Annotated in this window: 53 protein-coding genes (1 of these 53 only partly in view); 28 read left to right on the top strand and 25 right to left on the bottom strand. The window is 72.0% G+C overall.

Annotated elements, in window-relative coordinates:
• A protein-coding gene (locus tag ADK41_RS22980; protein ID WP_051843683.1) for an acyltransferase family protein crosses the window boundary here: on the bottom strand, positions 1–264 show its 5' portion. It extends 834 nt beyond the left edge of the window; only the first 264 of its 1,098 coding nucleotides appear in the window; its start codon is at positions 262–264; the stop codon falls past the left edge of the window.
• Positions 265–507: 243 nt separating this feature from the next.
• On the opposite strand from ADK41_RS22980, the gene ADK41_RS22975 reads away from it, so the two are divergent.
• Entirely contained in the window at positions 508–1,968 is a 1,461-nt protein-coding gene (locus tag ADK41_RS22975; RefSeq protein WP_030836750.1) for a glycosyltransferase family 29 protein, read from the top strand.
• The gene (locus ADK41_RS22970; protein ID WP_030836754.1) at positions 1,965–4,298 is read left to right on the top strand and encodes a glycosyltransferase; all 2,334 of its coding nucleotides are present in this window, start codon (positions 1,965–1,967) and stop codon (positions 4,296–4,298) included. Before ADK41_RS22975 ends, ADK41_RS22970 begins: the two co-directional genes overlap by 4 nt.
• Positions 4,299–4,349: 51 nt before the next feature.
• On the opposite strand, the gene ADK41_RS22965 is transcribed toward ADK41_RS22970, so the two are convergent.
• The 3 genes from ADK41_RS22965 to ADK41_RS22955 form a co-directional block, all read right to left on the bottom strand.
• Positions 4,350–5,333 (bottom strand): hypothetical protein, encoded by a 984-nt coding sequence (locus tag ADK41_RS22965; RefSeq protein ID WP_030836757.1) that lies wholly within the window; start codon positions 5,331–5,333, stop codon positions 4,350–4,352.
• Between the two features lie 124 nt (positions 5,334–5,457).
• On the bottom strand, positions 5,458–6,825 hold the full coding sequence (locus ADK41_RS22960) for an alpha-2,8-polysialyltransferase family protein (protein ID WP_051843681.1): 1,368 nt from the start codon (positions 6,823–6,825) through the stop codon (positions 5,458–5,460).
• Positions 6,822–7,802, bottom strand: coding sequence for a glycosyltransferase family 2 protein (locus tag ADK41_RS22955; RefSeq protein WP_030836763.1), 981 nt, complete (start codon positions 7,800–7,802; stop codon positions 6,822–6,824). Before ADK41_RS22955 ends, ADK41_RS22960 begins: the two co-directional genes overlap by 4 nt.
• 198 nt (positions 7,803–8,000) lie before the next feature.
• On the opposite strand from ADK41_RS22955, the gene ADK41_RS22950 reads away from it, so the two are divergent.
• The 14 genes from ADK41_RS22950 (at position 8,001) to ADK41_RS22885 (ending at position 23,641) form a co-directional block, all read left to right on the top strand.
• A complete protein-coding gene (locus tag ADK41_RS22950) occupies positions 8,001–9,341 on the top strand; it encodes a DUF6716 putative glycosyltransferase (protein ID WP_030836766.1) in 1,341 nt (446 codons plus the stop codon).
• A 32-nt stretch (positions 9,342–9,373) separates the two neighbouring features.
• Positions 9,374–10,591, top strand: a complete 1,218-nt coding sequence (locus ADK41_RS22945) for an N-acylneuraminate cytidylyltransferase (protein ID WP_030836768.1) — start codon at positions 9,374–9,376, stop codon at positions 10,589–10,591.
• Between the two features lie 13 nt (positions 10,592–10,604).
• The gene (locus ADK41_RS22940) at positions 10,605–11,543 is read left to right on the top strand and encodes an N-acetylneuraminate synthase family protein (RefSeq protein WP_030836770.1); all 939 of its coding nucleotides are present in this window, start codon (positions 10,605–10,607) and stop codon (positions 11,541–11,543) included.
• Between the two features lie 45 nt (positions 11,544–11,588).
• On the top strand, positions 11,589–12,653 hold the full coding sequence (locus tag ADK41_RS22935) for a hypothetical protein (protein ID WP_030836773.1): 1,065 nt from the start codon (positions 11,589–11,591) through the stop codon (positions 12,651–12,653).
• Positions 12,654–12,735: 82 nt separating this feature from the next.
• Positions 12,736–12,975, top strand: coding sequence for a hypothetical protein (locus ADK41_RS22930; RefSeq protein WP_234319178.1), 240 nt, complete (start codon positions 12,736–12,738; stop codon positions 12,973–12,975).
• Between the two features lie 9 nt (positions 12,976–12,984).
• Positions 12,985–13,389, top strand: coding sequence for a type II toxin-antitoxin system VapC family toxin (locus ADK41_RS22925; protein WP_030836778.1), 405 nt, complete (start codon positions 12,985–12,987; stop codon positions 13,387–13,389).
• Positions 13,390–13,679: 290 nt separating this feature from the next.
• Complete coding sequence (locus ADK41_RS22920; protein ID WP_030836781.1) at positions 13,680–14,909, top strand: M20 family metallopeptidase; 1,230 nt, start codon at positions 13,680–13,682, stop codon at positions 14,907–14,909.
• A 435-nt stretch (positions 14,910–15,344) separates the two neighbouring features.
• The gene (locus tag ADK41_RS22915) at positions 15,345–16,394 is read left to right on the top strand and encodes a BMP family lipoprotein (RefSeq protein ID WP_030830201.1); all 1,050 of its coding nucleotides are present in this window, start codon (positions 15,345–15,347) and stop codon (positions 16,392–16,394) included.
• 262 nt (positions 16,395–16,656) lie between these two features.
• Positions 16,657–17,706 carry a BMP family lipoprotein gene (locus tag ADK41_RS22910; RefSeq protein WP_030830203.1) on the top strand — a complete coding sequence of 350 codons (1,050 nt, stop codon included), beginning with the start codon at positions 16,657–16,659 and terminating at the stop codon, positions 17,704–17,706.
• Positions 17,707–17,858: 152 nt separating this feature from the next.
• Positions 17,859–19,484 (top strand): ABC transporter ATP-binding protein, encoded by a 1,626-nt coding sequence (locus tag ADK41_RS22905; protein WP_051843280.1) that lies wholly within the window; start codon positions 17,859–17,861, stop codon positions 19,482–19,484.
• Positions 19,484–20,608, top strand: coding sequence for an ABC transporter permease (locus ADK41_RS22900; protein ID WP_030830208.1), 1,125 nt, complete (start codon positions 19,484–19,486; stop codon positions 20,606–20,608). The genes ADK41_RS22905 and ADK41_RS22900 overlap by 1 nt, the downstream gene beginning before the upstream one ends.
• Positions 20,605–21,879 (top strand): ABC transporter permease, encoded by a 1,275-nt coding sequence (locus tag ADK41_RS22895; protein ID WP_030830210.1) that lies wholly within the window; start codon positions 20,605–20,607, stop codon positions 21,877–21,879. Before ADK41_RS22900 ends, ADK41_RS22895 begins: the two co-directional genes overlap by 4 nt.
• Complete coding sequence (locus tag ADK41_RS22890) at positions 21,876–22,274, top strand: cytidine deaminase (protein WP_030830213.1); 399 nt, start codon at positions 21,876–21,878, stop codon at positions 22,272–22,274. The genes ADK41_RS22895 and ADK41_RS22890 overlap by 4 nt, the downstream gene beginning before the upstream one ends.
• Positions 22,275–22,363: 89 nt before the next feature.
• A complete protein-coding gene (locus ADK41_RS22885; RefSeq protein ID WP_030830216.1) occupies positions 22,364–23,641 on the top strand; it encodes a thymidine phosphorylase in 1,278 nt (425 codons plus the stop codon).
• A gap of 60 nt (positions 23,642–23,701) precedes the next feature.
• On the opposite strand, the gene ADK41_RS22880 is transcribed toward ADK41_RS22885, so the two are convergent.
• Entirely contained in the window at positions 23,702–24,622 is a 921-nt protein-coding gene (locus ADK41_RS22880; RefSeq protein ID WP_030830219.1) for an AEC family transporter, read from the bottom strand.
• A gap of 136 nt (positions 24,623–24,758) precedes the next feature.
• Between ADK41_RS22880 and ADK41_RS39645 the strand changes: the two genes are divergently transcribed.
• Positions 24,759–25,157 (top strand): STAS domain-containing protein, encoded by a 399-nt coding sequence (locus ADK41_RS39645; RefSeq protein WP_167353483.1) that lies wholly within the window; start codon positions 24,759–24,761, stop codon positions 25,155–25,157.
• On the opposite strand, the gene ADK41_RS22875 is transcribed toward ADK41_RS39645, so the two are convergent.
• Positions 25,041–26,057, bottom strand: coding sequence for a sigma-70 family RNA polymerase sigma factor (locus tag ADK41_RS22875; protein ID WP_030830225.1), 1,017 nt, complete (start codon positions 26,055–26,057; stop codon positions 25,041–25,043). The genes ADK41_RS39645 and ADK41_RS22875 overlap by 117 nt on opposite strands.
• Positions 26,058–26,269: 212 nt before the next feature.
• Positions 26,270–27,571, bottom strand: coding sequence for an MFS transporter (locus ADK41_RS22870; RefSeq protein ID WP_030830228.1), 1,302 nt, complete (start codon positions 27,569–27,571; stop codon positions 26,270–26,272).
• A gap of 63 nt (positions 27,572–27,634) precedes the next feature.
• Here ADK41_RS22870 and ADK41_RS22865 point away from each other — a divergent pair, with 63 nt between their 5' ends.
• Positions 27,635–28,597: a LysR family transcriptional regulator gene (locus tag ADK41_RS22865; protein ID WP_030830229.1), complete on the top strand. Its 963-nt coding sequence runs from the start codon at positions 27,635–27,637 to the stop codon at positions 28,595–28,597.
• Positions 28,598–28,732: 135 nt separating this feature from the next.
• Here ADK41_RS22865 and ADK41_RS22860 read toward each other — a convergent pair whose 3' ends face one another.
• The gene (locus ADK41_RS22860) at positions 28,733–29,494 is read right to left on the bottom strand and encodes an alpha/beta hydrolase (protein ID WP_030830230.1); all 762 of its coding nucleotides are present in this window, start codon (positions 29,492–29,494) and stop codon (positions 28,733–28,735) included.
• A 113-nt stretch (positions 29,495–29,607) separates the two neighbouring features.
• Here ADK41_RS22860 and ADK41_RS22855 point away from each other — a divergent pair, with 113 nt between their 5' ends.
• Positions 29,608–30,765 carry an adenosine deaminase gene (locus ADK41_RS22855; protein WP_030830231.1) on the top strand — a complete coding sequence of 386 codons (1,158 nt, stop codon included), beginning with the start codon at positions 29,608–29,610 and terminating at the stop codon, positions 30,763–30,765.
• 137 nt (positions 30,766–30,902) lie between these two features.
• Positions 30,903–31,184: a hypothetical protein gene (locus ADK41_RS22850; RefSeq protein ID WP_030830232.1), complete on the top strand. Its 282-nt coding sequence runs from the start codon at positions 30,903–30,905 to the stop codon at positions 31,182–31,184.
• An 87-nt stretch (positions 31,185–31,271) separates the two neighbouring features.
• Here ADK41_RS22850 and ADK41_RS22845 read toward each other — a convergent pair whose 3' ends face one another.
• The 5 genes from ADK41_RS22845 to afsQ1 form a co-directional block, all read right to left on the bottom strand.
• Positions 31,272–31,472 (bottom strand): PspC domain-containing protein, encoded by a 201-nt coding sequence (locus ADK41_RS22845; protein ID WP_030830233.1) that lies wholly within the window; start codon positions 31,470–31,472, stop codon positions 31,272–31,274.
• 44 nt (positions 31,473–31,516) lie between these two features.
• Positions 31,517–32,113 carry a VanZ family protein gene (locus tag ADK41_RS22840; protein ID WP_030830236.1) on the bottom strand — a complete coding sequence of 199 codons (597 nt, stop codon included), beginning with the start codon at positions 32,111–32,113 and terminating at the stop codon, positions 31,517–31,519.
• Between the two features lie 82 nt (positions 32,114–32,195).
• Positions 32,196–32,816 carry a hypothetical protein gene (locus tag ADK41_RS41750; RefSeq protein WP_030830238.1) on the bottom strand — a complete coding sequence of 207 codons (621 nt, stop codon included), beginning with the start codon at positions 32,814–32,816 and terminating at the stop codon, positions 32,196–32,198.
• Positions 32,813–34,414, bottom strand: coding sequence for a sensor histidine kinase (locus tag ADK41_RS22830; protein ID WP_030830240.1), 1,602 nt, complete (start codon positions 34,412–34,414; stop codon positions 32,813–32,815). Before ADK41_RS22830 ends, ADK41_RS41750 begins: the two co-directional genes overlap by 4 nt.
• Positions 34,411–35,088 (bottom strand): two-component system response regulator AfsQ1, encoded by a 678-nt coding sequence (gene afsQ1, locus ADK41_RS22825; RefSeq protein ID WP_030830243.1) that lies wholly within the window; start codon positions 35,086–35,088, stop codon positions 34,411–34,413. Before afsQ1 ends, ADK41_RS22830 begins: the two co-directional genes overlap by 4 nt.
• Positions 35,089–35,331: 243 nt before the next feature.
• Between afsQ1 and ADK41_RS22820 the strand changes: the two genes are divergently transcribed.
• Positions 35,332–36,078 carry a SigE family RNA polymerase sigma factor gene (locus ADK41_RS22820; RefSeq protein WP_030830246.1) on the top strand — a complete coding sequence of 249 codons (747 nt, stop codon included), beginning with the start codon at positions 35,332–35,334 and terminating at the stop codon, positions 36,076–36,078.
• 298 nt (positions 36,079–36,376) lie between these two features.
• On the opposite strand, the gene ADK41_RS22815 is transcribed toward ADK41_RS22820, so the two are convergent.
• Entirely contained in the window at positions 36,377–37,018 is a 642-nt protein-coding gene (locus ADK41_RS22815) for a uridine kinase family protein (protein ID WP_234318899.1), read from the bottom strand.
• 127 nt (positions 37,019–37,145) lie between these two features.
• Between ADK41_RS22815 and ADK41_RS22810 the strand changes: the two genes are divergently transcribed.
• On the top strand, positions 37,146–37,484 hold the full coding sequence (locus ADK41_RS22810) for a hypothetical protein (RefSeq protein WP_030830251.1): 339 nt from the start codon (positions 37,146–37,148) through the stop codon (positions 37,482–37,484).
• 75 nt (positions 37,485–37,559) lie between these two features.
• Here the strand turns inward: ADK41_RS22810 and ADK41_RS22805 are convergent, their stop codons facing one another.
• Genes ADK41_RS22805 through deoC form a run of 3 tightly spaced genes read right to left on the bottom strand, consistent with a single transcriptional unit; the run spans position 37,560 to position 40,835 of the window.
• The gene (locus ADK41_RS22805; RefSeq protein WP_030830254.1) at positions 37,560–38,447 is read right to left on the bottom strand and encodes an aldehyde dehydrogenase family protein; all 888 of its coding nucleotides are present in this window, start codon (positions 38,445–38,447) and stop codon (positions 37,560–37,562) included.
• Positions 38,440–39,876 carry an aldehyde dehydrogenase family protein gene (locus tag ADK41_RS22800; RefSeq protein ID WP_030830257.1) on the bottom strand — a complete coding sequence of 479 codons (1,437 nt, stop codon included), beginning with the start codon at positions 39,874–39,876 and terminating at the stop codon, positions 38,440–38,442. Before ADK41_RS22800 ends, ADK41_RS22805 begins: the two co-directional genes overlap by 8 nt.
• A gap of 5 nt (positions 39,877–39,881) precedes the next feature.
• Positions 39,882–40,835 (bottom strand): deoxyribose-phosphate aldolase, encoded by a 954-nt coding sequence (gene deoC / locus ADK41_RS22795; protein WP_030830260.1) that lies wholly within the window; start codon positions 40,833–40,835, stop codon positions 39,882–39,884.
• A 112-nt stretch (positions 40,836–40,947) separates the two neighbouring features.
• Between deoC and ADK41_RS22790 the strand changes: the two genes are divergently transcribed.
• Positions 40,948–41,631, top strand: coding sequence for a PH domain-containing protein (locus tag ADK41_RS22790; RefSeq protein WP_030830263.1), 684 nt, complete (start codon positions 40,948–40,950; stop codon positions 41,629–41,631).
• A gap of 60 nt (positions 41,632–41,691) precedes the next feature.
• On the opposite strand, the gene ADK41_RS22785 is transcribed toward ADK41_RS22790, so the two are convergent.
• The 3 genes from ADK41_RS22785 to ADK41_RS22775 form a co-directional block, all read right to left on the bottom strand.
• Entirely contained in the window at positions 41,692–43,326 is a 1,635-nt protein-coding gene (locus ADK41_RS22785) for a phospho-sugar mutase (protein ID WP_030830266.1), read from the bottom strand.
• A gap of 567 nt (positions 43,327–43,893) precedes the next feature.
• A complete protein-coding gene (locus tag ADK41_RS22780; protein ID WP_030830269.1) occupies positions 43,894–44,718 on the bottom strand; it encodes a purine-nucleoside phosphorylase in 825 nt (274 codons plus the stop codon).
• 90 nt (positions 44,719–44,808) lie between these two features.
• Positions 44,809–45,249, bottom strand: a complete 441-nt coding sequence (locus tag ADK41_RS22775) for a gamma-glutamylcyclotransferase (protein WP_030830272.1) — start codon at positions 45,247–45,249, stop codon at positions 44,809–44,811.
• On the opposite strand from ADK41_RS22775, the gene ADK41_RS22770 reads away from it, so the two are divergent.
• Positions 45,248–46,795, top strand: coding sequence for an NAD(P)H-quinone dehydrogenase (locus ADK41_RS22770; RefSeq protein ID WP_324604900.1), 1,548 nt, complete (start codon positions 45,248–45,250; stop codon positions 46,793–46,795). The genes ADK41_RS22775 and ADK41_RS22770 overlap by 2 nt on opposite strands.
• 110 nt (positions 46,796–46,905) lie before the next feature.
• Entirely contained in the window at positions 46,906–47,847 is a 942-nt protein-coding gene (locus ADK41_RS22765) for a DeoR/GlpR family DNA-binding transcription regulator (RefSeq protein WP_078662053.1), read from the top strand.
• 581 nt (positions 47,848–48,428) lie between these two features.
• On the opposite strand, the gene ADK41_RS22760 is transcribed toward ADK41_RS22765, so the two are convergent.
• The gene (locus ADK41_RS22760) at positions 48,429–50,201 is read right to left on the bottom strand and encodes an acetyl/propionyl/methylcrotonyl-CoA carboxylase subunit alpha (protein WP_053634838.1); all 1,773 of its coding nucleotides are present in this window, start codon (positions 50,199–50,201) and stop codon (positions 48,429–48,431) included.
• A 364-nt stretch (positions 50,202–50,565) separates the two neighbouring features.
• On the opposite strand from ADK41_RS22760, the gene ADK41_RS22755 reads away from it, so the two are divergent.
• The gene (locus ADK41_RS22755) at positions 50,566–51,057 is read left to right on the top strand and encodes a hypothetical protein (protein ID WP_037804645.1); all 492 of its coding nucleotides are present in this window, start codon (positions 50,566–50,568) and stop codon (positions 51,055–51,057) included.
• Here the strand turns inward: ADK41_RS22755 and ADK41_RS22750 are convergent.
• From ADK41_RS22750 to ADK41_RS22740, 4 genes are all read right to left on the bottom strand, one after another.
• A complete protein-coding gene (locus ADK41_RS22750) occupies positions 51,026–51,646 on the bottom strand; it encodes a Maf family protein (protein WP_030830285.1) in 621 nt (206 codons plus the stop codon). The two genes, ADK41_RS22755 and ADK41_RS22750, sit on opposite strands and share 32 nt — an antisense overlap.
• A 31-nt stretch (positions 51,647–51,677) precedes the next feature.
• Entirely contained in the window at positions 51,678–51,806 is a 129-nt protein-coding gene (gene mmpB / locus ADK41_RS43960) for a morphogenic membrane protein MmpB (protein WP_106979509.1), read from the bottom strand.
• A gap of 97 nt (positions 51,807–51,903) precedes the next feature.
• On the bottom strand, positions 51,904–52,110 hold the full coding sequence (locus ADK41_RS22745) for an acyl-CoA carboxylase epsilon subunit (RefSeq protein WP_030830287.1): 207 nt from the start codon (positions 52,108–52,110) through the stop codon (positions 51,904–51,906).
• Between the two features lie 9 nt (positions 52,111–52,119).
• Positions 52,120–53,709 carry an acyl-CoA carboxylase subunit beta gene (locus ADK41_RS22740; protein WP_030830290.1) on the bottom strand — a complete coding sequence of 530 codons (1,590 nt, stop codon included), beginning with the start codon at positions 53,707–53,709 and terminating at the stop codon, positions 52,120–52,122.
• Between the two features lie 215 nt (positions 53,710–53,924).
• On the opposite strand from ADK41_RS22740, the gene ADK41_RS22735 reads away from it, so the two are divergent.
• Positions 53,925–54,809, top strand: coding sequence for a biotin--[acetyl-CoA-carboxylase] ligase (locus tag ADK41_RS22735; RefSeq protein ID WP_030830294.1), 885 nt, complete (start codon positions 53,925–53,927; stop codon positions 54,807–54,809).
• A 139-nt stretch (positions 54,810–54,948) separates the two neighbouring features.
• Entirely contained in the window at positions 54,949–56,055 is a 1,107-nt protein-coding gene (locus ADK41_RS22730; RefSeq protein ID WP_030830297.1) for an adenylate/guanylate cyclase domain-containing protein, read from the top strand.
• The last annotated feature ends 204 nt before the right edge of the window (positions 56,056–56,259 follow it).

The raw sequence follows: 56,259 nt of genomic DNA, 5'->3' as shown, positions 1-56,259 counted from the left end.
GCCCCAGCCGCTCATGCAGATGACGAACCCGCTGATCACGAAGAAGACCTGCACACCCAGGCAGCCGTAGGCGAAGAAGGCGTGCAGCGTGGGGAACTGCACCTTGGGCGAACTTCCCCAGGCTTCGGTGACCGCGCCGCCGCGCCCGCCGTAGTGGTACGCCGCCACCATCAGCGCGGCCACCAGCCGCAGTCCGTCCAGGGCGCGCAGCCGCGGCTCACGGCGCGGCGTCCCCGGCCCCGCCTCCCGGGGCGCGTCGGGTATCGGGCGGGCGATCGTGCTGGTCAAGGAAATCCCCTGCGTTCATGGTCCTGGCCGCGCATACGCCAGCACGCTAGACCGATCCGCGGGCGACGCCCGGCCACCGGGCCAACGATTCCTCGTCAGGACGCGACGAGTTCACCCCGGCGTCGTTTTGGCTTCCTAAAGTCTCTCGACACCCCACCTGGAAGACATCACGACCGACGCCGTCCCGCGGACGGCGGCCGGTTCCGCACAAGGAGTGCCATGACGACGGTCCACAACAGACGGGCACGTGCACGAGGAGGGGAGCTGGACGACTGTCTGCGTGCCTGCGCGGTACACAGCGGCAAGCTCGTCGGCAGCGTCGACCGCCGCCGCATCCAACTCGCCGAGCAGTTGCGGAAGCTGCTCGTCGTGTGCGCCACCGGCGCCACGCCGGAGCCGGCGCCCGCGCCGAGCGGTGCGACCGCCCTGCTCAAGCGGGCCGTGAAGGGCGCGGCGACGCCCCCTCCCGGCCTGTCCAACGAGTTGCTGGACGCCCTGCTCGCCGTCGCCAACAAGGCCCTCGAATGCGGCTACGACGACGAACTGAACCTCGCGCTCCTCATCAGCGACACCGTGCTGGCCCAGCGCAAGAGCTCCCGGGCCGGCTGGCGGCTGCGAGCCCGCCTGCTGGAGGCCCTCGGCGACGAGACCGAGGCCGTGGCCGCCTACGAGCGGTACCTGGGCCTCACCGACGACGACGGCTTCGGCGTGCGCGCCAAGGTCGCCGGACTGCGCGCCGCGGCGCAGAAGGAGCGGGAACTGCTCGCCCTGCTGCGTCGCCAGTGCCCGCGCGCCGAGGAGTTCGCCCGCGGACCCGCCACCGACGTGTGGGCCGAGGGCCTGGCCGCGCACGCCGTGGGGGACTGGGCCGAGGCCGAGCCGCGCATGGTGGGAGCGCTCCTCGCGCTGGCCGCCGAGCCGTCCCCGGTCGCCGACCGGCAGGAACTGCTCGGTCAGTACCTGGACCTGCGCACCAACCGCGGTGGCGACCTCCCGGCCCTCACCGAGGCCCTCGCCCTCTACGCCGAGCAGCGCCGCACCCGGATGCGCGGCCCCGTCGCCGACCCGACCATCGGCGGCGTGCGGTGGCTCAGCCTCGGCGAGTTCCGCAACGAGATCGCCGGCAAGTCCATCTGTCTGATAGCCAACTCCGGACGAGTCGGCAGCAGTTCGATGGGCGCCGAGATCGACGGCTACGACCTGGTGGTGCGCTTCAACTCGTACCGCATCGACCCGAAGCACACCGGCAGCCGCACCGACATCCACGCCACCATCCACAAGCACGGCTTCAACTGGGACCAGCAGGTCACCACCCGGATCGTCTTCGGCGGCATCTCGGGCGACTGGAAGTACTCGCTGCGCAACCGCCTCGTGCCAGGCGCCCAGCGGTTCCTCGGCGACGAGTCGCTGCGCTGGCCCGTGCGCAACATCGGCCGCCTGGGCAACGACGCCTGGTCGGGCATCCCGACCACCGGCTTCAACATGCTGTTCCTGCTGGACTTCCTGGACGTCAGCCCCACGCTCGACCTGATCGGCTTCGACTTCTACGAGAGCGGCGCCTACCGCGTGCCGGAGGCCATGAAGATGCCGATCACGTCCGTGCACGAGTACACCAGCGAGAAGGAATGGGTCATGCAGCGGGCCCAGCGAGTGACCGACATGAGGATATCCCTGCGATGACCACGACCTTCCCGGCCGGCACCACCTCCTCCCTGGCCCCGGCCCCCTCGTCGGCCGCGCTCACCGGCAAGCGGCGCGTCGCCTTCGCCTCCTACGTCGACGAGAACTACCTGCCCGGCTTCCTCGCCCTGCTGCGCAGCCTCGCCCTGTCCAACCCCGGGGTGTGCGAGGACTTCGTCGTCCTCCACGACGACCTGCGCCCCGGCTCCATCGCGAAGATCCGCGCCCTGCACCCGCGCATCGTGCTGCGCCGCGTGAACGCCGAGCACTACGACTCGTACCAGAAGGGCGACCAGGACAACTACCTGGTCCGCAAGGCGTACTTCATCCTCGACGTCTTCCGGATCCGTGACTACGACACGGTCATCACCCTCGACACCGACATGGTCGTCCTCGGCGACCTGGGCGAACTCCTGCGCCTTCGCGAGGGGCTGGCGGCCGTCCCGCAGTTCTTCTACGGGCAGCACAAGCTCAACTCCGGCCTGCTGGTGATCCAGCGCGAGTACCTCACCGACGCCTTCTGCGCGAAGCTCGACGCGACCGGACGCAGCGGGGACTACGAACTCGACAAGCACGACCAGGGCATCCTCAACGCCGTCCTGGACGGCGACTTCGTCCGGCTCGACGCCCGCTACAACTTCGTCAAGCGGCGCCTGTCCGGCGACCTGCCGGTGCCCGACGACACGGCGATCCTGCACTTCACCGGGCGGCACAAGCCCTGGCAGGGCGGCGAGGCCGGCTACTCCCAGGCGGAGGAGTGCTGGCGCGGGTTCGACCTGTCCGACGCCGACTTCCACGCCGCGTACCTGGCGTCCTCCGGTGGTCTCCACCACGACCTGCTGGTGCACTTCGGCACCCCGCACGTCATGCGCACCGGGGACGTCGAGTGCGCCCGCAAGGTCGCCGCCGCGCACATCACGGCCGGCGACTACCAGGACGCCGTCGACGTCCTGAGCAGCGTCCACATCCCGCTCGACGCCGCCTGGCCGCACGAGGTGCTCGGCCACGCCCTGATGAGCGTCTCCCGCTACGAGGAGGCCAGGGCCCAGCTGCTGCTGGCCACCTCCGCCCCCAACCGGGCCGCCACCGCCTACGCCCGGCTCGCCCAGATGGCCTGGGTGCACGGCGACAACGCCGAGGCGCTGCGGTACGCCACCGCCGGCATCTCCGTCGACCCGACCCACCGGTCGAGCAGGCTGTGGGCGCAGCGCGCCGGCACCGTCCCCGCCCAGGAGCAGGGCAGCCCCGGGGAGCAGCTGGCGCACGTCGCCTTCTACATGGACCGGCAGGGCAACGCGGGCGACAAGCTGCTGCCGGAGACGGTGCGCCTGGCGTTCGGCGAGGACACCACCTCCCGGCGCTGGCACTCCGTCCACGCCCACCGCCTGTTCGACGAGGCGGCCCTGGAGCGGGTCAACGCCCGGCGCGGTCTGGTCATCGGCGGCGGCGGACTGTTCATCCCGGACACGATGCCCAACGGCAACAGCGCCTGGCAGTGGAACGTGGCCGACGAGCAACTGAGCGGCATCGACGTGCCGATCATGGTGTACGCGGTGGGGTTCAACGCCTTCGACGGGCAGTCGTACCGGGCCGGGCGGTTCCGCGAGAGCCTCCGGCTGCTGGTGGAGAAGTCCGCGTTCTTCGGACTGCGCAACCACGGCTCCATCGCGAAGGTACGGGCGATGCTCCCGGACCACCTGCACGACCGGGTCCGCTTCCAGCCCTGCCCCACCACGGTCAGCCGTCAGCTCGTCCCCGGCTGGACGGACCCGGTGCACCGCGAGGACACCGTCCTGCTGAACGCCGCCTACGACCGGGCGGGCCTGCGCTTCGGGCACGACTACGGCCACTTCCTCGCGGAGATCGCGAAGGCCGTGCGGGGCATCGGCGCGCACACCGAGGTCCGCTGCGCCGCGCACTCGCTGGACGACGAGCGGATCGCCTTCGACCTGCGCCGTGAGCACGGCATCTCGCTGCCGGTGATCCCGATGTACGACTTCGACAACGACGCCATCCGGGACCTGTACGCGAGGACCCGCCTGGTCATCGGCATGCGCGGGCACGCCGGGATGATCCCGTTCGGCGTGGGCACGCCGATCATCAGCCTGATCTCGCACCCCAAGATGGCGTACTTCCTGGCCGACATCGAGCGTCCCGAGTGGGGCATCTCCGTGCACGAGCGGAACCTGGGCGCGATGCTCACCGAGCGGGCCGTCGGCATCCTGGACGCCCACGCGGCGACGGTCGCCGACGTCCACGAGCGTCAGCGGACGCTGTGGAAGGTCACCGAGGCGAACGCCGCGGACCTGCGGAGGATCCTCGGAGCCTGACACACGGCGAGCCCCCGCGGCCGACGGCCGCGGGGGCTCACGCACGCGGGCTCAGCGGCCCACGGCCTTCCTCACCAGCCGGGTCAGGCGGGAACCGCCGTGCTGCTCCCGGTCCTGCTCGTACGCCCTGCGCAACTGCTCGAAGTGGTCCGCGCGGGTCCGGCTCAGGTACTCGTCCGAGGTCAGCGGCTTGGCGATCGACCAGGCCCGACGGTGCTCGCCGGCGTAGTGGGCGGTGTAGGCCTTGGCGAACTCCAGGACCGCCTTGAAGGGGATCCCGCCCGTGTGGTCGCGGTCGATCCGCTCCTGGACGGCGGAGATCAGCGCCAGCTTCTCGTCGACGGAGTAGGAGTCCTCCGCGACGGCCTTCAGCACGTGCCCGGGGATCGGCCGGACCACCTCGAAGGCGAGCGTGGAGCGGATCGGGGGCCCGGCGATCTCTATGTAGGGCAGCAGCGCGCCGGTGCTGTGGTGCAGCCACGGCAGCCGCGGTCCGGCGAAGTCCTGGTGCAGCACCACCGAGCCCGGCCGCAGCCGGGTCAGGAACCGTTCGGCCACGCACCGGAACACCCGTGCCGTCTTGGCGATGTCGACGTGCAGGAACTCGATCGCGCTGGTGTCCTCGGGGTCGGAGGTCTGCCAGAGGTCCCCGGCGTGGATCTCCAGGAACGGCAGGAACGGCTCCAGTCGCCCGCGGAAGTCGTCCAGGAAGGAGTTCTCGCCCCGCGGCTTCGCTCCGTCGGTGAAGAACTTCTCCGTGGCGAACGTGCCCTTGCCCACGCGGAAGAAGTCGTACGCGTGCAGCCGTCCCGTGCGCTCGTCGAACACCGGGCTCTCCCGCAGGCCGAGCGCGAGGGCGTACGTGGAACCGCCCCCGCCGGAGCCCAGTTCGACCAGCCGGTCCTCTCCCGTGAGGTGATGGCGTCCCAGCAGATAGAGGAACTGCAATTCCCAGGTGCTCACCTGGGAGTAGGGAATGGTTTCCGGCAGCCGGACGTCGTCGAGGAGAGGATAGAGCCGACCGAGCTTCGTCATGAATGCCTCACGGGTTGGACAGCGCTGGAGGAGGGCGGCAACGCGGTACGGAACGCACGACCGTTGATACACCAGCGAACCCGGGGAATATGTTGCCCTCCACCGAATGTCCGACGGGTTTCATTCACTGTTCACCGGTGGGAGCGGGGGCCGCCCGTCGGCGTGCCACCGCCCGTCGCAGGCTGCGTGCCGTGCGCGCGACCCGCCGTACGGTGGCGTTGCGCGGCAGGAAGCCCAGCTGGGCCGGAACCCCGCCCGGCAGCCCCAGGGACGTCAGCCGCTTCTTCGTGAAGTACGTCCGGGTACCGTCGTCCAGCCGCGTCGACAGATACCGCTCGGTCTCGTCCCGCAGCTCCGGGAGGATCTTCGGCTGCATCGCGAACCCGACGGCCCGCACGAGGCCGGCGAGCGCCTCGGTGTCCATGCCGCCGCGCCGCTCCGCGACGGCCGCGCGGTCGTCCGGCGCGGGCAGCAGCGCGTGGACGATCGTGACGGGGACGCGGTTGCTGTTCTCGTACGGTGTCAGCCGTTTCAGCAGCGTGTCCGTGCCGACCCGGGCGACCGGCAGACCGTACAGCTCGGACGCGGTGAGCAGTGCCGTGGAGAAGCAGCCGACGACCAGTGCCGGACGCATCCGCTGGTAGAGCACCTCGGCGAGCAGAGGGGTGTCCAGCACCGTGAGATCGGCCCCGAGCCGCTCGGCCGCCCGCTCCAGGGTGCGGGTGAAACGGGCCGGGGCCGTGGGATGCGGCTTGAACAGCACCCGGGTGTGGCCCAGTTCCACCGCGCCCTTCAGCATCCGCACATGCAGGTCCTCCTCCTCCTCGACGGAGAGGATGCGCAGTGCGGACAGGTACTGGCCCAGCAGCAGCGCGGGCTCCTCCACGTCCGGCAGCGCGGCACCGGTGTCGACCAGTTCGGCGAGCACCTTGGTGAACGCCGGGGTCGGCACCACCTCCGACGCCACACCGAACTCGGTGAGCAGCAGCGGCCGGAGCCCCGGCACCAGGTCCAGATGGAGCAGGCGCTCCACACGCGTGCCGACCAGCGGATCGATCTTGTTGCGGGTGGGGCCGTAGCTCATCAGGCCGTCCGCGTAGACGGTGACGGGCGCGTCGGTGAAGATCTGCGCCACCCCGAGTGCCGGGTGGACCTGGAGGGACTCCACCGCGAGCGACACGTCGTCGTCACCGACGCCCCAGGCCAGCCGCAGATACCGCTCCCACAGGGGCACGTCGTCCAGGCGTGGTTCCCAGCCGCCGGGATGGAAGGGAAAGACGGCGTCGTTCCACGACACCACGTCGTCGAAGCGCGACCGCAGCCGCTCGAACCCGGGCATCTCGTCGACGGAGGGTGTCGTCTCCGGCGTCACCGCGTTGTTGGAGACCAGCAGGATCCGCCGGTCGGCGGGTGCGAAGCAGCCCGAGTCGAGAGCGGCGGCGAGCGTGGCGGTGCCGTACAGGGTCGACGCCATGAAGATCTGTGTGCTCACGCCGCCACCTCCGCGCCCGGCGCCGGACGACGGCGCAGCCGGCGCAGCCGTCCGGCGCGCTCGGCGTCCATCGAGTCGAGCGCCTCGTCGAGTACGTCCTGCGGCATGCGCCGCAGAGCGGCGGTGCTCATCACCTTCAGCTTCCTGGCCACGGGAGGCTCGAACCTGCCGACGGCGCCCAGATGGTGGGCGATGATCGCGCAGTACGTGCGCACGGCCTTCGGCAGCAGCGCCGCCGCCTCCGCGTCCCCCGCGGTCTCCTCGATCACCTGGTCGAACGCGCGGATGAAGTCGAGTTGCCGGGCGTCGCCGATCTGCGTCAGTGACGAGGCGACGCCGCGCCGGTAGAAGACCCCGAGCAGGCCGGTCACCGCGAAGGACTCCGCCTCCCGGTGCAACTTCCAGATCCAGGGGCGGTCCTCCGCTGTGCGCAGCCCGTCGGTGAAGTGCAGCAGGCCGCGTTCGACCAGGCGACGGTGGTAGATGCCCGCCCAGGCGTAGGCGTAGTCGACGGAAGTGGTCCGGTGGGCGGGCAGGATCGCGTCGCGCGGCCGCAGCACCACGTTGCGCCGGCCGTGCGGGACGCGGTGCACGGTACGGGCCCGCGCCGTGCACTGCACGTGGTCGGTGCGGACGAAGTCGCAGCCGAGCGCCTCGATCGCGGCGACCAGTCGGGTGTAGTGGCCGGGCGCCAGCCAGTCGTCGCCGTCCATGAAGGTCAGGTACTCGCCACGGGCCCGGTCGATGCCGGTGTTGCGGGCGGTCGCCAGACCGCCGTTCCGTTCGTGTCTGACCAGTACCGCCCCCGGCAGTTCGTGTTCCGCGCGCGCGAGGAGATCCGCGGTTCCGTCGGTCGAACAGTCGTCGACGAGAATGAATTCGAAGTCGTCGCGCGCATTGGCGCGCAGACTTCGCAGGGCATCGAGGGCGTATTGCCGCACATTGTAGAACGGCACGATCACGGAAAGCTTCGGCACCTTCGAAAGGCTAGGAGACCGCCGGACAGGGGAACTTTCCGACGGGCGTACGCAAGGTGAACTCGGTGTGTCGGAACGGTGCATCGCTTGTGCTTCCGGGGAATCCACGGGCCGGTTCGGCTTTCGGTGGCGTGTTGTTAACTTCCCGTTGATTCACGGTTGGGCCATGCCTAGAATTCGCTTCCTAGCGTCTTCGACGTGCCAGCAAGTGCAACGAAGCCCCTCAGGGTCGCGGTCCTCGCGGATTCCGACACCCGGTGGAAATGGGGCGCGCTCACCGCGAACCGCGTCGCGCCGTCGGAGCCCGGAGAACCGGGAGCCGCGGCCGGCCGGGACGTCCGCCTGGACGGATACCTCCTGCGGGGCCGCGCCACCCCCACCGCCCGCCAGCTCGGCGAGGTCGGCGTCCGGGCGGACTCGCTCCGCGAGGTCACCGCCGTCGAGTTCCTGCGCGCGATGCGCGAGGAGTCGTACGACCTCCTCGTGCTCGCCCTGGTCGGCGGCGGTGTGCAGGCGATGCTGCACGGGCTCAAGCGGGTCTGGGAGGACCGGCCGCACCGGCCCGTCGTCGTCACCGGATACGTCGGCGTCGTCTACGAGAAGCTCGCCGACGGCCTCCTGCTGCGCCACGGCGCCGACCTGGTGCTCGCCAACTCCCGCCAGGACGCGGACCGTTTCCGCGCCGTGTACGAAGGAGTGGGCGCCGACGCCTCCTCGGTGACCGAGGTCGCGCTGCCGTTCCTCGGCGGGGCCGCGTACGAGGGCGAACACGAGCCCTTCACCGTGGTGTTCGCCGCCCAGCCGTCCGTACCGGACAGCCGCAGGGACCGCGCGTACCTGCTGGACCGGCTGGTGCGGCACGCCCGTCGCCACCCCGAGCGCGAGGTGCTGCTGAAACTGCGCTCCAAGCCCGGCGAACACACCACGCACATCGAGGAACTGCCCTACCAGAAGCTCGTCCAGCGACTGGACCCGCCGGCCAACTTCCGCCTGGTCTACGGGAACATGGGCGAGGTCCTCGACCGGACCGACCTGCTGGTCACCGTCAGCTCCACGGCCGCCCTGGAGTCGCTGCACCGCCGCATCCCGACCGCGGTCCTCACCGACCTCGGCATCCGGGAGGCGCTCGGCAACCACCACTTCGTCGGCTCGGGCTGCCTCGCCTCCTGGGACCAGCTCGACGACGGGCACCGGCCGGTGCCCGACGCGGAGTGGGTGGCCCGGCAGGGCGTGGCTGCGGAGGGCTCGTACGGGACGGCCTTCGTCGCGGCCCGCGAACGCATCGCCAAGCTGCTCGGCCGCCCCGGCGGACTCCCGCCGCTGACCCCGTACTACACGCCCGTCACCGCGCCCGGCTACCTGCCCGGCATCCTCGCCCGCCACCACCTCGGCCCGGACGGCGCCCCGCTGCCCGGGGCGCCCGCCACCGACAAGGAGCCCGGACCGGTCCGGCAGATCGTGCGCCGCGCGGCGCGCGGCGCCTACCGGCACGGCGTGCAGCGCGTGGCCCCGGTGATCCGCCGGATGGGCGAGTTGTGACCGGCCCGATCCCCGACCGAGGAGCTGACCCCATGTCCCACCCGCCGACGGTGCGCCGCGTGCTCGCCGTGATCCCCGCACGCGGCGGCTCCAAGGGCGTCCCCGCGAAGAACCTCGCCCCCGTCGGCGGCGCCCCCCTGGTGGCGCGCGCCGTGCGCGAGTGCCGGGCCGCGCGGCACGTCACGGACGTCGTCGTCTCCACCGACGACCAGGCCATCGCGGCCGCCGCCCGGCAGGCCGGCGCCGAGGTCGTGCTGCGGCCCGCCGCCATCGCCGGCGACACCGCCACCTCCGAGGCCGCCGTCCTGCACGCCATGGACGCCCACGAGGCCCTGCACGGCGCCCCCGTGGACGTCGTCCTGCTGGTCCAGTGCACCAGCCCCTTCCTGCTGGGCGAGGACGTCGACTCGGTGGCCGCCGCGGTCGTCGACCGGGGCGCGGACACGGCCGTGACCGTCGCCCCGTTCCACGGCTTCGTCTGGCGCGACGCCGACGACGGGGCGACCGGGGGCGGGTACGGCGTCAACCACGACAAGTCCTTCCGCCCCCGACGTCAGGACCGCCCCCAGGACCTCCTGGAGACCGGCGCCGCCTACGCCATGGACGCCGCCGGATTCCGCGAGCACGGGCACCGCTTCTTCGGCCGCACCGAACTCGTGCGCACCGACCCGGCCCGGGTGCTGGAGATCGACGACCCGCACGACCTCGCCCGGGCCCGCGCCCTCGCCCCGCTCTTCGACGCGGACAGGCCCGGCGCCCTCCCGACCGCCGACGACATCGACGCGGTCGTCCTCGACTTCGACGGCACCCAGACCGACGACCGGGTGCTGATCGACTCCGACGGACGGGAGTTCGTCTCCGTGCACCGCGGAGACGGACTCGGCATCGCGGCCCTGCGCCGCAGCGGCCTGAAGCTGCTCGTCCTGTCCACGGAACAGAACCCGGTCGTCGCCGCCCGCGCGCGCAAGCTCAAGCTCCCCGTGCTGCACGGCATCGACCGCAAGGACCTCGCCCTCAAGCAGTGGTGCGAGGAAGAGGGCATCGCGCCGGAGCGCGTGCTCTACGTCGGCAACGACGTCAACGACCTCCCGTGCTTCGCCCTCGTCGGCTGGCCCGTGGCGGTCGCGAGCGCCCACGACGTCGTACGCGGCGCCGCACGCGCGGTCACCACCCTCCCCGGCGGCGACGGCGCGATCCGGGAGATCGCCGGCTGGATCCTCGGTCCCTCTCTCGATTCCCTCCCCAAGTAAGGAAACCCCGGACATGAGCACCAACACCCGCATCCGCACCTTCGGCACCCGCGAGGCCGGCCCCGGCCGCCCCGTGTACGTCACCGGCGAGATCGGCATCAACCACAACGGTGACATCGAGAACGCCTTCAAGCTGATCGACGCCGCCGCCGAGGCCGGCTGCGACGCGGTCAAGTTCCAGAAGCGCACCCCCGAGATCTGCACCCCGCGCGACCAGTGGGACATCGAGCGCGACACCCCCTGGGGCCGGATGACGTACATCGACTACCGCCACCGCGTGGAGTTCGGCGAGGACGAGTACCGCCGGATCGACGAGTACTGCAAGGAGAAGGGGATCGACTGGTTCGCCTCCCCGTGGGACACCGAGGCCGTCGCCTTCCTGGAGAAGTTCGACGTCCCCGCCCACAAGGTGGCCTCCGCCTCCCTCACCGACGACGAGCTGCTGCGCGCCCTGCGCGCCACCGGCCGCACGATCATCCTCTCCACCGGCATGTCCACCCCGAAGCAGATCCGCCACGCGGTCGAGGTCCTGGGCAGCGACAACATCCTGCTCTGCCACGCCACCTCCACCTACCCGGCGAAGGCCGAGGAGCTGAACCTGCGGGTCATCAACACCCTCCAGCAGGAGTACCCGAACGTCCCGATCGGCTACTCCGGCCACGAGACCGGCCTGCAGACCACCCTCGCCGCCGTCGCCCTCGGCGCCACGTTCGTCGAGCGCCACATCACCCTCGACCGCGCCATGTGGGGCTCCGACCAGGCCGCCTCCGTCGAGCCGCAGGGCCTGACCCGCCTGGTCCGCGACATCCGCACCATCGAGGCCTCCCTCGGCGACGGCGTCAAGAAGGTCTACGACTCCGAGCTGGGCCCGATGAAGAAGCTGCGCCGCGTCAGCGGCGTGATCGCCGAGGCGGAGATCGCCGCGGCCGCCGGCGAGCCCGTGGCCGTCTGAACCCCCGCCCCTCCCCCTTACGACGACGGGAACGGTCGTACGTCGATGAGCCCCCGCGCCGGCCGGCCCGGCCCCCACACCCTCGCCTTCGTCGAGAGCCCGGTACAACTGCTCAACGTGCTGGAGTGGGCGCACGCGCATGCGCCCGGCGTGGGGCTCACCCTCGTGGTGCTGTCCCCGGTCGACCCCATGACCCGCGGCCAGCTGCGCCGCATGGCGGAGCTGGCCCGCGAGGAGGGCCATGAGGTCCGCTGGGAGGAGGCGCGCGGCGGAGCCGGCGCACCGTTCCAGACGGTCGGCGGTCTGACCGCCCCGCTCCGCCGGGCCACCCGCGTCGTCCTCGGCGACCCCTTCTCCCGCTACGTCCAGCTGCTGCTGACGATCACCCGCGCCCGTGAGGTCGTCGTCGTCGACGACGGCACCGCGACGATGGAGTTCGTCGGCCAGCTGGCCCGCGGCGAACGCCTGGTGCGCTGGCACCGCAAGGGCGGCCGGCCGGGCCCCCGCGAACTCGTCCTCCTCCCCGTGTCCGCCGCCGCCCGGCGCCGGCTCACCCCCGGTGAGAAGCGCACGGTGGAGGTCTTCACCTCCATGCCCATGGAGGACACCCCGCCCGGCGTCACCGTCAGCTCCCACACCTTCGCCTGGACCCGGGACCGCTTCGGCCCGCCCCGCGTCACCCGGGGCGCCGACATGGTCGGCACGTCCCTGGTGGAGACCGGTGTGGTGGACGCCGACGCCTACCTGGAGGCCGTACGCGCCCTGGCCGCCGCGCACGGCGCCAAGCGCTACTTCGCCCACCGCCGCGAGAGCACGGAGAAACTCCACCGGCTCGCCGTCGAGACGGGACTGGAGATCGTCCGCCCCGAGCTCCCGCTGGAGATCGTCGCCCGGCGCGGCCCCATCGGCGCCACCGTCCTCAGCTTCCCCTCCACGGTCGTCCACACCCTGCCGCTGGCCCTCGCCGGCACGGGCGTGCGCGTCGCGGTGTGCGACATAGACCCCGCCTGGCTGACCGAGAACGCCTCCCCGCGCGCCCGGGGCTTCCTGGCCAACGTCACGGACACCGCCAAGTCCGTCCACCACCTGCGGACGGCCCCGGCGGTCTGATTTTCCGACACCGGAACGGGGCACGTGTTCGGGTGCTCGCGCGTATCGGCGAACCCTGGTGTTACCAGGTGAGAGCGCCCGTATGCTGGCCGTGGAGCCGGTTCTCACCCCGCTGGAGGACCTGATGAGTGTGCCCGCGTCCGAGGGCTTCAGCCATCCGCAGCCGAGGCCACGCCTGTCGGTCGAGGAGTTGCTGGCGGCGAAGAACACCCAGCCGATCCGTTCCCTGGACGACCTTGCCGCCGACACCTTCGAGTCGGACGAGGAGCTGGAGGAGTTCCTCGCCTTCACCTACGCCGAGCGCCGTCGTGACGCCGCCTGAGTCCGCCGCATGCAACCCGTCATCCTCGACACCGACATCGCCTCCCTGCTGCACAAGCGCAAGCCGACCGGAGCACTGGCGACCCGCCTGATCGGTCGCAAACCGCTGATCACCTTCGTGACCTACGGTGAACTCACGAAGTGGATGGAGATCCGTCATTGGGGCACCCGAAGCCGCCAGGAACTCGCCGACTGGCTCGCCGATGTCCCCGTCCTTCCGGGTGACGAAGCCGTCGCCACCACTTGGGGACGACTGTCCGCCGCCGGGATACAGCGTGGCCGGCCCCGTCCCACCCATGACATGTGGATCGCCGCCAGCGCCCTCACCTACGACCTACCGCTGGCCACTCTCCATCTCAAGGACTACGAGGACTTCCGCCTTCACCACGGCCTCCGCGTGCTCGGTGCCGAATAGCAGCCGTCGCCTGCCGGCATCCGCCGAATGAACCGGTCCGCGTGTCTTCGGCCGATCGTGGTAACCGTGAGGAGTGGAGGGGTGCCGGAACCGTGTCCCGGAGGGTGATCGGTCTCATGGACCGGCAGGCCGGCGGCCTATACCCTCACAAAAAGGAGGTGAGTGTACCCACCTCGACACACGGCTATGCGTAGGGCAGCCAGGTTTTCTCCCCCCAACGGGCTGATTTTTCTTGATCAGGGGTCGGTGGACAGCTCTGGAGCCCTACTCTTCAAAGGGTGAAACCACTGATGTCACTGGAGTCCGAGATCGATCTCCCCGGGGGAGCGGTGCTCCCCGGCGCGCTGCCCGAGGCCCTGCGCGCCGAACTCGTGGCCTTCCGGCGCGACCTCCACATGCACCCGGAGCTCGGCCACCAGGAGTTCCGCACCACCGCGGCGATCAAGGAGCGCCTCGAGCGGGCCGGTCTGAGGCCGCGGGTCCTCTCCGGCGGCACCGGCGTGATCTGTGACATCGGAACCGACGGCGAGGCCGGCACGGACGCGGCGATGCTCGCCCTGCGCGCCGACATCGACGGCCTGCCCATCCCCGACATGAAGGCCGACTGCCCCTACCGCTCCACCGTGCCCGACCGGGCCCACGCCTGCGGCCACGACGTGCACACCACCGTCGTGCTCGGCGCCGGCCTGGTCCTCGCCGAACTGCACCGTCAGGGCCTGCTGCCCCGTCCCGTGCGGCTGATCTTCCAGCCCGCCGAGGAGGTGCTGCCCGGCGGCGCCGCCGAGGTGATCGAGGACGGCGGACTCGACGGCATCGGCCGTATCCTCGCCGTGCACTGCGACCCCCGCGTCGACGCCGGGAGGATCGGCCTGCGCGAGGGACCCATCACCTCCGCCTGCGACCGGCTGGAGATCGCCCTCGACGGCCCCGGCGGCCACACCGCCCGCCCCCACCTGACCACCGACCTGGTCACCGCCGCCGCCCGGGTCGTCACCGACGTGCCCGCCCTGGTCGGCCGTCGGGTCGACAGCCGCAGCGGACTCGCCGTGACCTGGGGCCGGGTCGAGTCGGGCCACGCGCCCAACGTCATCCCGCAGCACGCCGAGCTGTCCGGCACCGTGCGCTGCCTGGACCTGGAGACCTGGCGGCAGGCCCCCGACGTCGTGGTCGCCGCCATCGACGAGGTGGCCAACCTGCACCGCGCCAAGTCGGAGATCACCTACGTGCGCGGCGTCCCGCCGGTCGTCAACGAGGCCGGCGCCACCGAGCTGCTGCGCGACGCCATGATCGCCCGGCGCGGGGTGGAGTCCGTCGAGGGCACCGAGCAGAGCCTCGGCGGCGAGGACTTCTCCTGGTACCTGGAGCGCGTCCCCGGCGCCATGGCCCGCCTCGGCGTCCGCCCCCCGGGCGAGCGCACCGTGCGCGACCTGCACCAGGGCGACTTCGACGTGGACGAGCACGCCATCACCGTCGGCGTGGAACTCTTCACCGGGGCGGCCCTCCTGGACGCCCTGCGTTAGGCGACGGTTCCTCACACACCGAAGGGTTGATTTTCAGCCCCTCCGCCCGACCCAGCCCCTCCGCCCGACCCAGCCCCTCCGGCGTTCGAGGAGCGGGGTCCGGGGCGGAGCCCCGGGGGCGAGGGGGGAGGGGAGGGGCGGCGGGGGCGAGGATCCTCGTCCGGCTTCCGCCCGCCCGTCCCACCGTCACCTCCCCCACCCCTCCCGCTTGCGCGCCCCGAGCGCCAAGGGCAGCGTGGGGCGCGTGCACCCGCGCGTACCGCACCGGTCGCCCGTTTCGGCCCCCTACGGCCCCCTGGTTCACCAGGACGTAACCAGCCAGCGGCACGAATGGATAACGGCCCCGCTCGATCCCGTTCCCAGGAGTGTCTACGCGCGTTAATGTGCGCCGAACCGAGCGCCCGCTGCGGGGCTTTGGAGAATGGGGAACTTCAGATGCGTCGGACATCCAGACTGACCCGCGTGGCGGTGGGGGTCGCCTCGCTCGCACTCGCCGCCACCGCCTGCGGCGGCACCAGCAGTGACAACGGCGACAGCGGCGGCTCCAAGGAAGACCTCGGCCTCGCCATCGCCTACGACATCGGGGGCAAGGGCGACCAGTCCTTCAACGACGCCGCCTTCGCCGGCCTGACCAAGGCCAAGGACGAGTTCGGCTACAAGACCGCCGACGTGGAGCCCACCGAGGGCGAGACCGACGCGGACAAGGAGCAGCGTCTGGCCTCGCTGGCCCGCCAGGGCTACAACCCGGTCGTCGGCGTCGGCTTCGCCTACGGCCCCGCGATGAAGGCCGTGGCCGCGAAGTACCCGAAGACCACCTTCGGCATCGTCGACTCCGTGGTCGAGGGCGACAACGTCGCCTCCCTCGTCTTCGCCGAGGAGCAGGCCTCCTACCTCGCCGGCGTCGCCGCCGCCAAGGCCACCAAGACCGGCGTCGTCGGCTTCGTGGGCGGTGTGGACATCCCGCTGATCCACAAGTTCCAGGCCGGCTACGAGCAGGGCGTGAAGGCCACCGACCCCAAGGTCAAGGTGATCCCGCAGTACCTCACCCAGACCGCCGAGGAGGGCGGCTTCTCCAGCCCCGACAAGGGCAAGGCCGCCGCCGAGGGTCAGATCGAGAAGAAGGCCGACGTCATCTACCAGGCGGCCGGCCTGTCCGGTCAGGGCGTCATCGAGGCCGCCGCCAAGGCGAAGGTCTGGGCGATCGGCGTCGACTCCGACCAGTACAAGCAGGAAGCCCTCGCCCCGTACAAGGACTACATCCTCACCTCCGCCCTGAAGGACGTCGGCGGTGCGGTGTACACCCTGGCCAAGTCGGTCGAGGACGGCGAGCCGCTGACCGGCACCCAGGTCTTCGACCTCAAGGTGAACGGCGTCGGCCTGTCGGAGAGCAACCCGAAGATGGCCGAGGTCGCCGGTCTGACGGACGCCGTGGCCAAGGCCAAGGAAGGCATCGTCGACGGCTCCATCAAGGTCGAGACCGAGTAGGAGAAACGGCGGCGCACCCGTGCGGAGCGGGCGGACACCCCGGGTGTCCGCCCGCTCCGCCGTTCCCGCCCGCGCTCACCCACAGCCACCCCGCGTTCGCGCCCGGCGACGCCCCGGCCACCGCTCGGCGTTACCTTGGCCACGGCCGGATAACAAGGTGGACAGAAGGGGTTTTCAGGCAGGTCTACGCGCGTTAATCTGCGGCAAAGCCAGCGCCGCAGCTGAACACGTCCCGGCGCTTGTACGACTAGGAGCACCACACATGCGCCGGATTTCCCGGATCACGGTCGCGGGCGCAGCGACCGCCTCCCTGGCCCTCGCCCTCTCCGCCTGCGGCTCCACCTCCACCTCCTCGTCCTCCTCGGAGCCGAAGGGTGACAAGGGTCTCGCCATCGCCTACGACGTCGGCGGCAAGGGCGACCAGTCCTTCAACGACGCCGCGTACGCGGGCCTGGAGCAGGCGAAGAAGGAGTTCGGCTACGAGACCGCCGACGTCGAGCCCACCGACGGCGAGACGGACGCCGACAAGGAGCAGCGCCTGGTCTCGCTGGCGAAGCAGGGCTACAACCCGGTCGTCGGCGTCGGCTACGCGTACGCCGCCGCCGTGAAGGGTGCCGCGGAGAAGTTCCCGGACACCACCTTCGGCATCGTCGACGACGCCACGATCGAGGCGGACAACGTCGCCGACCTGGTCTTCTCCGAGGAGCAGGCCTCCTACCTCGCCGGCGTCGCCGCCGCCGAGAGCACCAGGACGAACGTCGTCGGCTTCGTGGGCGGTGTGAACATCCCGCTGATCCACAAGTTCCGCGCGGGCTTCGAGCAGGGCGTCAAGGACACCGACCCCAAGGTCAAGGTGATCTCGCAGTTCCTGACGCAGACCGCGGAGGAGGGCGGCTTCTCCAGCCCCGACAAGGGCAAGTCCGCCGCCGAGGGCCAGATCGAGAAGAAGGCCGACGTCGTCTACGCGGCCGCCGGCCTGTCCGGCCAGGGCGTCATCGAGGCCGCCGCCGCCAACAAGGTGTGGGCGATCGGCGTCGACTCCGACCAGTACCGGCAGGAAGCCCTCGCCAAGTACAAGGACTCGATCCTCACTTCGGCCATGAAGGACGTCGCCAAGGCGGTGTACAACCTGGCGAAGTCGGTCGAGGACGGCAAGCCGGCGACCGGTATCGTCAAGGGCGATCTGAAGACGGGTGAGGTGAGCCTGTCGAACTCCAACCCGAAGTTCGCGGACGACGCCGAGCTCCAGGAAGCCATCGAGACGGCCAAGGAGAAGATCGTCAGCGGCGAGATCAAGGTCAAGTCGAGCTGAGTGACACCCCCCGAGTAACCGCGGGGTCGCGTCCGCTCGACGGGGTACGAGGAGCCCGGCTCCTCGTACCCCGTCGGTCGAGTGCGCCGCCCCTTTGCATGCCATAGGGGCGCTACGCGCGTAGATGGCCCCCGTCCCCAGGAGAGTGCGTCATCAACGCGTCCAGCAGCCCTCCGGCCGGAGCGGCGGTCAACGATTCGGCGACCGCCGTCGAGCTCGCCGGGATCACCAAGCGCTTCCCGGGCGTCGTGGCCAACCACGACATCCACCTCACCGTCCGCAAGGGCACCGTCCACGCCCTCGTCGGTGAGAACGGCGCCGGCAAGTCGACCCTGATGAAGATCCTCTACGGCATGCAGAAGCCGGACGAGGGCACCATCACGATCCACGGCGAGCAGGTGAGCTTCTCCTCGCCCGCCGACGCCATCGTCCGCGGCATCGGCATGGTGCACCAGCACTTCATGCTCGCCGACAACCTCACCGTCCTCGAGAACGTCGTCCTCGGCAGCGAGAGGCTCCACGGCATCGGCGGCAGGGCCCGCCGCAGGATCAAGGAGCTCTCCGACCGCTACGGCCTCGGCGTCCGCCCCGACGTCCTGGTCGAGGAGCTCGGCGTCGCCGCCCGCCAGCGCGTGGAGATCCTCAAGGTCCTCTACCGCGGCGCCACCACCCTGATCCTCGACGAGCCCACCGCCGTCCTCGTCCCGCAGGAGGTCGACGCCCTCTTCGACAACCTGCGCGAGCTGAAGGCCGAGGGCCTGTCGGTCATCTTCATCTCCCACAAGCTGGGCGAGGTCCTCTCCGTCGCCGACGAGATCACCGTCATCCGCCGCGGCACCACGGTCGGCACGGCCGTCCCCGCCGAGACGACCCCGCGCCAGCTCGCCGAGCTGATGGTCGGCAGCGAGCTGCCGACGCCGGAGACGGCCGAGTCCACGGTCACCGACCGTCCCGTCCTCACCGTCGACAAGCTGCGCCTGGCGGCCCCCGGCGGCAAGGCCCTGCTCGACGACATCAGCTTCACCATCCACGCGGGCGAGGTCCTCGGCATCGCCGGCGTCGAGGGCAACGGCCAGACCGAACTGGTCGACGCCCTCATCGGCCTGCGGCACGCCGACTCCGGCACCATCCGGCTGGCCGACGAGGAGATCACCTCCTGGGCCACCCGCAGGCGCCGCGAGCAGGGCATCGGCTACATCCCCGAGGACCGCCACCGCCACGGCCTGCTCCTGGAGGCCCCCCTCTGGGAGAACCGCATCCTCGGCCACGTCACCGAGAAGCCCAACGCCAAGGGCGTCTGGCTCGACCCGAAGGCCGCCCAGGAGGACACCCGCCGCATCGTCCGGACGTACGACGTCCGCACCCCCGGCATCGACGTCACCGCCGCCTCCCTGTCCGGCGGCAACCAGCAGAAGCTGATCGTCGGCCGCGAGATGAGCCACAAGCCGCGCTTCCTGATCGCCGCCCACCCCACCCGCGGTGTGGACGTCGGCGCCCAGGCCGCCATCTGGGACCACATCCGCGAGGCCCGCCGCGAGGGCCTGGCCGTGCTGCTGATCTCCGCCGACCTGGACGAGCTGATCGGCCTGTCCGACACCCTCCGGGTGATCTACGACGGCAAGCTGGTCGCGGACGCCGACCCGGCCACCATCACCCCGGAGGAACTCGGCACCGCCATGACCGGCGCCGCCGAGGGCCACCTCGAACACGACGAGACCCCCGAGACCCCGGCCGACCCGTCCACGTCCGCCGAGTCTCCGGAAGACGAGGCCCGCTGATGAAGAAGTTCGACAAGGAGCGCGTGCTCCTCGCGGTGGCCGGGCCGGTCATCGCGCTCGCCGTGGCCTTCGTGCTCAGCGCGATCGTCCTGATCGCCTCCGGCAAGAACCCGGTCGAACCGTTCGCCATCATGTTCGAGCAGGCCGGCTTCTCCGACATCCAGGTCCTGATCGTCAACCAGGCCTCGATGTACTACATCGCGGCCCTCGCGGTGGCCATCGGCTTCCGGATGAACCTGTTCAACATCGGCGTCGACGGCCAGTACCAGCTCGGCGCCATGATGGCCGCCATCGTCGGCGCGCACGCGAACCTGCCGGCGTTCCTCCAGGTCCCGCTGCTGCTGCTGACCGCCGTCCTCACCGGCGCCTTCTGGGCCGGCATCGCCGGCGTCCTCAAGGTCACCCGCGGCGTCAGCGAGGTCGTCGCCACGATCATGCTCAACGCGATCGCCACCTCGCTCATCGTCTACATGTGGAAGCCGGACGTCTTCGGCGTCAAGATCGGCAACAACAGCACCACCGGCGAGATGCACGAGTCCGGCTGGATCCCCGGCATCGACATGGGCGCGGCCGGTGAGATCTACGGCCTGCTGGTCCTCGCCGTCCTGCTCGGCATCGGCTACTGGGTCGTCCTCAACCGCACCCGCTTCGGCTTCGACCTGCGCGCCTCCGGCGCCTCCGAGTCCGCCGCCTCCGCCTCCGGCGTCGACCCCAAGCGCATGGTCCTCACCGCCATGCTGCTCTCCGGCGCCATCGCCGGCCTCGCGGGCCTGCCGATCCTCCTCGGCGACTCCCACACCTACAACCTCAACTTCCCCACCGGCATCGGCTTCCTCGGCATCGGCATCGCGCTGCTCGGCCGCAACAGCCCCGTCGGGATCGCCTTCGCCGCCCTGCTGTGGGCCTGGCTCGACAAGGCCTCGCCCGAGCTGGACTTCCACGGCTACGACAAGGAGATCGCGGTCATCATGCAGGGCCTGATCGTCCTCTCGGTCGTCGTCTCCTACGAGGCCGTCCGCGAGTGGGGCCTGCGCCGCCAGCAGCGCCGGGTCGGCGCGGAACTCGCCGCGGGGCACGTCCTGGGCGCCGACAACAACACCACGAAGGAGGTGGCCGGCCGATGACCGCTCCGACCACAGCGACCGACGTCAACCAGCCGTCGCTGGAACACGCACCGCCGACCGGCCGCCGTATGTCGTGGCCCGTCCTGCTCCTGGTCGTCGCCGGAGCCCTGGCGCTGGTCTCGATCGTCCGCCTCGTCACCGGCGCGGACGGCATCACCAACGTCAGCCAGATGTCCACCGCCCTCCAGCTCGCGGTCCCGATCGGCCTCGCCGGTCTCGGCGGCCTGTGGGCCGAGCGCGCGGGCGTGGTCAACATCGGCCTCGAGGGCATGCTGATCCTCGGCACCTGGTTCGGCGCCTGGGCCGGATTCCAGTGGGGTCCGTGGACCGGCGTCCTCGTCGGCATCCTCGGCGGCGCGCTCGGCGGCCTGCTGCACGCGATCGTCACCGTCACCTTCAACGTCAACCACATCGTCTCCGGCGTGGCCATCAACATCCTGGCCCTCGGCGCCACCCGCTACCTCGCCCCGCTCGCCTTCGAGGGCCACCAGGGCGGCTCCGCCAAGCAGTCCCCGGCGGTCGAATCCCTCGGCCACTTCACCGTGCCCGGACTGTCCGACGCGCTGAGCGACCTCAACGGCAAGGGCTGGTTCTTCGTCTCCGACGTCGCCGGCCTGCTCGGCGGACTGGTCACCAACGTCTCCTGGCTGACCCTGATCGCCGTCGCGCTCATCCCCGCCACCTGGTGGATCCTGTGGCGCACCGCGTTCGGCCTGCGGCTGCGCTCCTGCGGCGAGAACCCGATCGCCGCCGAGTCCCTCGGCGTCAACGTCTACAAGTACAAGTACCTCGCCGTGATCATCTCCGGCGGCCTGGCCGGCCTCGGCGGCGTCTTCCTCTCCATCGTGGCCAACCCCTTCTACCTGGAGGGCCAGACCAGCGGCCGCGGCTACATCGGCCTCGCCGCGATGATCTTCGGCAACTGGATGCCGGGCGGCCTCGCCATCGGCGCCGGCCTCTTCGGCTACACCGACAGCCTCAACCTGCGCGGCGGCTCCGCCAACGTGCACGCCCTGCTGCTGCTCGGCGCGCTGCTGCTGCTCATCGGCGCGATCTGGCTGGCCGTCCGCAAGAAGTACGTCCACGCGGTGATCACCCTGGTCGTCGGCGCCCTCGTCTTCGCCTGGTACGCCGGCACCAACGAGGTCCCCAACCAGGTCGTCTCCGCCACGCCGTACGTCATCACCCTCGTCGTCCTCGCGCTCTCCGCGCAGCGGCTGCGGATGCCGAAGGCGGACGGCATGCCGTACCGGAAGGGACAGGGCAAGTGACCGCGGCCGACGTCGACTGGGAGGCACTGCGCGCCGTGGCACGGGACGCCATGTCCCACGCCTACGCCCCCTACTCGGGCTATCCGGTCGGCGTGGCGGCCCTGGTCGACGACGGACGCACGGTCTCCGGCTGCAACGTCGAGAACGCCTCGTACGGGATCGGGCTGTGCGCCGAGTGCGGACTGGTCTCGGAGCTCCAGCGCACCGGGGGCGGCCGGCTCACGCACTTCACCTGCGTGGACGGCAGCGGCGAGATCCTCGTCCCGTGCGGCCGCTGCCGCCAGCTGCTGTACGAGTTCGGCGGCCCCGGTCTGCTCCTCGAGACCCCGGCGGGGATCCTGCCGCTGTCGGAGATGCTGCCCCAGGCCTTCGGTCCGCAGCACCTCACCAAGTAATCACCCCGCGGCCCCTCCGGGCGACAGCCGTTACCGTCGACCGGAGGGGCCGCACCCTTCGCACCCCGGAAGGAACGCCAGCCATGGCCATGGACGCCATCTCCGTCATCCGCACCAAGCGGGACCGCGGCGAACTCAGCGACGAGCAGATCGACTGGGTGATCGACGCGTACACCCGCGGGGAGGTGGCCGACGAGCAGATGTCGGCGCTCGCGATGGCGATCCTCCTCAACGGCATGAACCGGAGCGAGATCGCCCGCTGGACCGCCGCGATGATCGCCTCCGGCGAGCGCATGGACTTCTCGTCCCTGTCCCGCCCCACCGCCGACAAGCACTCCACCGGCGGCGTCGGCGACAAGATCACCCTCCCGCTGGCCCCCCTCGTCGCGGCCTGCGGCGCGGCCGTCCCCCAGCTCTCCGGCCGCGGCCTCGGCCACACCGGCGGCACCCTCGACAAGCTGGAGTCGATCCCCGGCTGGCGCGCGCTGCTCTCCAACGAGGAGATGCTGTCGGTGCTGGACGGCACCGGCGCGGTGATCTGCGCGGCCGGTGACGGGCTGGCCCCGGCGGACAAGAAGCTGTACGCGCTCCGGGACGTCACGGGCACGGTCGAGGCGATCCCCCTGATCGCCTCGTCCATCATGTCGAAGAAGATCGCGGAGGGCACCGGCTCCCTGGTCCTCGACGTGAAGGTGGGCACCGGCGCCTTCATGAAGACGATCGACGACGCCCGCGAACTGGCCCGCACCATGGTCGGCCTGGGCACCGACTCCGGAGTGCGGACGGTCGCCCTCCTCACCGACATGTCCACCCCGCTCGGCCTGACCGCCGGCAACGCGCTGGAGGTCCGCGAGTCGGTCGAGGTGCTGGCGGGCGGCGGCCCCGCGGACGTCGTGGAGCTGACCCTGGCCCTGGCCCGCGAGATGCTCGACGCGGCCGGTCTGAAGGACGCCGACCCGGCGAGGGCCCTCGCCGACGGCTCCGCGATGGACGTCTGGCGCCGCATGATCTCGGCGCAGGGCGGCGACCCGGACGCGCAGCTGCCGGTCGCGCGCGAACAGCATGTCGTCAAGGCCCCGTCCTCCGGCGTCCTCACCCGCCTCGACGCCTACGACATCGGCGTCGCCGCCTGGCGCCTCGGCGCGGGCCGCGCCCGCAAGGAGGACCCGGTCCAGGCCGGCGCGGGCGTCGAACTCCACGCCAGGCCCGGCGACCCGGTCACCGAGGGCCAGCCCCTCCTGACCCTCCACACGGACACCCCGGAACGCTTCGACTACGCGCTCCGCTCCCTCGAGGGCTCCTACGACATCGAGGCCCCCGGCACGGACTTCACCGCCACGCCGGTGGTGCTGGAACGCATCGCCTGACCAGCGGCTTCCTCGAGTGGATGAACGGGACCGGTGGACCCCCACCGGTCCCGTTCGCCGTCACCCCAGCAGCGCCGCCACCACCACCAGCACCGGCACCGACAGCACCGTCGACACCAGGATCGCCTCCCGGGCCAGCTTCTCGCCCACCCGGTAGCTGCTCGCGTACGTGAAGAGGTTCTGGGCGGCCGGGAGGGCCGAGGTCACCACCACGTCCAGCAGGTGCGCGCCGCGCAGGCCGAAGACGCCCACCGCCAGCGCCCAGGCGGCCAGCGGCTGGCCCACCGCCTTCAGCGCCACGGCGAGCAGCACCGCCCCGCGGTCCCCGCCCCGCAGGGGCAGCGCGCTGCCGCGCAGCGAGATGCCGAAGGCGAGCAGCACGGCGGGGACCGCCATGTTGCCGATCAGGACCACCGGGTCCCAGACCGGGCCCGGTATCCCGATCCCGGCCGCCGACACCGCCACCCCCGCCAGCGACCCCACCGCGATCGGGTTGCGCAACGGGGTCAGGACCCGCCGCCACAACGGCTGCTTCTCGCCCGCCGTCGACAGGTCGAGGATCGTCAGCGCGATCGGCGTGACCCCGACCAGCTGGAACAGCAGCACCGGCGCCACGAGCGAGGCGTCGCCCAGCACGTACACGGCGATCGGGATGCCCAGGTTGCCGGAGTTGACGTAGCTGGAGCACAGGGCGCCGATGGTGGTGCGGCCCACGCCCCAGCCGCGTACGACGCCCACCGCGACGAAGACGCCCGCCACCGCCGCCGTGCTCAGCGCGGTGACCAGGAGCCGGCTGGAGAAGACCACCGACAGGTCGGCCCGGGCGAGCGTGGTGAACAGCAGCGCGGGCGACGCTACGTGGAACGCCAGCTTCGTCAGGACCTCGCGGCCCTGCGCGCCGAGATGCCCCCGCCGGCCGATGACGTAGCCGACGCCGATGACGACGGCGATCACCAGGAATCCGCTCAGCACCCCCTGCACGGCAGCTCCCCGCGGACGCGAAGGGAACCGGGCGGCAGGGGCGGGGATGATCTATGGCGCATACACCCAACCCTCCGGGGAGGGGCGTGTTCAGGTCAATGTGATCCTCACGGCGCCGGCCCCGCGACACGTCGCGATGAGTTGCGCGCCGTCGCCCGGTCTACCGCTCGTGGACGCCATGACACCGCCCGTGCTCGTGCTCAGCGGCCCCCTCGCCCCGGGAGAGGTGAGCGGGCCCTGCGACGCGCTGCGGGCGCTGCTGGACGGGGGAGGCGGTGGCGGCCCGGGCCGGGTGGTCGTCTGCGACGTCGCCGGGCTGGGGCCGGCCGGTCTCGCCGCCGTGAACCTGCTCGCCCGGCTCCAGCTCACCGCCCGCCGGGCAGGGGGCCGGATACGGCTGCGTGACCCCTCCCCGGCGCTACGCGCCCTGCTCGACCTGGCCGGCCTCCGCTTCGAGGTGGAGGGGCAGCCCGAACAGCGGGAACCACCGCGCGGTGTCGAGGAAGCAGTGGAACCCGGTGATCCGGCCGTCTGATATCTCCAGCACCTGGACCGCCCACGGCGTGAAACCGCCGGCCTCCGGGTCGGGCTTGTACTGCGCGAAGCCCGGCAGCCCGTTGACCTCCACCGGCAGCAGCCGCGAACCCGCGCAGGCGGCGCCCAGCGTCGTCATGAAGCCCGTGATGTCCTCGGTGCCGGTCAGCCACAGGTCGAACGGCGGCATCGTCATGACGGCGTCCTCGTGCAGCAGCGCGGTCAGGGCCGGCATGTCGTACCCCTCGAACGCCGCCACATAGCGCTCGAGCAGTTTCCGCTGCTCCTCGTCCAGCGGGTCGGACACCGACGCGTCGGCTCCCGGCTGCCGCCGCTCCGCGAGCGTCGCGCGGGCCCGCTGGAGCGCGCTGTTCACCGACGCGACCGACGTGCCCAGCAGCTCGGCGACCTCGCCGGCCCTCCAGGCCAGCACCTCCCGCAGGATCAGCACCGCCCGCTGCTTGGCCGGCAGCTGCTGCAGCGCGGCCATGAAGGCGAGCCGCACCGACTCCTTGGCGACCGCCGCCTCCGCCGGGTCGGCGGGCGTGGGCAGCACCCGGGAGTCGGGCATCGGCTCCAGCCACGTGCTGTCCGGGCGGGGCGAGAGGGCCGCCCGCGCCAGCGGTGTGGACTCCGTCAGGTCCATCGGCCGGGCCCGCTTGTTGCCCGCCGCCAGCATGTCCAGACAGACGTTGGTCGCGATGCGGTACAGCCAGGAGCGCAGGCTGGAACGGCCCTCGAACCTGTCGTAGCCGCGCCACGCGCGGATCATCGTGTCCTGCACCGCGTCCTCCGCCTCGAAGGAGGAGCCCAGCATCCGGTAGCAGTACCCGGTCAGTTCGACCCGGTGCGCCTCCAGCCTGGCGTCCAGGTCGGTCGTCGTCGCGGTGCCGTTCGTCATCGTCCACCCACCCCATGCGGTGTCGTCGTGGTCCACCACTTCGGAAGCTACCGCAGCCCACTGACAACGGCCCTTCGGGCGAACGAACGCGCAGGTCGGGCTGGTTCAGCCCGTCCGGCGATCGAGGACGAGGCCCGTCCAGGGCCGAAGCGGGGGACTGGGGGCGCGGCCCCCGGGTCAGGGACGGGAAGGGGCGGCGGGGGCGAGGAAAGTCAGGCCGGCCGGACCACGGCCGCCCGCGCCGCCGCCCGCGTCCCGGCCAGGGTGATCGCCGCGACCCCGGCCACCGCCACCAGCCCGACGCCCACCGTCCCGCCCCAGCCCCCCGCGTGGAACGCGAGCGCACCCACCGTGCTGCCCACACTGGACCCCACGTAGTACGCGGACTGGTACAGGGCCGACGCCTGCGCCCGCCCCACGTCCGCCGTCTTCCCGACCGCCGACGACGCCACCGCGTGCCCCGCGAAGAACCCCGCCGTGATCAGCACCAGCCCCAGCAGCACCACCGGCAGCGACCCGGCCAGCGACAGCAGCAGTCCCGCCGCGGTCGTCCCGCCCCCCGCGTACAGCGCGCCCCGGCGGCCCAGCCGCCCGACCAGCCGTCCGGCGGCCGAAGCCGAGACCGTGCCCACCAGATACACCAGGAAGATCGAACCTACGATGCCCTGCGGCAGCGAGAACGGCGCCTCGGTCAGCCGGTACCCGATGACCGTGTACACACCGCCGAACACCGTCATGAACAGCGCGCCGATCGCGTACAGCCGCCGCAGCAGCGGATGGGCGAGATGGTCCCGGACGGTGCGCGCCAGCACCCGAGGCCGCAGCGAACCCGGACGGAAGTGCTCCGGCGCCGGCAGCAGCAGCCGGAACGCCACCGCGCACGCCACCGCGACCACGCCGATCACCCCGACGGCGACCCGCCAGCCCCACTCCTGCGCCACCCAGCCGGTGATCACCCGGCCGCTCATCCCGCCGACACTGTTGCCGGCGACGAACAGCCCGATCGCGGTCACCAGCGCCTTCGGCGTGACCTCCTCCGCGAGGTACGCCGTCGCCGACGCCGGCAGCCCGGCCAGCGCCGCACCCTGCAGCGCCCGCAGCGCCACCAGCGCGCCCAGCGACGGCGCGAACGGCACCAGCAGGCCGAGGGTCACCGCGACGGCCAGCGAGGCCGTCATGACCGTACGCCGTCCGTAACGCTCCGACAGCGCGCTCATCGGCAGCACGAACAGCGCCAGGCCACCGGTCGCCGCCGCCACCGTCCAGCTCGCGTCACCCGCGCTCACCGCGAAGTCGCCGGAGATCAACGGCAGCAGGGCCTGGGTGGAGTACAGCAGGGCGAAGGTCGCGACGCCCGCGAGGAACAGGGCGAGACTCATCCGGCGGTAACCGGGTCCGCCCGGAGACATCCGGGACTCGGAGGCGGCCTCGGGGACGGGCCGGGTCGAAGAGGTCGAAGGAACGGATGTGACGGCGCCCACACTGGTGGACGCCCCGGTACTGGCGGGAGTCATGCCTCGAAGCTACGGACGCCCCCGCTCATCCGTCCAATGCACGGAATCGACATAATCGTTCCCATGGCGCATCAGCAGAGGTCACGGAGGAGACTGTCACAGACCGGTGACACACGAGACACGGAAGACATGGCGAGACTGCTCGCACCCCGCCTCGCCTACTTCGCCGGCGTCGCCCGCACCGAGCACGTCACCCGCGCCGCCCAGGAGATGCAGGTCCCGCAGTCCACCCTCTCCCGGGCGCTGGTCCGCCTGGAACAGGACCTGGGCGTCGAGCTGTTCGCCCGCCACGGCCGCACCGTCTCCCTCACCCCGGCCGGCCACACCTTCCTCACCTCCGTCGAACGCGCCCTCGCCGAGATCGAGCGCGCCGCCGACGAGGTGCGCGCCGACGCCGACCCCGCCACCGGCAAGGTCGCCTTCGGCTTCCTGCACACCATGGGCGCCGAGACCGTGCCCGGCCTGCTGCACGCCTTCCGCGCCGACCACCCGCGCATCCGCTTCAGCCTGGTCCAGAACTACGGCGAGGCCATGCTGGAACGCCTCCGCGCGGGCGAACTCGACCTGTGCCTGACCTCCCCGGTGCCCGACGCCCCCGACCTCGTCGCCCGCCGCCTCGACGAGCAGAAGCTGCGCCTGGTCGTCCCCGCCGACCACCGCCTCGCCGGCCGCCGCCGCATCCGGCTCGCCGAGGCCGCCGACGAGACCTTCGTGACCCTGGAACCCGGCTACGGCCTGCGCCGCATCACCGACGACCTCTGCATCCGGGCCGGCTTCACACCCCGCATCGCCTTCGAGGGCGAGGAAGCCGAAACCCTGCGCGGCCTGGTGGCGGCGGGCCTGGGCGTGGCCCTCCTGCCCCCGCCGGCCTTCCCCCGCCCCGGAGTGGTCGAGCTGACGGTCACCGCCCCCAGGGCGGCCAGGGAGATCGGCGTGGCCTGGCTGGCCGGCCACCCGGACACGCCCCCGGTGGCGGCCTTCAAGAAGTTCCTGCTCTCCAAGAGGGGTGCTTTGCTCCCCGCTTGAACAGGGGTGACCGACCGCCGACGCAGGGGCGACGTACGCAGGGGCGCGGGGCCGTATCGACCTGCGGCTCCGCCGCGTGGGCGCGATCGGCCACCGGCGGCCCGCAGTCGCGAAACGGCATTCCGCCCCACGGCGCTACCGCCGCAGCGACCTGCCGAACCCCGCGGCCAGCGGCATCCGCAGCCCCAACGGCGGAGGCGCCGCCAGGGCATCCTGCACGGGCCGTGAGAACGCCCGCCCGAACAACGCCCCCATCGCGAAGTCCTCCGCCAGCGCCAGCACCTCCTCCCGGTACTGGCTCAAGCCGTGCCCGTCCGCGTGGACCTCGAACCGGCACACCTCCCGGTTCGCCTTCTTCGCCCGCGCCGCCAGCCGGAACGACAACTCGGGATCGCTGCGCGCGTCGTTCGTGCCGTGCACGATCAGCACCCGCCGTCCGACGAGCTGCTTCACCGGTTCGGGCGGCGCCGCCACGTCCTCGTCCGGCAGCCAGGGGGCCAGCGCCAGCACGGAGTTGACGGCCTCGTGGCCCCCCGCGCGCAGCGCTGCCCTGCCCCCCATGCCGATCCCGGCGAGGCAGACGGGGACGTCCCCGTAACGCCGTACGGCCTCGTCGGCGGCCCACGCGGCGTCGCGCGCGAGATGCGCCTCGCTGCCGTTCCAGCCCCGATAGCGGTAGTGGACGACATGGGCGGCGAGGCTCTCGTCCCGGCCCGCGCGGGTGAGACGGCGCCCCAAGGCGCGTACGGAGGCGGCCGCCAGCACGGCGGACGGTCTGCGGCCGGACACCTCCTCGCCGCCGGGGAGCAGCAGTACCACTCCGCTCACCGCCGTCGGCTCCGGGCCGAGCGCCCTCCCCAGCCGGGCCGTGCGAACCGGCTTCGCTTCCTGTGCCATGGCAGAACATTCTCAGAAGTGCGGGTGTACTCCACCCTGCCGTGCGATCACCGTTACATATCGACGAATTCGTCCACCCGGTGATCTACGCGCGTAGGAGTTAGAGTGCGGAAATGACGAGCCAGACCATCGCGAACACCCCGACGAAGGAGCAGATCCGCCGGGCGCCCAAGGTTCTGCTGCACGACCACCTCGACGGCGGCCTGCGCCCCGCCACCGTCGTCGAACTGGCCCGCGAGAGCGGGTACCGCCGGCTCCCCGAGACCGACCCCGACAAGCTCGGACTGTGGTTCAGGGAGGCCGCCGACTCCGGCTCCCTGGAGCGGTACCTGGAGACGTTCTCGCACACCGTCGGGGTCATGCAGACCCGCGACGCCCTCGTCCGGGTCGCCGCCGAGTGCGCCGAGGACCTGGCCGAGGACGGTGTCGTCTACGCCGAGGTGCGCTACGCGCCCGAGCAGCACCTCGAAGGCGGACTCACCCTTGAGGAGGTCGTCGAGGCGGTCGACGAGGGCTTCCGGCAGGGGGAGCGGAAGGCGAGGGAGAACGGCCACCGCATCCGGATCGGCGCCCTCCTCACCGCGATGCGGCACGCCGCCCGCGCCCTGGAGATCGCCGAACTCGCCAACCGCTACCGGGACCTGGGCGTCGTCGGCTTCGACATCGCGGGCGCCGAGGCCGGCTACCCGCCCACCCGGCACCTGGACGCCTTCGAGTACCTGAAGCGGGAGAACAACCACTTCACCATCCACGCCGGTGAGGCGTTCGGGCTGCCGTCCATCTGGCAGGCCCTCCAGTGGTGCGGCGCCGACCGGCTCGGCCACGGGGTGCGCATCATCGACGACATCGAGGTCCGCGACGACGGCACGGTCGCACTCGGCCGGCTGGCCTCCTACGTCCGGGACAAGCGCGTCCCGCTGGAACTCTGCCCGAGCTCCAACCTCCAGACGGGGGCCGCCGCCTCGTACGTCGAACACCCCATCGGCCTGCTGCGCCGGCTGCACTTCCGGGCCACGGTGAACACCGACAACCGCCTGATGTCCCACACCACCATGAGCCGGGAGTTCGAGCACCTGGTCGAGGCGTTCGGCTACACGCTCGACGACATGCAGTGGTTCTCCGTCAATGCGATGAAATCCGCGTTCATTCCTTTCGATGAACGACTGGCCATGATCAATGACGTCATCAAGCCCGGATACGCCGAGCTGAAATCCGCATGGCTGTTCCGTCAGACGGCTTCCACCAGCGGTTCTCCGGCGACGGAAAGCTGAGAGCGGCGTCCACGGTGAACGCGGACACCGTCCGCGTCCACCGTTCGTCCCCATGCCGATGTTTGCGGCGGGAGGAGGCGCGTGTTTACGGTCTCAGCACCGCTCACTCCCCGTATCCCATGTCGAGGACGCATTCCATGAAGCAGTCTGCTGCCAAGACCCTCGGTGTCGCCGTGCTGGGCGCCGCCTTCGCCGCGGTCGGCGCCGGCGCCGCCAACGCGGCCCCTGCCGTCCCGGACGCCGCTCCGGCGCTGGACACCGTCGGCCGGGCCGTGCCGGCGGAGAAGCCGTCCACCGCGCTGCCGGTCGCCCGGCAGGCGGGCCCCGAGGCCCCGGCCACCGGTCTCCTCGGCGGCATGCCGCTGCAGGACCTGCCCACCCGGGGCGCCACCCTCAACGGGATGCCGGTCGGCGCCTGACCCCGCCAGGCGGAAACGTACCGACGGGGCGCACCCGGAACCGGGTCGCGCCCCGTCGGCGTACGCGCGGGAGGCGGCGCCGCGGAGTCACCAGGCCGGCTGGGCCTTGTCCTCCGAGGGCAACAGGATCCACAGCGCTATGTACAGCAGGAACTGCGGCCCCGGAAGCAGACACGACAGCAGGAAGATCACCCGCATCGTGGTCGCGGAGGTGCCGAAGCGCCGGGCCAGCGCGGCGCACACTCCGCCGATCACGCGGTCGTTGGTGGGACGGGCGAGGCGGCTCATCGCGGCTCCTTTGTGAGTGGTGCGAGGCCTCCCGACCGGCTGCCTCAGTGCACTCCACGATACGGAGACGAAGGGGGCAAAGCATCACTCCACGGGGCGATCCCGACCCTGGGAATCGTCGGGGTCCTCCCCTGAGCCGGCTCCTCCGGGAGGAGAGCCGTGAGGGACCGCCGTACCGCCAGGCGGCGCAACCGGGCACGGCCCGCCGGCACCACGGCCGCGTGCGCGAGCGCCGCACCCGCCGTGTTGAGCAGCAGCGAGTCGACGTCCACGACCTGGCCCGGCACCACCGTCTGCAGCATCTCGACGGCCAGCGACACCAGCGCGGTCGCCGCCGTGGTGCGGATCAGCGAACCCAGCCGCGAGGCGGCCGGCCGGCCCCCGGCCATCGGCAGCAGCACACCCAGCGGCGCGAGCAGCGCCAGCCCTTCGCAGATCCGGCGGGCCCCCGTCGCCCAGCCCAGCGCGAAGTCGCCCCGGATGCCGTCCAGCGGCCGCAGATTGGCGGGCATCACCCAGGGGACGTCCAGCGGGCGCAGCGTGTACCAGGCGACGAACGCGAGATACGCGGCCAGGAGGAGCCCCCCTGTCACACGGATACGGGTCGCGGCGGAACCGCCGATGAGGCCTTGACGCTGCACGCCCCCCTAGACGCGGCCTCCGGCGCGATCGGTTCCGGGACGTCACCCGTTCACCGCATGAGGCGTGCGCCACAACGAGGGCTCACCCGCCGGTGACCTCCGAGGACGGCGGTTCCCCGGCGTCCGGACGGGACCGGACCTCGTCCGTGCACGCGTAGCGGCGCGGCCGGGCGTCGTCGGGGCCGCCCAGGATCACCGAGCCGTCGCCCTCGGCCGCCGCCGAGTCGGAGAAGGTGCACACGATCTGCGCGAGCCCGGCGGAGGTGAGGCTCCCGGGCGCGCTGCTCAGCCGCAGCGTGTCCTCCGGGTCGCCGGGCCGCGGACCGGTCACGGTCGTACCGCGCCGTACCCGCGTGCCGTACCCGGCCTGCCGCTCGGCGGCCGACGGTTCCTGGGACACCGCGTCCAGCAGTCCCTGCGCCACCAGCACGCGCCGCGAGTCCGCCGCCCCGTCCGGCACCCGCACCGTCCGGTCCACGGCCACCAGCGACGACCCGCACAGCAGGAACACCTGCACCGGCAGCCCCCGCTCCGGCCGCGTCGGCGCCTCCGGCTCGGCCAGGGAGCAGCGCGTCCGCGACGGCGCCGGCCCGAAGTCTGTCGGCACCTCCGTGGCCCGTATCCCGCACCCGGAGAGCAGCACGCCCAGCGCCCCCAGCGCGAGCAGTCCCCGCGTACGCCGCGAAGCAGTCCGCACGGTCATCGGGCGCCCTCCTCGGCGACCTCGTCCTCGACGTCGCCCGCCTTCTCCGAAGGGTTCCTCGCGGACACGTCCCGCGGCAGCCGCAGCGTGAACACCGCACCGCCCTCGGGGGAGTTGGCCGCGGTGATCTCGCCGCCGTGGATGTGGGCGTTCTCCAGCGCGATGGACAGGCCCAGGCCGCTGCCCTCGGAACGCGGCCGCGAGGCGCTCGCCTTGTAGAAGCGGTCGAAGACATGCGGCAGGACCTCCTCGGGGATGCCCGGCCCGTGGTCCCGCACCTCGATGACCACCGTGCCCCCGTCCCCGGCGCCCTCCGCGCCGTCCTCCCGTACCGAGACCCGCACCGGCGACCCGCCGTGCTTGAGCGCGTTCCCGATCAGGTTCGCCAGGATCACGTCCAGTCGGCGCGGGTCGATCCGGGCGTGGATGCCGCGCTCGGCGTCCAGGTCGACCGCGTCCAGCCAGGCGCGCGCGTCGATGCACGCGGTGATCTGGTCGGACATGTCGACGTCGTCGAGGACCAGCCGGGCGGTGCCCGCGTCGAAGCGGGTCACCTCCATCAGGTTCTCCACCAGGTCGTTCAGCCGCCGGGTCTCGCTCACCACCAGCCGTACCGCGGGCTCGATCATCGGGTCGATGCCGCCGCCCTCGGACTCCAGCTCCTCCTCCAGGACCTCGGTCACCGCCGTGATCGCGGTCAGCGGCGTACGCAGCTCGTGGCTCATGTCCGCCACGAACCGCCGGGACGCCTCGTCGCGCCCCGCCATGTCCGCCACCCGCTTCTCCAGCGCCTCGGCCGCCTTGTTGAACGTCCGGGACAGATCGGCCAGCTCATCGGTGCCCGACACCCTCAGCCGGGTGTCCAGCTTCCCCTCGCCGAGCCGCCGCGCGGCCACCCCGAGCCGCTGCACCGGCTTCAGCACCGTCGTGGCCGCCGCGTGCGCGAGCAGCGCGGAACCTATCAGCGCCAGCCCGGTGGCGATCCCCAGCGACCAGGCCAGCGAGTTGAGGTCCTTGGCCTCCGGTTCGAGCGACTTCAGCATGTAGCCGGTCGGCCCGCCCCCGACCACCCGCACCCCCGCCACCAGGTAGGGGGTGTCGCCGTCGACGATCCGCTGCCAGTACAGACGGTGCGGGTGCTTGTTGGCCGACGTGACCTTCTGCCGCTCGGTCACCGCCTCGCGCAGCGAGGCCGGCACGTCCCGCAGCGAGAAGCCGTTCAGCCCGCCCGAACTGCCGTAGACCGTACGCCCGTCGGGGTTCTCGGCGACCAGCAGCACGGTGAAGCGCTGGCTGCTGTTCGCCATCTGGCCCGCCGTGCGCTGCAGTTCGTCCTGCGTGGGGCGCTCGGGCAGCGTGCCCGCCCGGTTGCGCATCTCCTGCTCGAAGTCGCGCAGCACCGCGTCCTGGGTGCGGGTCAGCACCGACTCGCGGTTCAGCCAGTACGCGATGCCGGACGCGGACACCGCGGCGGTGAGCGCGACCAGCCCGAACACCACGACCAGCCGCAGCCGCAGACTGGTGAACCGCAGCCGTGACCACACTCCCCTGCGCGCGGCGGACCAGCCGCCGGCCCCTCCTTGGTGCTCCTGTGTCACTGAGGCGCGTCCAGCCGGTAGCCGACACCGCGCACGGTACGGATCAGGGTCGGGGACGACGGCACGTCCTCGACCTTGGCGCGCAGCCGCTGGACGCACGCGTCCACCAGACGCGAGTCGCCCAGGTAGTCGTGCTCCCACACCAGCCGCAGCAGCTGCTGCCGGGACAGCGCCTGCCCCGGCCGCCGGCTCAGTTCGAGCAGCAGCCGCAGCTCGGTCGGCGTCAGCTGGAGGTCCTCGCCGTTCTTCGTCACCGTCATCGCCGAACGGTCGATGACCAGGCTGCCGAAGGTCGCCGAGTCGCTGGACTCCCGCTCGCCGCGCCGCAGCACCGCCCGGATACGGGCGTCCAGCACCCGGCCCTGCACCGGTTTGACGACGTAGTCGTCGGCGCCGGACTCCAGCCCGACCACCACGTCGATGTCGTCGTTGCGCGCGGTCAGCAGGATGATGGGCAACTGGTCCGTGCGCCGGATGCGCCGGCACACCTCGAACCCGTCGATGCCGGGCAGCATCACGTCCAGCACGATCAGATCCGGCCGCTGCTCGCGCAGCAGCTTCAGACCGTCCTCACCGCTGGCAGCGGTCGCCACCCGGTGACCCTGGCGCGTCAGTGAGAGCTCCAGGGCCGTGCGGATGGCGTCGTCGTCCTCGATCAGCAACAGTGAAGGCACGGGCCCATTCTGGCCCATGGAGGGCTCTCCGTACGACCCGCGGACGGCAGATGCCCCTTGAGCCCGGATACGTGCCGCTCCGCGCACGGACGGCTGTGAAGGATCCGTGGACCGGTCGTGACCGACCCTTGTGACACGCCTGTGACAGTCGGCTGACACGGCCATGAAGGTCCCCGGGCAAGCTTTTCGACACCAGCACAACGGCAGGGCAGAACACCGGAAGTCCACGACGGGGGGCGCGAGATGAACACGCTGCACGGCACCGGCACCAGCGCAGTGATCACGCGTCTGCACGACGTGCACCGGGGTTTTGAGAAGTCCGGTGCGGCGGGCATGCGGGGGTGCGCCCGCGGCGCCGGGCGTCAGCACACCACGATCATGACGGTGGTTGACGCGCCCACGGGGGACACGGGGGACACGAACGGGGGGAATGCGTACGGGGAGGGCTCGGGGGAGCGCCGCTCACCGAGCGAGGCGGAGTTCACCGCCTACGTCCAGGAGCGCCGCGCCTCCCTGTACGCCACCGCCTACCACCTGACCGGCGACCGCTTCGAGGCCGAGGACCTGCTGCAGAGCGCACTGTTCTCGACCTACCGGGCGTGGGACCGGATCAGCGACAAGGCGGCGGTCGGCGGATACCTCCGCCGCACCATGACCAACCTGCACATCAGCGCGTGGCGCCGCCGCAAGCTGAACGAGTACCCGACCGAGGAACTGCCGGAGACGGCCGGCGACACGGACGCGATGCGCGGCACCGAGCTGCGCGCCGTGCTGTGGCAGGCGCTGGCCCGGCTGCCCGAACTCCAGCGCACCATGCTGGTCCTGCGCTACTACGAGGGCCGCACGGACCCGGAGATCGCCGACATCCTCGGCATCAGTGTCGGCACGGTGAAGTCCAGCATCTGGCGGTCGCTCCGCCGGCTGCGCGAGGACGAGGTCCTCAGCTTCGGCCGTGACGAGGAGAACGCCTTCGGGGAGCTCGTCGCCTGAGGGTACGGGGGAACCGGGGGACCCGGGATCCGGGGGATCCCGGAGAGCCCGGGGACAGCGGGGACGTCGGGGGCGCCGCCGTGAGGAACGGGGGAGAACCGCGGGGACGTCGGGGGACGTCGCCGTGGCGAACGGGGAAGCGCGAGGAGGTCACGGGGGCCTCTGCGGATCCGGGGAGCAAGAGGGATCCGGGTGATCACGGGGGATCACGGGGGAGTGCGAAACAGCGGGACTGCGGAGGGCCGGGGGGCCCGCCCAGTCCCGCCTTTCGTATGCGCCCGGTGGTGCGGGCGCCCCGTTAGGCCGCCGTGCTCGTCCCCGTCGCCGTGCGTCCGGCGACCGCCGCCCTCGCGAGGCGGCCCAGCGCCTCGTCCCGGTCGCAGGCGTACGCGCCCAGCGCCGTCTGACGGGCCACGATCGACCGCTCCCGCCGCATCAGCCGCCAGCCGCGGCGCAGCAGGAACGGCACCGACTTGCGGCCCTCCTTCAGATCCCGCAGGAACCGCCGCCGGAACGTCCGCACCGGGCCGCGGTTCAGGCACAGCGCGTCGGCCAGCAGATCCCGTTCACGGCAGCGCTCGACGATCTCCGCGGCGAAGATGCCCTCGGCGATGAACAGCGGCGTGCCGCCGATGTCGACCGCCCCCTCGCCGGTACGGGCGCTCAGCGAGATGTCGTAGACGGGGACCTGCGTACGACGTGTGCGGCACAGCCGCTCGATCGCGGCGACGGCGGCGTCCGCGTCCCAGGAGCCGGGATGGTCCCAGTCGATGTCGGAGCTGCCCGCCACGAGGGGCAGGGTCGGGTCGTCGCCCTCCTTGTAGAAGTCGTCGAGGCGCAGCACGGGAAGACCGGAACGGGCCGCGATGAGGGACTTGCCGGAGCCGGAGGGGCCGCAGAGCAGCACGACTCGCGCGGATATGGGCGACAGGGAACTCACGGGACACCAGTCTGAGGCATCGCCCGGGCGGCGTACGACCCGCGGTACGGCTTTGAAGCGCGCGTCACATGTCAACTACTCTTCGCGTCGGTCCGGTTACTCGACGAAGGCGGCAGGTGGCAGAGCGATGGCCCGACACAAGGCACCCAGGACGCCGACCGCCCGACGCGCCCTGGCCGTCCTCGCGACCGCATCGGTGGCCCTCGGGGCCGGCGCGGCGACGGCGGCGGCCGCGGACTCCACCCCGCTCCTCGACGGCGCCGGCCGGACCGTGGGCACGGTCGCGGACCTCAAGCCCAATCCGCTGGCCGGCACCGGCGTGGACCCGCTCGACAACGGCGTCGGCACGCAGGTCGCCGACTTCCGGCCGGTGGACTCGCGCGAGGTGACGGGGCCGGTCGCCCAGGCGCCGACGGTGGGCGACGTCCCGGTGGCGGGACGGGCGACGGAGGCGCTGCGCGGCTGACCGGCCGGGCGCGGAGCGGCGGAGCGCCGTACCCCTCCCGGACGAAGGAGGGGTACGGCGCTCCGGTTGGGGGGCTCAGTACGCGGAGCCGGACGCGCCCAGCGAACCCGTCGGGTGCCAGACCGTCTTGGTCTCCAGGAACGCCGTCATGCGGTCCGTGCCGGGCGTCGCCGACCAGTCGTCCACAGGCTGTGGACGCAGGACGCGCTTGAGGTTGTCCGCGGCCGCGATCTCCAGCTCCTTCGCCAGCACCTCGTCGGCGCCCGCGAGGTCGATCGCGTTGACGTCCTGGTGCGCGGCGAGCGGGGCGGCGATCTCCGCCGTGCGGCCGGAGAGGATGTTGACCACGCCGCCGGGGAGGTCGGAGGTGGCCAGCACCTCGCCGAGGGAGAGGGCGGGCAGCGGGGACCTCTCGGACGCCACCACGACCGCCGTGTTGCCCGTCGCGATCACCGGGGCGACCACCGAGACCAGGCCCAGGAAGGACGACTCCCGGGGGGCCAGCACGGCGACCACGCCCGTCGGCTCGGGGGAGGACAGGTTGAAGAACGGGCCGGCGACCGGGTTGCCGCCGCCGACCACCTGGGCGATCTTGTCGGTCCAGCCCGCGTACCAGACCCAGCGGTCGATCGCCGCGTCCACCTGGAGGGCCGCCTTGGACTTCGACAGGCCCTCGGCGTCGGCGACCTCCGCGACGTACTGACCGCGGCGGCCCTCCAGCATCTCCGCGATCCGGTAGAGGATCTGGCCGCGGTTGTACGCCGTCGCGCCGGACCAGCCGCCGAACGCCTTGCGCGCGGCGACCACCGCGTCACGGGCGTCCTTGCGGGAGGAGAGCGGGGCGTTGGCCAGCCACGTGCCCTTCGCGTCTGTCACCTCGTACACCCGGCCGCTCTCGGAACGCGGGAACTTCCCGCCGACGTACAGCTTGTAGGTCTTCAGCACGTTGAGTCGGTCAGACATCGAGGTACGCCTCCAGGCCGTGGCGGCCGCCCTCGCGGCCGAACCCCGACTCCTTGTAGCCGCCGAACGGCGAGGTCGGGTCGAACTTGTTGAACGTGTTGGACCAGATGACGCCCGCGCGGAGCTTGCTGGCGACCGCCAGGATGCGCGAGCCCTTCTCCGTCCAGATGCCCGCCGACAGGCCGTACGGGGTGTTGTTGGCCTTGGCGACGGCCTCGTCCGGCGTGCGGAAGGTGAGGACGGACAGGACCGGGCCGAAGATCTCGTCACGGGCGATGGTGTGCGCCTGGGTGACGTTCGTGAACAGCGTCGGGGCGAACCAGTAGCCGTTCTCCGGGAGTTCGCAGGCCGGGGACCAGCGTTCGGCGCCCTCCGCCTCGCCCTGGTCGGCCAGCGCGGTGATCCGGGCCAGCTGCTCGGCGGAGTTGATCGCGCCGATGTCGGTGTTCTTGTCCAGCGGGTCGCCGAGGCGGAGCGTGGTCAGGCGGCGCTTGAGGGAGTCGAGGAGCTCGTCGTGGATCGACTCCTGGACCAGCAGGCGGGAGCCCGCGCAGCAGACCTGGCCCTGGTTGAAGAAGATGCCGTTGACGATGCCCTCGACGGCCTGGTCGAGAGGAGCGTCGTCGAAGACGATGTTGGCGCCCTTGCCGCCCAGTTCGAGGGTGAGCTTCTTGCGGGAGCCCGCGACCGTGCGCGCGATCTCCTTGCCGACGGCCGTGGAGCCCGTGAAGGCGACCTTGTTCACGTCCGGGTGGGCGATCAGCGCGGCGCCGGCGCGGCCGTCGCCGGTGAGGATGTTGACGACGCCCCCGGGCAGGCCCGCCTGGCGGCAGACGTCCGCGAAGAACAGGGCGGAGAGGGGGGTCGTCTCGGCGGGCTTCAGGACCACCGTGTTGCCGGTGGCGAGCGCCGGGGCGATCTTCCACGCCAGCATCAGCAGGGGGAAGTTCCAGGGGATGACCTGGCCCGCCACGCCGAGGGGGCGCGGGTTCGCGCCGTAGCCGGCGTGGTCGAGCTTGTCGGCCCAGCCGGCGTAGTAGAAGAAGTGCGCGGCGACCAGGGGGAGGTCCGCGTCGCGGGTCTCCCGGATCGGCTTGCCGTTGTCGAGGGTCTCGAGGACGGCGAGCTCGCGGCTGCGCTCCTGGATGATGCGGGCGATGCGGAAGAGGTACTTCGCGCGCTCGGAGCCGGGGAGCGCCGACCACTTCTCGAAGGCCTTGCGGGCGGCCTTCACGGCGCGGTCGACGTCCGCCTCACCGGCCTCGGCGACCTCGGAGAGGACCTCCTCGGTGGCGGGGGAGACGGTCTTGAAGACCTTGCCGTCGGCCGCCTCGGCGAACTCGCCGTCGATGAACAGCCCGTACGACGGGGCGAGGTCGACGACCGAGCGGGACTCGGGCGCCGGTGCGTACTCGAATGCGGATGCCATGGTGATCAGTCCACCGTCACGTAGTCGGGGCCGGAGTAGCGGCCGGTGGCCAGCTTCTGACGCTGCATCAGCAGGTCGTTCAGCAGCGAGGAGGCGCCGAAGCGGAACCAGTGGTTGTCCAGCCAGTCCTCGCCCGCGGTCTCGTTGACCAGGACCAGGAACTTGACGGCGTCCTTCGTCGTGCGGATGCCGCCGGCCGGCTTCACGCCGACCTGGACGCCGGTCTGCGCGCGGAAGTCGCGGACCGCCTCCAGCATGAGGAGGGTGTTCGCGGGGGTCGCGTTGACGGCGACCTTGCCGGTCGAGGTCTTGATGAAGTCCGCGCCGGCCAGCATGCCGAGCCAGCTGGCGCGGCGGATGTTGTCGTACGTCGACAGCTCGCCCGTCTCGAAGATGACCTTCAGGCGGGCGCTGGTCCCGCAGGCCTCCTTCACGGCGGTGATCTCGTCGTACACCTTCAGGTAGTGCCCCGCGAGGAACGCCCCGCGGTCGATGACCATGTCGATCTCGTCCGCACCGGCGGCGACGGCCTCGCGGACGTCCGCCAGCTTCACGGCGATCGGGGCGCGGCCGGCCGGGAAGGCGGTGGCGACGGAGGCGACCTTGACGCCGGAGCCGACGACGGCCTCCTTCGCCGTGGCCACCATGTCGGGGTAGACGCAGACCGCGGCCGTGGCGGGCGTGGTGCGGTCGGTCGGGTCGGGACGGACCGCCTTCGCGCCGAGCGCCCGGACCTTGCCCGGGGTGTCCGCGCCTTCCAGCGTCGTCAGGTCGACCATCGAGATGGCGAGGTCGATGGCGTACGCCTTCGCGGTCGTCTTGATCGAACGGGTGCCGAGGGAGGCGGCACGCGCCTCCAGGCCGACCGCGTCGACGCCGGGCAGCCCGTGGAGGAAGCGGCGCAGCGTGCCGTCGGACGCGGTGACGTCGCTGAGAGCGTGTGGTGCAGTGGTGGGCATGGTCACCAGACGAGCATATCTACGCGCGTAGCGGCTGTACAGCCCCGGGGCGGATCGCGTACGGCTTCCGCCGCGTACGGCCTCCCCCGGGGCGTCGTGCAGAATCGGAAGCATGACCTCCCCCGAGCAGCAGTCGCCCGACCCGGAGCCCACGAAGCCGACCGGGTCCGCGGCACCCCGGTACCAGGACCGCATCTACCGCTCGTCCGCGGGTCTCGTCGGCGGTGTGCTGCTGCTCGCCGTCATCGGATGGCTCGGCGTCGACGCGGTGTTCGCCGGCGAGGGCCGCACCCCGTGGCTGGCCCTCGCCGCGATGCTCTTCCTCGTGCCGCTGGTCGTCGCCTACACCCTGCGCCCCGCCGTGTACGTGAACGACGACCGGCTGCGCGTCCGCAACCCGTTCCGCGTGATCGTGCTGCCCTGGGGGCAGGTCGCCTCCCTGCGGTCGGGGTTCACCAACGAGGTCCTCACCGCGTCCGGTGCGAAGTACCAGCTGTGGTCCCTTCCGGTGTCGCTGCGGGCCCGCAACAAGGCGAACCGGCAGGAGGCGAGGGCCGCCGCGCAGGTGGTGCGCGGGGACGGCGGTCGACGCGGTGCGGGGGGTGCGGGGGGTGCCGCCGAGGGGCCCCGGCGGCACGAGAGCGACCGGGCGATGGACGAGATGCGCGGGCTGCACGAGCGGCGGCAGGACGCCGGGACCGCGCAGGGCGAGGTGACCGTGCGGTGGGCCTACGAGATCGCGGCGCCCGTCGTCGCCGGGGCCGTGCTGCTGGCGGTCCTGCTGGCCGTGGGGTGAGGCGGTGAGGCGGTGAGGTGGTGACGCGGGGCGGGCGCGCCCGCCCCGCGTCGGGTGTCCTCAGATGCCGGCCGCCTCGGACAGGTCCTGCTTGATCCTCGCGAGGAGCGCCGTCGCCTTCGCGCGGGCCTCGGGGAGTCCGCTCCTCGCGGCGACCGGGACCACCACCTCCAGGTAGCACTTCAGCTTCGGTTCCGTGCCGCTGGGGCGGACGACGACCCGCGCCCCGTCCAGGGTGTAGCGGAGACCGTCGGTGGGCGGGAGGGCCTCCGTGCCCCGGGTCAGGTCCTCGGCGGCGGTGATCCGGAGGCCGGCCAGCTCCGTGGGCGGCCGGTCGCGCAGGCGGCGCATCGCGGACGCGATGAGGCCGAGATCCTGTACGCGGACCGAGAGCTGGTCGGTGGCGTGCAGGCCGTGCTCGACGGCCAGGTCGTCGAGGAGGTCGAGGAGGGTACGGCCCTCGGCCTTCAGCCCGGAGGCCAGTTCCGTGAGGAGGAGGGCGGCCGTGATGCCGTCCTTGTCGCGTACGCCGTCCGGGTCGACGCAGTAGCCGAGCGCCTCCTCGTAGCCGTAGCGGAGGCCCTCCACCCTGGCGATCCACTTGAAGCCGGTCAGGGTCTCCTCGTAGGGGAGGCCCGCCTTCTCGGCGATGCGGCCGAGGAGGGACGACGACACGATCGACTCCGCGAACGTGCCGGTCGCTCCGCGGCGGACCAGGTGGGCGGCGAGCAGGGCGCCGACCTCGTCGCCGCGCAGCATGCGCCAGTCCGTGCCGTCCTTGACCGCGGCGGCGCAGCGGTCGGCGTCGGGGTCGTTGGCGACGACCAGGTCGGGGTCGGTCTCCCGGGCCTTCGCGAACGCCAGGTCCATCGCGCCGGGCTCCTCCGGGTTGGGGAACGCGACGGTCGGGAACTCCGGGTCGGGGTCGGCCTGCTCGGCGACGAGGACGGGCTGCGGGAAGCCGGCCCGTTCGAAGGCGGCGAGGAGGACGTCCTTGCCGACGCCGTGCATCGCCGTGTAGACGGTGCGGGCGGTGCGGGGGGAGTCCTTGGACAGGACCGCGTCCGTGCGGGCGAGGTAGGCGTCCAGGACGGTGTCGTCGAGGGTCTCCCAGCCTTCGGCGGGGCGGGGGACCGTGGTGAGCGAGGCCACGGCCGCGATCTCGGCGGCGATCTCCGCGTCGGCCGGGGGGACGATCTGGGAACCGTCGCCGAGGTACACCTTGTAGCCGTTGTCGCGGGGCGGGTTGTGGCTGGCGGTGACCTCCACTCCGGCGACCGCGCCGAGGTGCCGTACGGCGAAGGCGAGGACGGGGGTGGGGAGGGGGCGGTTCAGGACGGCCGCCCGGAGGCCGGCGCCGGTCATGACGGCGGCGGTGTCCTCGGCGAAGTCGCGGGACTTGTGGCGGGCGTCGTAGCCGATGACGACGAGGCCGCCGGTGTGGCCGTTCTTCTTGAGGTACGCGGCGAGGCCGGCGGCCGCACGGATGACGACGGAGCGGTTCATGCGCATCGGGCCCGCGCCGAGTTCGCCCCGGAGGCCGGCGGTGCCGAACTGGAGGGTGCCGCTGAAGCGGGCGGCGATCTCGGCGTGGTCGCCGGTGTCGATGAGGCGGGCGAGTTCCTCGCGGGTGTCCGGGTCGGGGTCCTCGGCGAGCCACGCCTGGGCCTGTGCGATGAGGGCGTCGTCTTGCACGGTCGGTCGGCCTCTCTCGTTGGTCGTCCGTCAGGCTTTCATGCCTGCGGGGTCGGTGGGGTGCGTGTGGTGTGCTTGTGGTGCGGCTTTCGGTGGGGGATGCCTGCGGCGCCTCGTGCGGTCCGGTGGGGGCGGGGGTGGCGCCTGTGGTCGGTGGGTGGGTCGGGGCCGGGTCGGGGGTGTCCGTCCTCGGACCGGCGCGGATCACGCCCGCTGGTAGGGGTGCGGGGTGCGGACGCGCCGGCCGCTGCGGGCGGCCACCCCCGCCCCGACCCCTGCGCGCCGTACGCGGCCACCCGCAGTCGTTCCCGCCGCTCTCGCGGGCAGTCGCATGCCGCGCCCTCTGCGGGCAGTCGCACTCCACGTCAGCCGCGGGCAGTCGTGCCTCCCCCAGTGCCTTGAGGGCCTGGGAGGCACCCCCAGGGCGGCACGGGTGGGCGCGGCGGCACCCCGTAAGCGCCGGGCCGCGTGGACCTCCCCCGGCCGGCACCAAAGCGGCGGCACCCCGCAAGGCGCCGGGCTGCGCAAGCCCGCACGCGGCGGCCGGCGGACACCGTCCACCGCGCCCTACAGGCGACCGAGCACCTGTGCCAGCAGGGATCCCATCCGGGTGGCGGAGTCCCGGCCCGCCTGGAGGACCTCCTCGTGGTTGAGCGGCTCGCCCGTCATCCCCGCGGCCAGGTTGGTGACCAGGGAGATGCCCAGGACCTCCGCCCCCGCCTCACGGGCGGCGATGGCCTCGAGGACCGTCGACATGCCGACCAGGTCCGCCCCGATCACCCGGGCCATCCGGATCTCCGCCGGAGTCTCGTAGTGCGGGCCGGGGAACTGCGCGTAGACCCCCTCCTCCAGCGTGGGGTCGACCTCCTTGCACAGCGCCCGCAGACGCGGCGAGTAGAGGTCCGTGAGGTCGACGAAGTTCGCGCCGACGATCGGCGAGGTCGCCGTGAGGTTGATGTGGTCGCTGATCAGGACCGGCTGCCCGGGGCGCATGCCCGTGCGCAGACCCCCGCAGCCGTTCGTCAGGACGATCGTCTTCGCCCCCGCGGCCACGGCCGTACGGACACCGTGGGCCACCGCGGCGACCCCGCGTCCCTCGTAGTAGTGCGTACGGCCCAGGAACACCAGGGCCCGCTTCGCACCGATGGCGTACGAGCGGATCTTGCCGCCGTGGCCCTCGACCACCGGCGGCGGGAAACCGGGCAGCTCGGTGACCTGGAACTCGGCCTCGGGCGTGCCGAGGGCGTCCACGGCCGGGGCCCAGCCGGAGCCCATCACGAGCGCGACGTCGTGGGTCTCGGCGCCGGTGAGTTCGCGCAGGCGCGCGGCGGCGGCGTCGGCTGCGGCGTACGGGTCGCCCTGGATGTCGTCCGGAAGAAGAGAAGCGTTCACGCGATGAGGGTAGCCGGTATTCGCCTACGCGCGTAGATGTCGGAGTCGACGGGTTGCCGATCGTTGTCTTGTCGTTTCCCGCCGAGGACGTCAGCAGGGACGCTTGCGGAGTTCCATCACGTAGTCGTGGGGCGCTCCCGCGGACTCGGCCGCGTCGGCGATCTCGCCCAGGTAGCGGGCCGAGGGGAGGCCGCCCTCGTAACTGTTGAGGACGTAGGCCCAGGCCGGCTCCTCGCCGTCCAGGGTGTGCGCGCGCACCCGGGTGCGGCGGTAGAGGTCCAGGCCGCCCGCGCCCTCCCAGCGGTCCAGGGACTCCTCGTCCATCGGGGCGATGTCGTAGAGGGAGACGAAGACCGCCGAGATCGGGTCCTCGACCAGCGTGGCCAGGGCGCCCTCCCAGCCCATGTGCTCGCCCCCGAACGTCAGTCTCCACCCGTTCAGCCAGCCGGTGGCGCGCAGCGGCGAGTGCGGGGCGCGGCGGGACATCAGCCGCGCGTCCAGATTGCCGGCGTACGCGGCGTAGAGCGACATGGGGGAAGGGTACGGCAGCGGGTGCGCGGGCCACTCCGGTAACGGGGGAGCCACGGCCGAGGCCCCCGGACGGTCGCACGGTGAAGTGTGCGGGACAATGGAGTACGTGACTCGGATCGTGATCATCGGTGGCGGACCCGGCGGATACGAAGCGGCGCTGGTCGCCGCACAGCTCGGCGCGGAGGTGACCGTCGTCGATGCCGACGGACTGGGCGGGGCGTCGGTGCTCACCGACTGCGTGCCGTCCAAGACCCTCATCGCCACGGCCGAGGTGATGACCACCTTCGACTCCTCGTACGAGGAACTGGGCATCATCGTCGCCGACGACACCCCGCCGATGGAGCAGGCCGCCCGGGTGGTGGGCGTGGACCTGGGCAAGGTCAACCGGCGTGTGAAGCGGCTCGCACTGGCCCAGTCGCACGACATCACCGCGTCGGTGACCCGGGCCGGCGCGCGGGTGCTGCGCGGGCGGGGCCGGCTGGAGGGCATGCAGGCGCTCGACGGGTCGCGGAAGGTCGTGGTGCGCGCCGCGGACGGGACCGAGGAGACGCTCACCGCGGACGCCGTGCTGATCGCGACCGGCGGGCACCCGCGCGAGCTGCCGGACGCCCGCCCCGACGGCGAGCGGATCCTGAACTGGACCCAGGTGTACGACCTGAACGAGCTCCCCGAGGAGCTCATCGTGGTCGGATCCGGTGTCACGGGAGCCGAGTTCGCCGGCGCCTACCAGGCGCTGGGGTCGAAGGTGACGCTGGTGTCCTCGCGCGATCGGGTGCTGCCGGGCGAGGACCCGGACGCGGCCGCCGTGCTGGAGGACGTCTTCCGCCGCCGCGGGATGAACGTCATGGCGCGCTCGCGGGCCCAGTCCGCGAAGCGGGTCGGCGACCGGGTGGAGGTGACGCTCGCCGACGGCCGCGTCATCACCGGCTCGCACTGTCTGATGGCCGTGGGCGCCATCCCGAACTCCGAGGGCATGGGCCTGGAGGAGGCCGGGGTCAGGCTGCGGGAGTCCGGCCACATCTGGACCGACAAGGTCTCCCGGACCACGTCCCCCGGCGTCTACGCCGCCGGCGACGTCACCGGCGTCTTCGCGCTCGCCTCGGTGGCGGCGATGCAGGGCCGCATCGCCATGTACCACTTCCTGGGCGACGCGGTGGCCCCGCTGAACCTGAAGACGGTCTCGTCGAACGTCTTCACCGACCCCGAGATCGCCACCGTCGGCTACTCCCAGGCCGACGTGGACGCCGGCAAGATCGACGCCCGCGTGGTGAAGCTGCCGCTGCTGCGCAACCCGCGCGCGAAGATGCAGGGCATCCGCGACGGCTTCGTCAAGATCTTCTGCCGTCCGGGCACCGGCATCGTGGTGGGCGGCGTGGTCGTCGCGCCGCGCGCCTCGGAACTCATCCACCCCATCTCGATCGCGGTCGACAACAATCTGACGGTGGAACAGATCGCGAACGCCTTCACGGTCTACCCCTCGTTGTCGGGCTCGATCGCCGAGGTGGCACGGCAGTTGCACACGCGGAAGGCGGACGCGGAGGCCTGACGTCCGGAAAGGGCGGCCCTATACCACTTGGTGTGGGGTCGTGCGAACAACTTCTGCTATTCAGCGCAAACTGCTGAAAGCAGACGGTCGTCGGCGTTACTGTCAGTTTCGTGTTCGCTGCAGAACGTCGCCAATTGATCCTCGAAATGGTGCGAGCGAACGGGGCCGTGTCGCTCCGTGAGCTCGCCCGCGTCGTCCAGACCTCCGAAGTGACCGTACGGCGGGACGTGCGCGCGCTGGAGGCAGAAGGACTCCTCGACCGCCGGCACGGCGGTGCGGTACTGCCGGGCGGTTTCACGCGAGAGTCCGGGTTCCCGCAGAAGTCACATCTCGCGACCGCCGAGAAGACCGCCATCGCCGACCTCGCCGCGAGTTTCGTGGAAGAGGGCGAGGCGATCGTGGTCGGCGCGGGTACCACCACGCAGGAGCTGGCCCGCCGGCTGGCCCGGGTGCCCGGCCTCACGGTCGTCACCAACTCCCTGCTGGTCGCCCAGGCGTTGGCCCATGCCAACCGGGTGGAGGTCGTGATGACCGGCGGTACGCTCCGCGGCTCGAACTACGCCCTCGTGGGCAGTGGTGCCGAGCAGTCCCTGCAGGGGTTGCGGGTGTCCCGGGCGTTCCTCTCCGGGAGCGGTCTCACCGCCGAGCGCGGGCTGTCCACGTCCAACATGCTGTCGGCGTCGGTCGACCGGGCGTTGGTGCAGGCCGCGGCGGAGGTGGTGGTCCTCGCGGACCACACCAAGCTCGGTACGGACACGATGTTCCAGACGGTGCCCACGGACCTGATCACGCGGCTGGTGACGGACGAGCCGGCCGGGCACGACGACCGGGCGGGGACCGAGTTGCAGGCGCTGGCCGATCAGGGCGTGCAGATCGCTGTCGCGGGGGCGGGGGGTGAGGGGGGCTCGGTGGGGCGTCAGCGCCGGGAGGTCCCCCTTCCCGGGCCGCGGCGGCAGGGGTCCGGGCTGCGTACGGCTGTGGCGTTGGGGGCGGCGGCCGAGCAGGCGCAGGGGGCGGAGCGGGCGCGGGTGGCGGACCTGCGGAGGCGCTGACGCCCGGTGCCCTGGCGAGTGCCTCACGCTGTTGCGGGCCGGGGCTTGCGCAGTCCGCTCGCGGTGGCGGGTGCCCTGTGTCGGCGTCGGCCGGGGAGTCGTGCGGCCTGGCGTGCTACGGGGTGCGTGTCGGTGCCGGCCCGGGGCGGCTTTACCGCCCGGCACTTCGCCAGGCGACCCTACGTCGGTGCGAGCCGGGGGGTGTTCGCGCGGCCCGGCGCTTACGGGGTGCCGCCGCGCCCACCCGTGCCGCCCCAGCGGCACGACTGCCCGCGGAGGGCGCGGCGTGGGGCTGGCTGTGGAGGGCGCGGCGTGGGGCTGGCCGCGGAGGGCGCGGCAGGCGGGCTGGTCGCGCGAGCGGCGGGAACGACTGCGGGTGGCCGCGTACGGCGCGCAGGGGTCGGGGCGGGGGTGGCCGCCCGCAGCGGCCGGCGCGTCCGCACCCCGCACCCCTTCCAGCGGGCGTGATCCGCGCCGGTCCGAGGACGGACACCCCCGACCCGGCCCCGACCCACCCACCGACCACAGGCGCCACCCCCGCCCCCACCGGGGCGGACGTGGCGCCGCTGGCGTCGGACGTGTCAGTCCTTGATCTCGCAGATGGCCGCGCCGGAGGTGACGGAGGCGCCGACCTCCGCGCTCAGGCCCTTGATCGTGCCGGAGCGGTGGGCGTTGATGGGCTGCTCCATCTTCATGGCCTCCAGGACGACGACCAGGTCGCCCTCCTTGACCACCTGCCCCTCCTCCACGGCGAGCTTGACGATCGTGCCCTGCATCGGGGAGGCGAGCGTGTCGCCCGAGGCGACCGGGCCCGACTTCTTCGCCGCCCGCCGCTTCGGCTTCGCGCCGGCCGCCAACCCCGTACGGGCCAGGGACATGCCCAGCGAGGCCGGGAGCGAGACCTCCAGACGCTTGCCGCCGACCTCGACGACGACCGTCTCGCGGTCCACCTCCTCCTCCGCCCCCGCGTCCACGGCGGCGGCGAACGGCTTGATCTCGTTGACGAACTCCGTCTCGATCCACCGCGTGTGCACCGTGAACGGTTCGGCCGAACCGGTGAGCTCGGGCGCGAACGCCGGGTCCCGCACCACCGCGCGGTGGAACGGGATGGCCGTGGCCATGCCCTCGACCTGGAACTCCGCCAGCGCACGGGCGGCCCGCTCCAGCGCCTCCTTGCGGGTGCGCCCGGTCACGATCAGCTTCGCCAGCAGCGAGTCCCACGCCGGGCCGATCACGCTGCCCGACTCCACACCCGCGTCCAGCCGCACACCCGGGCCCGACGGCGCGTCGAAGCGGGTGACGGTACCGGGGGCCGGGAGGAAGTTGCGCCCCGGGTCCTCGCCGTTGATGCGGAACTCGAAGGAGTGCCCCCGCAGCACCGGGTCGCCGTAGCCCAGCTCCTCGCCGTCGGCGATGCGGAACATCTCCCGCACCAGGTCGATCCCCGCGACCTCCTCGGTCACCGGGTGCTCCACCTGCAGACGCGTGTTGACCTCCAGGAAGGAGATCGTGCCGTCCAGGCCGACGAGGAACTCCACCGTGCCCGCGCCGACGTAGCCGGCCTCCTTCAGGATCGCCTTGGAGGAGGAGTACAGCTCCTCCATCTGGGCGTCCGACAGGAAGGGCGCGGGCGCCTCCTCCACCAGCTTCTGGTGCCGCCGCTGCAGCGAGCAGTCACGGGTGGAGACCACGACCACGTTGCCGTGCTGGTCGGCCAGGCACTGCGTCTCCACGTGCCGCGGCTTGTCGAGGTAGCGCTCGACGAAGCATTCACCGCGACCGAAGGCGGCGACCGCCTCACGCACCGCGGAGTCGTACAGCTCGGGGACCTCCTCCAGCGTCCGGGCGACCTTCAGACCGCGCCCGCCGCCGCCGAACGCCGCCTTGATCGCGATCGGCAGCCCGTGCTCCTCGGCGAACGCGACGACCTCCTCGGCCCCGCTCACCGGATCGGGCGTACCCGCCACCAGCGGGGCGCCCGCGCGCTGCGCGATGTGCCGGGCGGCGACCTTGTCGCCGAGGTCGCGGATGGCCTGCGGCGGCGGGCCGATCCAGATCAGGTCCGCGTCCAGGACCGCCTGGGCGAACTCGGCGTTCTCGGAGAGGAAGCCGTAACCCGGATGGATGGCGTCCGCGCCCGACTCCTTCGCGGCCTTCAGGACCTTCTCGATGTCGAGGTAACTGGTGGCCGGAGTGTCACCGCCCAGGGCGAACGCCTCATCCGCGGCGCGGACATGCAGAGCGTCCCGGTCCGGGTCGGCGTAGACGGCAACGCTCGCGATTCCGGCATCCCGGCAGGCCCGGGCAACGCGGACAGCGATTTCGCCACGATTGGCGATGAGCACCTTGCGCACGATTGAGGCTCCCTCCTTGAAACAAGCCGAGTTTAGGGACTGCCGACACGGCACTTCGACCCGTCCCCACTGGTGAGCTTGCCCACACGGAGCGTGATACGAGGCTCGCTCGACCCGCGAAAGCCCTTGTCGCACCTCGGTGCGCAGGACTCCTCCCGGAAACCCTAGCCGTCCTGTGTGGTCAAGGTCTCTGTGAGAGCGTGCTGCGGCCCACTTCGTTTCTTTGTGGAGTCCCTACGAATGGCCCAATGATTCTTTGCCCTTCGCGGAACCCTTGTCCCGAGGTTTACCCGTGAGTAGCCTGCGCGTCAGCCCGAACGTACTCGGGGTAACCACAGTCGTGCTCGAAAGTGGGTGGGGGCCGGTGGTGCGCAGACCGGTGGCGTGGGTCGTGGCGTTCGTGCTGTTCGTCGAGGCGCTCGGCGTCGCGGCGCTGAACTGGTTTTTGGGCGTCGTCGTCGACCGGCAGAACATGTCGCTGGCCGGTCTCGATCCGGACATGATGTCGACGTCCTCGAAGATCGGCGGGATCGTCTTCGGGCTCTACCTCGCGCTGTGCGGCCTGGTGGCCCTGCTGGTCGCCGTGCGCGACCGGGCGCCCGCCGGGCTCGGCCGGATCCTGCTGATCAGCGCGGCGGTGGCGCACGGACTGCTGGGCGCGGTCGTGTGGGGCCTGGTCGGCCCGCTCGCGTTCCTCTCCATGGTGGTCGTGCTCGGGCTCGTCGTGCTGCTGCTGATGACGTACGACGGCCCTGCGGGGCGATCGGCCGACGCCGCCTTCGAGGGCGGCGCCGGCGGTGACGGTCCCCCGGCCGCGCCTGCGGTCACTCCTCCGGCGGCGCCCACAGCTCCGTGATGCCGACGCCGAGGTCGGCGAGGAGGCGCCGGACCAGGGGGAGGCTGATGCCGATGACGTTGCCGTGGTCGCCGTCGATGCCGTCGATGAACGGGGCCGAGCGGCCGTCCAGGGTGAACGCCCCGGCGACGTGGAGCGGTTCGCCCGAGGCCACGTAGGCGGCGACCTCCTCGTCGCTGGGATCACCGAAACGGACGACGGTGGAGGCGGTGGCGGAGACGTACCGGCCGCTGAGGGTGTCGTACACGCAGTGGCCGGTCTGCAGGGTGCCCGCGCGGCCCCGCATGTCCTTCCAGCGCGCGGTGGCCTCCCCGGCGTCCGCGGGTTTGCCGAGGGCCCGGCCGTCCAGTTCCAGGACCGAGTCGCAGCCGATCACCAGCGCGCCCTTGAGTTCGGGCTTCGCGGCGACGACGGAGGCCTTGGCCTCGGCCAGGGCGAGCGCCAGTTCGGCGGGGGTGGGGGCGGTGACGGCGTCCTCGTCGACCCCGCTGACGATCACCTCGGGGTCCAGCCCGGCCTGCCGGAGCAGTCCGAGCCGGGCGGGGGACTGGGAGGCGAGCACGAGTCGGCGGCGCGGCTGATCTGTCATGCGGTCAGCGTATCGACGTGGCCCGGATGCCTCACCTCACACCGATCACGAGCATGGCGAGCACCATGGCCAGCGCCATGAGAACGCCCAGCCGCCGCAGCATGTCCTGCGTGTCCCGCAGTTCCTTGGGCGGCTCGTTCTCGGGGTCGGACCACAGCATGTCACCAGCGTGGGGCCCGGCCCGGTCGGGACGCCTGAGTACGCGTACTCAAGTAGGGGCACGGCGCCGTCGCACCGCGCCCCTGAGCCGGGCGTCGCTAGCTCGGCCAGTATGTGCGCGTCCACGATGCCGGGCCCGGGCGGGGCACGGGGCGGGCCGCGATCCGGGACGGGTCGGACCACGCGTCGCGGGGGGTGGGCGCGCCGGACGGCACGGCTGACGCCGCCGCGGCGCGCGCCCGGACCACCGCCAGTGCGGCGGCCAGCTCCTCCGGGGTGGGATTGCCCCGTACGACCTTGATCACGTCGGCTCCTTAGAGGGGGATGTTGCCGTGCTTCTTCGGAGGCAGGGATTCCCGCTTCGTGCGCAGCTGACGCAGCCCGCGGACGATGTGCCGGCGGGTGTCGGACGGCATGACCACCGCGTCGACGTAGCCGCGTTCGGCCGCGACGTAGGGGTTGAGGAGGGCGTCCTCGTACTCCCGCATCAGTCGCGCGCGGGTCTCCTCCGGGTCCTCGGCCTCGGCGATGGTGCGGCGGTGCAGGATGTTGACGGCTCCCTGCGCGCCCATCACGGCGATCTGGGCGGTGGGCCAGGCCAGGTTGAGGTCGGCGCCCAGGTGCTTGGAGCCCATGACGTCGTAGGCGCCGCCGAAGGCCTTGCGGGTGATGACGGTGATGAGGGGGACGGTGGCCTCGGCGTAGGCGTAGATCAGCTTGGCGCCGCGGCGGATGATGCCGTCGTGCTCCTGGCCGACGCCGGGCAGGAAGCCGGGGACGTCGACGAAGGTGATCACCGGGATGTTGAAGGCGTCGCAGGTGCGCACGAAGCGGGCCGCCTTCTCGGAGGCGGTGATGTCCAGGCAGCCGGCGAACTGCATCGGCTGGTTGGCGACGATGCCGACGGGACGGCCCTCCACACGGCCGTAGCCGGTGAGGATGTTCGGTGCGAACAGCGGCTGCGTCTCGAAGAACTCGGCGTCGTCGAGGATGTGCTCGATCACCGTGTGCATGTCGTAGGGCTGGTTCGCCGAGTCCGGGACGAGCGTGTCCAGCTCGAGGTCCTCGTCGGTGACCGTCAGGTCCGCCTCCTCCGGGAACGCCGGGGGCTCGGAGAGGTTGTTCGACGGCAGGTACGACAGCAGCTGCTTGACGTACTCGATCGCGTCCTTCTCGTCGCCGGCCATGTGGTGGGCGACGCCGGACGCGGTGTTGTGGGTGCGGGCGCCGCCGAGTTCCTCGAAGCCGACGTCCTCGCCGGTGACCGTCTTGATGACGTCCGGTCCGGTGATGAACATGTGGGACGTCTGATCGACCATGATCGTGAAGTCGGTGATGGCGGGGGAGTACACCGCGCCGCCCGCGCAGGGGCCGACGACCAGGCTGATCTGCGGGATCACGCCGGAGGCGTGGGTGTTGCGGCGGAAGATCTCGCCGTACGCGCCCAGCGAGGCCACGCCCTCCTGGATGCGGGCGCCGCCGGAGTCGTTGATGCCGATGACCGGGCAGCCGGTCTTCAGCGCGAAGTCCATCACCTTGACGATCTTCTGGCCGTAGACCTCGCCCAGCGCCCCGCCGAAGACGGTGAAGTCCTGGGAGAAGACGGCGACCGGACGGCCGTCGACGGTGCCGTAACCGGTCACGACGCCGTCGCCGTAGGGGCGGTTGGCGTCGAGGCCGAAGTTGGTGGAGCGGTGCCGGGCGAACTCGTCCAGCTCGACGAAGGACCCCTCGTCGAGCAGGAGGTCGATCCGCTCACGGGCCGTCAGCTTGCCCTTGGCGTGCTGCTTCTCGACCGCGCGTGCGGAGCCGGCGTGCGTCGCCTCGTCGATGCGACGCCTCAGATCCGCGAGCTTGCCCGCGGTCGTGTGAATGTCGGGCTGCTGCTCTTCCGGCTCGGACATCGGGATGCGGCTCCCTGCCTGCTCAAAAGGGGGGACGGTTACTCATCCGTAGCGTAGTGGGGGCCCTCCGTATCGGCAGTGCGGTCTTTCCCACACCGCTTTCCCCTTCACAGACGCGGGAAGGAGATCCTCGGAGAGTCCATGTCGTCACCGTGCCCCGGGCCGGGACCCGTCCCCTGTGCGGGGCGGAGCAGGCCGAACCTAGGGTGGGACGCATGACACCCCATGGTGAAGGTACGCCCGGCGGGCCCCGTGAGCCGAGGCCGGGACGGTGGTCCGACCTCGACCGCCCGCCGTTGAACGCCGCCGGTCTGCGCCGGGGGCTCGTGCGCGCGGGCGGATTGTGGACGCAGCTGGACGTGGTGCAGCGCACCGGCTCCACCAACTCCGACCTCGTGTCCCGGGCCGGCGCGGGCGGCCTGGAGGAGGGCGTCGTCCTCGTCGCCGAGGAGCAGACCGCCGCGCGGGGGCGCCTCGACCGGCAGTGGACCGCGCCGGCCCGGTCGGGGCTGTTCTTCTCCGTGCTGCTGCGGCCCGCCGAGGTGCCGGTGGCGCGGTGGGGCTGGCTGCCGTTGCTGACCGGTGTCGCGGTGGCGACCGGGCTGTCGCGGGCCGCGGGCGTCGACACGGCGTTGAAGTGGCCCAACGACCTGCTGGTCACGGTGGGGGGAGAGGAACGCAAGGCCGGCGGAATCCTGGCGGAACGGGCCGGGGCCGACGGGGTGGTGATCGGAGTCGGCGTCAATGTGAGCCTCCGGGGCGATGAGCTGCCGGTGCCGACCGCGGGATCGCTGGCGCTGGCGGGGGCGGTGAGCACGGACCGGGATCCCCTGCTGCGCGGGGTGCTGCGGTCGCTGGAGGACTGGTACGGACGGTGGCGGGCGGCGGGAGGCGACCCGGGGGCGAGCGGCCTGCAGGAGACGTACGCGGCGGGGTGCGCGACGCTGGGGCGGGTGGTGCGGGCGGAGCTGCCCGGGGACCGGGAGCTGGTGGGGGAGGCGGTCGCGGTGGACGGCGACGGCCGCCTGGTCCTGGCCACGGGGGAGGGCGTGCAGGAACCGGTGGGCGCGGGCGACATCATCCACGTGCGCGCGAGGTGAGACCACGGCTTCGGCGGGGGGCCGCCGCGGCCTTCCGCGGCCTCACCCCACGGCCCGACGGAACGGAGTGAGCTGGCGCACACCTGCCGTAGAGTTGAGCGCGGTCGATACCTGGCCATGGCAGATCGGAAGGGCACGCGTGACCGTCGACGACTCGGGTTCCACGGACGCGCAGGGCGCCGGCGAGGATCCGCTTGCCCTGCGCCTCGAACATCTCATCCTGGGCGCCGAGCGGCGTTACACGCCGTTCCAGGCGGCCCGCAGCGCCGGCGTCACCATGGAGCTGGCCACCCGCTTCTGGCGGGCGATGGGGTTCGCCGACGTCGGCCAGGCCAAGGCGCTCACCGAGGCCGACGTCCTCGCGCTGCGCCGGCTCGCCGGTCTGGTGGAGGCGGGCCTGCTGAGCGAGGCCATGGCGGTGCAGGTGGCGCGGTCCACCGGGCAGACCACCGCCCGGCTGGCCGAGTGGCAGATCGACTCGTTCCTGGAGGGGCTGACCGAGCCGCCCGAGCCGGGCATGACCCGCACCGAGGTGACGTATCCGATCGTCGAGCTGCTCCTGCCCGAGCTGGAGGAGTTCCTCGTGTACGTCTGGCGGCGGCAGCTCGCCGCGTCGGCCGGACGGGTCGTGCAGGGCGCCGACGACGAGGAGATGGTCGACCGGCGGCTCGCCGTCGCCTTCGCGGACCTCGTGGGGTTCACGCGGCTGACCCGGCGGATGGAGGAGGAGGAGCTCGGCGAGCTCGTCGAGGCCTTCGAGACCACCGCCGCCGATCTGGTCGCCGCGCGCGGCGGGCGGCTCATCAAGACGCTGGGCGACGAGGTGCTCTACGTCGCCGACGACGCCGGTATCGCCGCGGACATCGCGATGCGGCTGATCGAGACCATGGCGAACGACGAGACCATGCCGGAGCTGCGGGTCGGCATGGCGTTCGGCACGGTGACCACCCGGATGGGCGATGTGTTCGGCACGACCGTGAACCTGGCCTCCCGGCTCACGTCCATAGCCCCCCGGGACGCGGTGCTGGTCGACAGCGCCTTCGCCGAGGAGCTGATCCGCACCCGTGAAGCGCCCGCCTCCGAGGCGGCGGCGGCCGAGGCGGTGGCCGCGGCGGAGAAGGAGGGCGAGGAGCCGCCGGGCTACCGGTTCGCGCTCCAGCCGATGTGGCAGCGGCCCGTGCGTGGTCTGGGCGTGGTGGAACCCTGGCTGCTCACGCGCCGCAACGGGGCTTCCGTCCCGTCCTAGGCCCCGCGACTCCGACAGGATCCGAACGGCGCCGCTAACCCCGGCCGCCCGCACAGATGCCGATGATCGGCACGCACAGGCCGGGACGGGGGCCCGGGGTGCGGTCCGCGGGTGGTGGCGGGCGCGGTGACGGGCGGTGCGGTCGGGGCGTCCGCCGTGTCCTCCGTGCTCTCTGCGTCCTCCGTGTCCGGGGCGGTCGTGGCG

This window comes from Streptomyces caelestis, assembly GCF_001279005.1.
In the GTDB taxonomy this organism is placed as follows: Bacteria; Actinomycetota; Actinomycetes; order Streptomycetales; family Streptomycetaceae; genus Streptomyces; species Streptomyces heliomycini.
Note: the sequence above shows the minus strand (reverse complement) of the source record. Positions and strands in the feature narration are given on the sequence as shown.

Excerpts from the sequence above, each read along its gene's own strand:
- ADK41_RS22850 (WP_030830232.1), top strand. The coding sequence starts at position 30,903 with ATGAAGCAGTCTGCTGCCAAGACCCTCGGTGTCGCCGTGCTGGGCGCC.
- ADK41_RS22860 (WP_030830230.1), bottom strand. The coding sequence starts at position 29,494 with ATGGCACAGGAAGCGAAGCCGGTTCGCACGGCCCGGCTGGGGAGGGCG.
- ADK41_RS39645 (WP_167353483.1), top strand. The coding sequence starts at position 24,759 with ATGAGTTGCGCGCCGTCGCCCGGTCTACCGCTCGTGGACGCCATGACA.
- ADK41_RS22915 (WP_030830201.1), top strand. The coding sequence starts at position 15,345 with ATGCGTCGGACATCCAGACTGACCCGCGTGGCGGTGGGGGTCGCCTCG.
- ADK41_RS22875 (WP_030830225.1), bottom strand. The coding sequence starts at position 26,057 with ATGACGAACGGCACCGCGACGACGACCGACCTGGACGCCAGGCTGGAG.
- ADK41_RS22870 (WP_030830228.1), bottom strand. The coding sequence starts at position 27,571 with ATGACTCCCGCCAGTACCGGGGCGTCCACCAGTGTGGGCGCCGTCACA.
- ADK41_RS22775 (WP_030830272.1), bottom strand. The coding sequence starts at position 45,249 with ATGTCGCTCTACGCCGCGTACGCCGGCAATCTGGACGCGCGGCTGATG.
- ADK41_RS22970 (WP_030836754.1), top strand. The coding sequence starts at position 1,965 with ATGACCACGACCTTCCCGGCCGGCACCACCTCCTCCCTGGCCCCGGCC.
- ADK41_RS22735 (WP_030830294.1), top strand. The coding sequence starts at position 53,925 with ATGACACCCCATGGTGAAGGTACGCCCGGCGGGCCCCGTGAGCCGAGG.
- mmpB (WP_106979509.1), bottom strand. The coding sequence starts at position 51,806 with ATGCTGTGGTCCGACCCCGAGAACGAGCCGCCCAAGGAACTGCGGGAC.
- ADK41_RS22800 (WP_030830257.1), bottom strand. The coding sequence starts at position 39,876 with ATGGCATCCGCATTCGAGTACGCACCGGCGCCCGAGTCCCGCTCGGTC.
- ADK41_RS22925 (WP_030836778.1), top strand. The coding sequence starts at position 12,985 with ATGCAACCCGTCATCCTCGACACCGACATCGCCTCCCTGCTGCACAAG.
- ADK41_RS22930 (WP_234319178.1), top strand. The coding sequence starts at position 12,736 with ATGCTGGCCGTGGAGCCGGTTCTCACCCCGCTGGAGGACCTGATGAGT.
- ADK41_RS22865 (WP_030830229.1), top strand. The coding sequence starts at position 27,635 with ATGGCGCATCAGCAGAGGTCACGGAGGAGACTGTCACAGACCGGTGAC.
- ADK41_RS22805 (WP_030830254.1), bottom strand. The coding sequence starts at position 38,447 with ATGTCTGACCGACTCAACGTGCTGAAGACCTACAAGCTGTACGTCGGC.
- ADK41_RS22900 (WP_030830208.1), top strand. The coding sequence starts at position 19,484 with ATGAAGAAGTTCGACAAGGAGCGCGTGCTCCTCGCGGTGGCCGGGCCG.
- ADK41_RS22975 (WP_030836750.1), top strand. The coding sequence starts at position 508 with ATGACGACGGTCCACAACAGACGGGCACGTGCACGAGGAGGGGAGCTG.
- ADK41_RS22790 (WP_030830263.1), top strand. The coding sequence starts at position 40,948 with ATGACCTCCCCCGAGCAGCAGTCGCCCGACCCGGAGCCCACGAAGCCG.
- ADK41_RS22810 (WP_030830251.1), top strand. The coding sequence starts at position 37,146 with ATGGCCCGACACAAGGCACCCAGGACGCCGACCGCCCGACGCGCCCTG.
- ADK41_RS22910 (WP_030830203.1), top strand. The coding sequence starts at position 16,657 with ATGCGCCGGATTTCCCGGATCACGGTCGCGGGCGCAGCGACCGCCTCC.
- ADK41_RS22770 (WP_324604900.1), top strand. The coding sequence starts at position 45,248 with ATGGGGGAAGGGTACGGCAGCGGGTGCGCGGGCCACTCCGGTAACGGG.
- ADK41_RS22920 (WP_030836781.1), top strand. The coding sequence starts at position 13,680 with ATGTCACTGGAGTCCGAGATCGATCTCCCCGGGGGAGCGGTGCTCCCC.
- ADK41_RS22965 (WP_030836757.1), bottom strand. The coding sequence starts at position 5,333 with ATGACGAAGCTCGGTCGGCTCTATCCTCTCCTCGACGACGTCCGGCTG.
- ADK41_RS22740 (WP_030830290.1), bottom strand. The coding sequence starts at position 53,709 with ATGTCCGAGCCGGAAGAGCAGCAGCCCGACATTCACACGACCGCGGGC.
- ADK41_RS22885 (WP_030830216.1), top strand. The coding sequence starts at position 22,364 with ATGGACGCCATCTCCGTCATCCGCACCAAGCGGGACCGCGGCGAACTC.
- ADK41_RS22845 (WP_030830233.1), bottom strand. The coding sequence starts at position 31,472 with ATGAGCCGCCTCGCCCGTCCCACCAACGACCGCGTGATCGGCGGAGTG.
- ADK41_RS22855 (WP_030830231.1), top strand. The coding sequence starts at position 29,608 with ATGACGAGCCAGACCATCGCGAACACCCCGACGAAGGAGCAGATCCGC.
- ADK41_RS22820 (WP_030830246.1), top strand. The coding sequence starts at position 35,332 with ATGAACACGCTGCACGGCACCGGCACCAGCGCAGTGATCACGCGTCTG.
- ADK41_RS22750 (WP_030830285.1), bottom strand. The coding sequence starts at position 51,646 with ATGACAGATCAGCCGCGCCGCCGACTCGTGCTCGCCTCCCAGTCCCCC.
- ADK41_RS22945 (WP_030836768.1), top strand. The coding sequence starts at position 9,374 with ATGTCCCACCCGCCGACGGTGCGCCGCGTGCTCGCCGTGATCCCCGCA.
- deoC (WP_030830260.1), bottom strand. The coding sequence starts at position 40,835 with ATGCCCACCACTGCACCACACGCTCTCAGCGACGTCACCGCGTCCGAC.
- ADK41_RS22895 (WP_030830210.1), top strand. The coding sequence starts at position 20,605 with ATGACCGCTCCGACCACAGCGACCGACGTCAACCAGCCGTCGCTGGAA.
- ADK41_RS22940 (WP_030836770.1), top strand. The coding sequence starts at position 10,605 with ATGAGCACCAACACCCGCATCCGCACCTTCGGCACCCGCGAGGCCGGC.
- ADK41_RS22935 (WP_030836773.1), top strand. The coding sequence starts at position 11,589 with ATGAGCCCCCGCGCCGGCCGGCCCGGCCCCCACACCCTCGCCTTCGTC.
- ADK41_RS41750 (WP_030830238.1), bottom strand. The coding sequence starts at position 32,816 with ATGACCGTGCGGACTGCTTCGCGGCGTACGCGGGGACTGCTCGCGCTG.